This is a genomic window from Altererythrobacter sp. KTW20L, from assembly GCF_023501975.1.
Classification (GTDB): Bacteria; Pseudomonadota; Alphaproteobacteria; order Sphingomonadales; family Sphingomonadaceae; genus Alteraurantiacibacter.
This window is the reverse complement of sequence record NZ_JAMFLH010000004.1, coordinates 54,657-110,686: the sequence shown is the minus strand read 5'-3', so window position 1 is coordinate 110,686 and position 56,030 is coordinate 54,657. Positions and strand designations below refer to the sequence as shown.

Below are 56,030 nucleotides of genomic sequence, written 5' to 3'. Positions count from 1 at the left end.
GCAGGGTACGGTCACGGCCCAGCGTGGGCGTTGAATTGCTGTTGGGATTGAGCCGCACGACCTTTTCCATGCCGCTGCGTTCGGCGGCCAGCACGTTGCCGCGGGGATCGAAATGGATCGCCAGCACCGTTTGGGCGGCGATGCGCGGTCGCGTGAACGGCGCCTGTTCGGTGCGGCTGGACACATAGTACCACACCGGATCGCCGAACTGGCTGGTCAGCGTGGGACGGCCCAGCGTTGCCTGCACCGATTCGCGGTTGTCGAGGCCCGGCTGGACTGCGGCGACCAGCACTTCGTCCACCAGATAGCCGCGCTGGTTCTGGATCGACGAACAGCCCGAGGCCAGCGCCAGCAGGCCGATGCCCGCCATGATTCGCACCGCCATGCGATATCGGCCGACCTGAAAATTGCGCTGCATCGTGAGGCTGTCCTTCAACTCTTTACCCGGCCCGCGACCATCGTCCCGCATTGCGGGTTGCGCCACAAGCCCTATATCGTCCGGGACGAGCCTTACGGGCTGGCGCGCCCCGGTGCAATCCCGGCGGACCATGCGACTGCCCACAGGCCATTGAACCCGCGCTTAACGATCAGGAATGATCGGGCGCCCGCCAAGGAACCGCAAGCCCCATGTCTTTCCTGTCCCGCCTGCTGGGTACCCAGGCCGATCCGACCGACCAGGTGCGCCCACTGTGGCACCGCGTGGTCGAACTGTCGCGCAGTCCGGAATTCTATGCCACCCACGGCGTGGCCGACACGGTGGACGGGCGGTTCGACATGATCGTCCACATGCTCAGCCTCGCCATGCTGCGGATGGAGGCCAGCCCCGACATTGCCCCCCTCACTGCCCGCCTGACCGAACTGTTCGTTGAGGACATGGACGGGCAATTGCGCGAAAGCGGCGTGGGCGACGTGGTGGTGGGCAAGCATGTGGGCAAGCTGATGGGCGCGCTGGGCGGCCGCATGGGCGCGCTCAGGCGGGTGCTGGCAACAGGTGACGATGCGCAACTGGCCGAGGTGCTCCAGCGCAACGTGCATTGGAGCGACACGCCCGACCCCGCAGGCCTTGGCGCGGCGCTGAAGGCACTGGCCGCCGATTTTGCCGGGCGCAGTGACGAGGACGTGCTGGCGGGGCGGATCGGCTGATGCCGAACCCTGAAACAAGCGCTCCCGAATTCAGCCGCATGATCGACCGGCGGCACCTGAAGGCAGCCCCGGTGGAACTGGTCGCGACCGAGGCAGAGTGCGCAGCATTGGCAACGCGTTTTGCCATCGTGCGGATCGACAGCCTTGCCGCCACGCTCGACCTTGTGGCCGATGGCGAGGCGGTGGACGTGACCGGCACCATGCGCGCCGACATTGTCCAGCCCTGCGCCATTTCGGGCGAGGACCTGGCGGTGAAAATCCGCGAAAACGTGACCTTCCGCTTCGTCCCCGAACTGGCCGAAGGCGCGCCGGAAGAGGAGATCACCCTCGACAGCCCGATCCTCGACGAGATCGAATATGGCGGCACGACCTTCGACCTGGGCGAAGCCGTGGCGCAGAGCCTGGCCCTTGCGATTGACCCCTTTCTGACGGGGCCGGAAGCCGAAGCGGCGCGGGCGAAGCACGGGTTGTCGGACGAAGGACCGAAGGGCGCGCTGGCCGAAGCGCTGGCGGCTTTGAAGAAGTAGAGCTCAAAGCAAGCCAACCTCGTCATCCTGAACTCGTTTCAGGATCCATTTCGCGGATTACCCGGAGTTCCTGTTGCGAAAGCATGCCAGGAGGTTTGTTTACCGAACCCCAATTCCGCGCACGCGGCATGATGGATCCTGAAACAAGTTCAGGATGACGTGTCCGGATGGATGGTGACCTCCCTCACCCCGCGTCCCCCACGAACGGATTGAAGAACAGGTCCTCCACCGCCACCCCGAAATAGGCCGCCAGCCGATAGGCCATGGGCAGCGAAGGATCGTACTTGTCGGCCTCCATCGCGATGATCGTCTGGCGGGAAACCTCGATCGCTTCGGCCAGTTCCGCCTGGCTCAGGCCGCGGGCCTTGCGCAGGTCGCGCAGGCAGTTCTTCATTCGCCCGCCCCCCGCTGGCGCAACATCCACACCGCCCAGAAGATGAGGAAGCCGAGGGTTTGGCCCATGATCAGGGCGACAGCCCCCAAGGCCTGATCACTATTAAGTCCCAGGGCAGCAACCAGCCACGCCAGCACCAACATGCCACCGGCCATGCCGCCCCAGTACCAACTGACCATGTGGCCATGCTTCTGCATGTCGTCCATCGTCCGCCACCATGGGACGCAGGCCCAGAACGCAGCCCCTATCACCAGCAAACTGGCAAGGAATACGAGCCAGAACTGCTCGCCTGGCACCACTTGCCTCAACAGGAAGCCAGAAGGAATGGCTAGGGCCAGCGGCCCAAGGAAAGCTAGCAGCGTGGTTTTACGCAAGCGCCGAGAATAATTGGCCTGGGACATCTTCACACCTCCTGAATGTAAAGATATTTAGACATTTTGCGGCAGAATGTCCATATGTTTTGACATTCTGCCAGATTGGCCTTTCCTACAAACTCCCACAGCGCGCACGAAAAGGCCGGAGGCTCGTCGCCCCCGGCTCTTTCATATCGTCGATCCTGCCCGCGTTTTTCTCCGGGGGTGTCACTTTGTCCGCGTGGCGGATTTCAGGAACAAGTCCCTGTAATTACGCGGCTATCCGGACAGAGGCGAAAGTGACACCCTGTCACTTGTGTCACCTTTATCCGGGCGAATCCGATCAAAACGGTTATCTCGGGCCTCTGGGTGTAACTAGCTCTGTAACTAACTGCAAGCCACTGATTTCATTAAAGAAAAAAATGGGATTTCACGCTGCGGCTCAGGAGAAATGTAACTCGTCGCCTCATTATGAGGCTATCTTTTAGCCCTAGATGACCCCTTGATCAGTTCTAACACAGCGGGTTCCACATTGATGTCGACGTCGGGCGGAGTCAACTGACGCTGCATCAGGAGTTGAATCCTGGCTTGCCCGACGCGCAGCTTGCTTTTTTCGGCCTGCAACATGGCTAACACACTCTCGTCGATGTCGAGCTGAACAAAGCGCCTAGACGCTTCCCGAAGGATGCTCAGACGGATGGAATTCTTCAATCGCGAGACGTTCTCGACAATCCCATCAAAGCGACGAGCGAGCGGATGGTCCACGATTTCGCTCAGTGGCTTTCCCGTCATTGCGTTCGCTACCGTCTCTGGAATTCCTGATGCAAGGCGCACTTCGAAGCGCTGATGGTCTTGTGGGCGCCAGTAGATGGCAGCCTCCTCGCCAAGGGATACTGCTTCGACATTGATAGACGACTGCGAGCAATAGCCTGCAACCCAAGGTGCGACTTCGGGCAAGTCACGGAACTCGTATCCTTTACCCACGGTCCTTCTCAAGAGCCGCGGCACCTCGGACCTGCTACGCCAATGGACGAGGTCGTCATATCGTTCATGCATCGTCGTCGTTTGCCACGTGCTATCGACCAACCCTTGTGCTTCAAGCCCATAGACCTCCATGACTGCCACGGTCAGTTCTGATGTCTTCATAGTCGCGGCCGGGGGGCCCTTCGATCCGACGCGTTTCCAGGTCCGCGCTGCAGCAAGGCGGCCTATGGCCAGGTCGAGTGTGGCGATAGCAAGTTTCGCACCGCGTCCGATGAAGGTAGCATCTTCGACGCTCATAATTGGAAATGTCCCACCCACGCCGACGTCGAGGCGGATACCTCGGGTATCGTGCTCATCGAGATACAGACGCTCCGGACCTTCGAGCTCTAGAATTTCAGGCCCGTAGGCGAGAAGGTTCAATTCGAGAGCCTGGGCGGATGCATGAAATGCCTCATCCTTCAAATCCATGATTTGGCTCCTTTTCCTTCAGAATGCTGATCCCCCTCCCCCTCCCGTCGTCCGTTGCTTTTGGACTCGCGGTGTGGCAGTTTCCGTTTCGTTCTTCGGAGGATGAATGGCCGACGGCAGTGCAATTGAATGGACCGACGCGACGTGGAACCCGGTGACGGGCTGCACGCAGATCACGCGTGGCTGCGATAACTGCTATGCGCTGAGGTTCGCCGAGCGCTTCCGGGGTGTCCCCGGGCATCCGTTCGAGAACGGTTTCGATCTGACGTTGCGCCCTGCCCGACTGGTGCAGCCTCTAGCCTGGCGGCGCCCTCGGATGATCTTCGTGAACTCCATGAGCGACCTGTTTCACAAGGGCGTTCCGCGAGCCTTCGTGGATCAGGTCTTCGACACGATGGAGGCCGCTGACTGGCATGTGTTTCAGCTGCTCACCAAGCGCAGTTCCCGGATGCGAGATTACCTCCGTGTTCGGTATGCTGATCGGCCACCACCAAGCCACATCTGGCATGGTGTTTCGGTCGAGGAAGCGCAGGCCCGTTCCCGAATAGATCATCTCCGCGCGGCTCCTGCCGGAGTGCGGTTTCTGTCCATCGAACCCCTGATAGGTCCCGCCGGACCAATGGATTTGACGGGCATCCATTGGGTGATCGTCGGTGGGGAAAGCGGCCCTGGCGCACGACCGATGAAAGCAGAGTGGGTCAGGGAAGTGCGTGAACAATGCCGTGACCAGGGTGTGGCATTCTTCTTCAAGCAATGGGGTGGCATTCGGCCGAAGACTGGCGGCCGTGAATTGGACGGTCGCGAGTGGAACGAGATGCCGATGCAGGTCGCCGCGTGATCGAACTCGAAGTCCCGCCGCACTATGCGGGGCGCGAACAAGCCTACGTCAAGCACCACTTCTTAAGGGAGTATCTGGAACGGCTTGCTTTCAAGATCGCGAGCGCGTTTGACGAGCTGGTCTATGTTGACGGGTATTCCGGGCCGTGGAAGAGCGGTGACGAGAACTACGGCGACACATCGTTCGGAATCGCTCTCGAACGCCTGACAGCTGCCAGAGAGACCTGGCGGGACATGCCAAGCAGACGTCGCGATGTCAGGATGACCGCTCATCTCGTTGAGGAGAAGGCCGGCCCCTTCCGCGAACTCGAAGGGATTGGTGCTCGTTTCCCTGAGGTGTCGGTCAAACCGCACAGGGGAGATTTTCTGAAGCTGGCACCCTCGATCGCATCGGCCATCCCACAGAGGGCTTTTACATTCTCGCTGATTGATCCGAAGGGTTTCACCCTAGACTTGGATGCGCTGAAACCACTGCTGGCGAGGCCGCGCAGCGAGGTCGTTTTTAACTTTATGTATGAGTTTGCGAACCGCTTCGTCGAACATCCTGACCTGGCAGATACGTTCGATCGTCTGTTGCCGGGAGTGGATTGGCGCCCGCGCTTCGCTAGTCTGACGGCGGATCCTGCCTCGGGACCAGACGAGCGCAAGGCATTCCTACTCTCGTGTTTCAAGGAGGCGGTGAAGGCCATCGGCGGCTTCAAATACGTCGCCGACATCGAAATACGCCACCCTGGCAAGAACCGGACATATTATTTCCTGGTATATGCCACCCGGGAACCACACGGCCTGGAGGTGTTCCGGGATTGCCAAGTGAAGGCGCTGGCGGCGCAAGCGCAGATCGCGGGCCAGAAGTCGCAGGCGAAGCGAGAAACGAACGGACAGACTTCGCTGTTCGGCACTGAGTGGGAGAGCGCTGGGATCAACCACCGCCAGTTCCTCGACGAGCAGCGCAACGCTGCAAGGTTGCTGTTGCTGGAGATCGCAGCAACCGAGCCGGGGATCAGGTGGGGCGAGGTGTGGCCGAGGATGCTGGCTGATTATGCCATACGGAAGACCGATGCGGGCGCAATTGCAGGAACACTGCGCAAGGAAGCCATGGTGAGCTTCCCTGGCTGGGGGGGCAAGAAACGGATACCGTCTGACGACTATCGTCTACAGCTTACTTAGCCGAAACTGGTGTAAACTTGCTTAGGCGAATATTGCCATACCTGGTGCTCGCAAGTCACAGCTTAGAAGGCATCACTTAGCCTTCCAGACCCTTTTTTGAAGGTTGCTCGAATTACGATTTCGAGAAAATGCACATTGGGTGTCTCTCGATAAGGAATGGCAACTTGTATCTTGGGGTCGTCATTCCCCCTTATAACCAGATTGCCATTGAGGCTCTCGATTGTCACATCGTTCCAACCATATTCGATGTCAGTGCTCCCAAAGAACTTGGATTTCTTTAAGGTCACACCATAGTCTCGAACAGAAGCCTCGCCGAACCAAAGCTCTCTGCCAAGCTTGAGCGCACTTAGCATCTGCGTGACCAGGGGCTCGGCAAGAAGTTGGACCAGACGCGATATGAAGGCTTCAAAGACGGTGCCAGAGCCGAAGTTCGCGACAGCTTCCGTCCGCCCGTCCGACCATGCAATCAAATAATCAGTCCCTGACGGCACGCCATTCACGGATTTGCGGATTGCTCCCCAACGCGCGCTCACAATCGACGCAACAGGATAGATTTCCCCTCTCCACTGGAGTTGTTCAGGGGAAATACTAAGGAGATTTAATCCTAGAAAACCAACCTTTGTGGTATAGTATAGGTCATCAAGCTGCTCTTTGGATTGGGCTTGGAAACTGTCGAGCGCTTCAAGGTCTTCAGTGACACGACGATTTATGACGGGCGAGGCTTCGAACGCTTTATGAAGCGATGAACTCAACTGCTGCGCCTGCTGGGTCAATTTGTGCGTGTTATGAAGCTCAATCGCCAGATCTCGTAAAAGCTTGGCAAGCTCTTCGCTCTCGTCGTAACTTTGTCCACGGTGGGCGAGGCTGGCATGCATTGGAAACGTGAGCTGCTCCCACGTTTCCAACATTTCATCGATAGCGTCCAAAATCGGCGGCAGGGCATCTGGCCGACTACCGGCTAGTTCCTTGGCTCGGCTTACGAGCCGTTGTGCGCCCGCAATCTCCCGATCCATAAACCCACGGACACGAAGCCCGTAATCATCAACGACCTCGTGAAGGAGCGCCGATGCGTAGCCATTTGAGATGGCTTCCTTGACCAAGTCGTAAATTGCCTCGGCCATAACGTCTGTTTGTGCCCGATTTAGCGTATCAAGGATGATATGCCGCCAAAGCTCCCGGCGCCTTTCTAACTCCGTCGCTGCCATTTCGACATTGGATACAATCGGAAAGCCAGCCAATTGTCGATCTTCGTTGATCTCCTGCACGATGCGGCCGAGATCGACTTGGGTTGACGATTTTATAATCTCGGCAACGATCTCTTTAAGCGATTCGACCGTTTCGCATGAAGCTTCATCTTGCGCGAGTTGAACAAAAGCATTTGCGCGGTGAAGCCCAGTAATACCAAGACTATCGATGTCATCTTTTGACCGAACAGCAGCAGCCGCTTTTGCAGCATTCGGATTCAGACCAGGGAACCAACCTAACTCCGCTTCGATTCTTCGTCGCGGATGCATCAATAATGCACCCGCGGCATGACAGACGTCCTGATCGTGCATCAAAGACTGGTCTTCTACCGCCTGAAGGATTGTTCTTGAATTATCCCGCACGCTCACGTCCAACAAGACGAAGGGATTGAGAGCGGTGGTGACCTTAGTTGACACGGCTTCGACCCTCCTGTTCGATCGAGTATCGACGGAGCAAAACCTCGGACTCGATTGACGATCTATCTGTTTGTCGAAATGATCGATTTTCACAGCTCAAATTAAATTGGTCTAGCGCCGAGTTGAATGAGTCGACATTACGATTGTAACGATCAGGATCCGAAAACTGAAAGCTATCTATAGCACTTGACTGCCCATCTAATCGGATACTTTCTTCCAAACAGTCACGAAGCTGCTCTCGACTGAGCACTGAGCTGTCATACACAGTCGTAGGAGGAAGATACATTTCGTCATCTGACTCTAAGGGTATGGTGGTCTCAGGAACCTCCCCATATTCCTCCATGACATCTCCAGTTCCATCATCCTCGAATGCGTACTCATTCATCGCACCGTCTTCGTATTCCAGGCCGTAATCGGTTTCTGGGATCTCATTTTCTGCGCCGTAATAACCGTCGTCCGAATTCTCGTAACCGTCATCAGATGCGATGGCCGAAATTACCCAAATCACCGCGACTGAACCGAGCAGCCAAACCCACCCGCTCCAAGAATTTCCCGTGGGAGCAGCGCCGTTTGTCTTATTTATGTTAGGAAGATTATGAGTATTTTGCCTCTGTTTCGCTGGGACAGACTGCTCAAGGATTTTGTCCGTGCGCGCTAGAGCGGAATCTATATCAGTAGCAAATTCCGCGAGCCCCTCGACACCCCTCATATTTCTTTCTCTACTCATCAGAAACCTATGCGCCTTGGCGCGTCGGCTTCGCGCGAGGGCACTAGGGCTAAGGCCCTACGGATCTCGTCATTGCCTATGCGGTTTTTTCCAGATCGAGCTGCGGTGCGACCTGCCTCTCTCACGACGAAGCTCACATCAGAGAGCGGACGCCCGGTGAGCTCAGCCGCTATCTCAAGGCCGATTGTGACCTCGTTGGGGACGTTTGAAAGCAAAGCCTCGAGCAGCCCTCTAACCTCTTCTTGCCCCGCTTTGCCCACGTGGATGACGTGATCAAACCGCCCTCGCCGCATGATGGCCGGATCGATCAATTCAACCTTGTTGGTCATGCCGATGACAAGCACCCGATTGCTGCTAGCTTCGGGTATGCGACGCAGAAATTCCGCCATTTCCTCCAAATGATGTTGGCCAGCGCCACCATCGCGATTGGTTAAAAATGCATCCATCTCATCAATGACTATCACTGCGGGCGCGGCGTCCCGAGCAGCAATGAAAACCTCGGAAACTTTGCGAGACGTTTCGTGGATGTAGGGGCTGGCCACACTGGACGCCTCGATCTGGAATGATGGCCATCCAAGATGTTCGATCAGGCGCTCTACCGCGAAAGTTTTCCCACACCCTGGAGGGCCTTCAAGCACGATACCACCAGGGAAATTGATTCCTAAACTGGCATATCTTTTTTCGTCCTGGAGAATTTCGATAATGTGTTCATTGAAAAACTGCGCCAAGTCCTCGCGGCCAGGCAATACAAATGGCATAAGAGCGGACGGCAACCCGGCTCCCGCATTATCTATTCCGTCATTTTTCCTTGTTTGGTTTCCCGAGGGCATCTTAATTGGAATAGCAGCCGCAGAAACAATCGATCTCAAATCGTCCTCATCAAAACTAGGCAGGATCCGCTGGAGAGCAAGGATGTCATCGGCACGGACTGGCACCCCGCCCGTAAGATAGCGACCGAGCAAGTCGGCCTTGTCGATAGGTGCACCGAACCCGATTGGGATCAGGCGATTGAGCTCGGATGAGAAAATTGCGTTTGGCACATTCTCCTCGTTCGCGAGAACAGTTGCGAAGGCAATGCTGTCTGCCAATGCCTCTGACATTTGAATTTCCGAGACCAGCCCCAGAACCCCGCCTACGACAATGTAACGGAATGATTCTTTCGCAAGGTCAAACTCCTCGCTGAGACATTCATCCAGATCTTTGTGTGCGGTGCAAAAATCAGTCCTCGCCAAGACGGCGCGACGCCCATCTTTGGTCGCATGAATCCAGATTGTATCATCGATGTTTTGGATTATTCGTCCGAGGGAGGTATTTGCACTTTTCAGTGCGGTGCCCTGAGGGAACGGTGTGTTTCGCATTACGCACTCATGATATTCGTCATGGCGAGGATCTCTTCCTCGCCGGAACGGAAGATGCGCACCTCGTTCATTTGAATTAGAACAGCCCGCAAGGCTTGGTGATCGTTCGTAGCCAGCGCCCTACGTCCACGTTCAACATATTGAGCGTGTTGTTCAAGATCTGGAAACTGCTCTGGACTCCGCGAAAGCGCATGGAAGAAGTCGATCACGAATTTCTCTGATTTCCAGAGCGCCATAAAATTCCGACCTCTAAGTTCATCTAAATGAGACTCGAAGTCGTTACCGTTGGTATCTATAGAATTCTGAGCGGTTTTAACCAAGCTGGCGAAAGCCTCACGCTCGTCGTCTGAGGCAAACTCTTCACCGCCGGAGGCAAACGCTGATACTGCCGAATCGAGATCCATCTGGCGAATTGTTTTTAGATGATCTTTCCTGAGAAGCGAAATTTCACGTTTTGCTTCTCTAACACCGTCGAGAGCTTTTTTCGTTTCTTCGGGTTCTGCACTGTTGGCATCAAAATTAGCGGCTGTTTGGACTTTTTTACGGATGTCATCGAGTCGACTGTCTTCAACCTGCTGCTCAAGTTGGTCCAGCCTATCGAGTGTCCGCTCTACCTCAGTTTGAACCAATCCTGCGGCCTGTGTATAGTCAGTTTGCGCTTCTTGCCGCGCATAGTAATTATGTCCGCTAGAGAATGATCCTGAAATTTCTGGAACGGAAACGTCTAGACGTATGTTGCCAGAATCAGAGATGTCGAACTCACAAACGAGTTCAGCCCCAACGTTTATGACGCCTTCGTCGAAATCCTGTCCACTGACCTTGAAGAGCCCGATGTATTGATTGTCTTCGATCGGATCTGAAACATCTCCCTCCCAGAGCTTAAAATTCAGCGATCCCGAACTTCCCGCTCGGAGGGTTTCGCCAGACCTGAAAGAGAGTTTTCCTTTTCGAGGGAGTGCGTCGCCCTTGCGAACAAGCGCCTGCAGCTTCCTGGTCTTGGACCTACCCCCAAGTGCTTCAATACTTATGGTATGAGACGCCGGGATTGCATCCACCGATGCCGCTGTGCGGCTGATCGTTATTTTATCGTTCGGGATCACAACCGAGTTGCCCTCAAGATCGAATGCAAAGACGCGAAATGAATTTTCACCTAATTTCGCGAGCGGCAGATCCAGTGATGCCCCATCCTTCAGAGCCGTTCGTCCCGACGACCAACCTGTATCGAGGCTATCGATCTGAAACTCTCCACCCACTGCGCTGACGTTCTTCGCTACCAATTTTGCAGAATTTTCTGGTGTTCGGGCGATATACGCAAACTCCAACCCCTTCATTGAGACCGATCCCCGCGATGATTTGCGGCCGCGGCTCTGGGTGGACCAATCGATCGACTCCGCAAAAATGGCAGCCCCTTCTGCCACGGCAGTCATAGCGTTCACATCGGTCGATGGTGAAATGCCGAGCTGGAAAGCCACTTTGTCTCTGAGCGGCTTATATTGAGTCGGGCCGCCGACGAAGACGATCCGGTCTACATCTTCAGGGCCAACCCCTGCTTGCTCGAGCGCATCGCGCGCTGCGGCGATTGCGCTATCGAGCAAAGGCGCCATCAGGCGGTCAAGTGTCGATCGTTCAAGCGGGATGTCGAGGTAAATTTCCTCGCCCGAGCTGTCCTTTGCGCCTGTATCCATTTCCGACAGAGAAATTACGGCACTCTCGGACTGTGAAAGCGTGATTTTCGCCCTTTCTGCCGCCCAAGTCGCTACGCGAGTAAGCGTTCTAAACTGGCGGTCGGCAGCGAAGTCATCTGCAAGGTCGAAGTTTTCGACAAGCCATGGCTTCACCACCTCGTCCATAAGCGCCCTGTCGATGTCTCGACCACCGCACATTTCGATCCCACCATGTGCAAGAAGGCTGACGCGTCCGCGCATACTCTGAGCAATTGCTATGTCGAGCGTGCCTCCGCCCAGATCGAATACCAAGAAAGTTCCGTCTCTTTCGCGCTGCCTCATGACGCTCATCACAGCCGCCACTGGCTCTTGCATAAGCGCGACGCGCCCTATCCCAGCCATTTCCGCAGCCGCAAGCGTTGCATCCTTCTGCATCTGGTTGAAGGCTGCGGGGACGGTAATCACCGTCCCCATTTCGTCGCTCTGCCTGATGTCTTCGGGCAAATAGGCAAACACCGTTCGGAGGATCTCTGCAGAGCATTCCTCGGGCGTCATAGCACGCTCCAGCGCGCGAATTTTGATCGGCGTGCTTGTGCCCATCATTCTTTTGAACAACGTTGCCCCATTATCAGGATTGCGCGCCCAATTATCGTAAGCCCTGGAACCTACAAAACGATTCCCTCTTTTGTCGAAAAACAATGCTGAAGGCGTTACGTCGTGCTGTTCAGGACTTTTATACAACACAAGTCTCTCGCCATCGAAACTGGCGATTGCACTATTGGTAGTCCCGAGATCAATTCCTACGTATTGCACTGTTCATATCCTCAACATCACTGTTCCGGTCCGCCGCACCCCTTCGGGGCCCATGATGATGGGTTCCATCATCACATCAACAAACAGGTCATCGTCAGGCCCGAAATCGGCTGCATTGAGAGCTGTCGCAGCCATACCACTATCGTAGGCCTCCCCCTCAATACTGACTAAACGCATCTCGAGCGAAGCAAGAGTCTCTTCGAGTTTTTTGTTAAAATACCGGATTTGATTTATCTGGCGCTGGGCGGCCTTTACGTCGCTTAAGTCAATCGACTTCTGGAACAAACGACTGATGCGCCAGCTTTCAATGGCAAGATCGATCAACTTATCTTCAATTTTGCCACTTTGTTCCATCCGAACCCCTCCAAGCGCCCCTCTTTTGCGAGCAACGACATTCTAGGATGAGTAGGTTCGAAATCCAAACTATCTGCTAAAGCTATTGCAAATTTATATCCCGCGAACTGTCTCTCGGTCGCGGGACGAGGCTCATCCCGCCTAGCTATCCCCGACTCCCTTCCGAAGTCGGGCGCGGAGGTATCGGCGCCTCGAGGGCCTCGCGCTTGAAGCCCATTCGCATGGCGTTGTAGCGGTAGCGGACGAAGGTTTCTTTGAAGCCTTCGATGGCCCTATCCTTCTCGGCCACTTCTTCCTTCAGCGCCTTGATCCGCCGCTCGAACATATCCTCGAGCGGTTCTTTCGTCTTCGGCTTGGCCTGGCCAAGGCCAATCTCCAGGACACGCGCATCGAACGCCGTCTTGATATGATCGCGCTTCATCATACCCTGCCGGGATACGGTGAATCCTAGCTGAGAGGCGACCGCCCTTTCGAGCGCCACTGCGGTTAGCTTGTGGGTTTCCGCGTTCCAGTCCCTGATGATCTGGATGATATCTTTTTCTCGCGCAGACGTGATCCGCTCACGCTTACGCCCCTTTTCCTTCTTCATTGTGCCCCCTCAATTTTGGTCCGCAGTAATGGTCCCGTGATGCCGCATTCGGCCTAACCCAGGTGCCATCGGGAATTTTCGGGTCGTCGTGGATGGCGACGATCCTCTCCAGGCTCTCTATCCTCTGGCGATGTGCCTCAATGTAATTCGAGGCGCCGATCGCTCCCTCACCTTCCTCTTCGATCGCCCGGTCGTGGAGCCAGCGCGAATCTTCGAGATCCTTCTGGCTCCGTTCTCGTCCGGCCTCGTCGCCCTTTTTGATATTGCAGTGCTCGCAGGTCGCGCAGGCTCCAATCTCGGGGCACGGCGCTGACATGAAATCGGCATCGCACATTCCGATCTCGGTCACGAACGCGGTAGCGAAGACGGTGTCGCGAAACCCTTCACGCTCGGTCGGTGGCAACCTGTCATGGACGTCGGCCAATGCACCCATCACCTGTCCTGTTGCCATAAGGTCGCGGGCATTTTCGGCAAGCTCCACGCCGGAGACATGATCATAGACACTATTCTGGCTGACCTCAGATCGTCCTGACCATCGAGCGACGAGAAGGTCGTTGACCCCGCTCCGCTGTGCCAGGGTATTGAGCCAGTGGCGGAACGCGTGGGAATTGACGCGCATAGGCTGTCCATCGGACCCGGTGCTTCCGAACCGTTCGAAGATTGAGAGCACCTTGCCATCCTTTGCGTCGCCGCGGCCCGACAGGAAATCGCTAATGTTCTGGTCGGTGGTGAAACCCAGCATGCAGCGGTTGGTCCCCCGGTAGCTGTGCTGATTTGCAAAGGTCAGGAAGAGGTGGTTCGAACGCCGGAGACCACGACGATCGCCGTCGAGGTAGTCCAGCTTGTGCCAGCCATCGAGCAATACGACTTCGAGTTCCCTGCGCGTTACAGTGTGTGGAGTCGTGCTCCTGTCGATTGGGACGCTTCTGTTCTTGAGCCAGAGGTAGGCTGCTGAGCGTTTCGAAAGGCCGAACATCTCGCGCACCTGTTCGATCGTGTAGAGCTGGCTGGGACCGAGATCGGCGCCAGGCAGCCAAGCGCGACTGGGATGGCTCTCATACCATTTGGCTAAGTCGCGGGCCCCTTGGGTGTGGGCCATCAACGTATCGAGCGCTGATCGTGCAACCGGGACCATCGCAGTCGGAATCCACTTGATGTCAGCCTGTTCAGCTTTCTCTGGCCAGTATCGGATGCCGTATCGCATGACGGGCACGCCATCCTCGTCGACGACAGGACCGTGGTCATCGATCTTCTGCCTCTCGACCCAGCAGTCCGCCGGCAGTGTGTTGACCTCCCCGATCCTCCACGGCGCGCAGTGGAATAGCTTTACAGCGGCCATGAGGATGAGATCGCTGGTATCAGTGATCAGGTGAGACAACCTTGCGAGTTCGTCGAGGATCTCCTCGTCGGGGAGCTTCTTCTTCCTGTTGGCCTCAGCGGCTTTCCCCACACGCGAAGTTGTTTCCGGCCGGTCGAATGCATTCTGCCATTCGAAAGCAAATTGGGTAACGCGGTGGCGCGACAGTGTGGTGGAGATTTCCTGTAGGGCTACGCCGAGACGGTAGCGGGAATCCTTGCTGGCGGTTCGTGCCTTGATCGTCTCGCATGCGGCATCAAAGTCGGCGGGAACCAGCAAACATGGGTCGTATCCACGATCTTCCAGTGTCGTTGCGAGATACCGCGAGGCCCTGACGAGAATGCCTAGTGGGCCCTCGCCGATCTTCGGGTTGCCGTCCTTTTTTAACCGGATGATTGCTTTGATGACCGATCCGAACGGATCAGCCAGGGGCGTTCGTTCTGCTGAACCCTTTTTGGTCCCGTTCTCGTGCGTGGCGAAATACAGCATGACCTTGCGGCCGGCCTTACCGCCGGGACGTGGGCAATGACGGCTAACGTTCCATCCAATAGCGTCAAAGTCTAGTTGGTCCCCAAAAGCGGCACAGTCTTCACGCGCCTCTCGGATCAGTTCATCGCGGTTCTGGCGTGCGCTACGCTGTGGGCTGGTGACGAGGTCAACGATATTGGTCATAATCGAGCCCCCTCTCCTCTTTCATAGCGGCGATCCCGGTGATGATTTCGGCGACGTGGGCGATGAGTTCATCCTCGACGGCTACCATCTTTGGGTCGAGACCCATCTCCTCCCGACGGGTCCGGTTGTCGATCAGCGCGTCCAGGACGAGGTCATGGGGACCGTCTATCCAAGCCTGGAACTTCGGGCAGAGGTAACAGGCGTAGGGCGCGTTAACGTTGCAGAACGACGTATGTCCGCAGGTGCCAATTGGTTCGAAGAGTTTCTTGTCGGGGTCCGCATAGTAGCGCCGACTGCCTGCCCGTTCCCCATTGACCGCATCTTCTTCCTTTTCGACGATTGACGCGAACCTTTGGGCGCGCTCGCCGAGAACCATGGCCATTGCAGCGTCAAGTTGTTCGACGATGCCGGAGTCGATGTCGAAGTAGACGTCGACGTTCTGTAGGTCGGTGTGATCGAGGGCGGCTGCGAGTGCCCATTTGGATGCCCCTGCCTCAACCATCCGTGTAGCCAGAGAGTAGCGTAGACGGCGGGTGTTGATCTTCAGAGGGTCGCCGCTCCGGGACAAAACCCGCAATCGCTTAATAGCGCGCTTGACGAGCTTGGTGAACTCCGCTGCCCGGAGATGCCACTCCCATTCTTCCAGACCCTTCTCGACCTTTCGCGCTTCATTGCGCCGGAAGAGCGGTCGGGCTTCATTTGAATCACGGCAAGGGTGCTGGCGCTCGTTCTCGTGTATCAGGTCCCGCAGAACCCTACCGACGAAACGGTTCGCCTTTCTCACTTGGAACTCGGTTCGAGGATTTACGTGCCGCTTCTTGTGGCGCGGGACAGAAACGAGCGTCGTGACGATCTGCCCGTTGATCATCTCGGGCACGACGTCCTCCTCGCGCATCACGGCATATTGGGAAGCATTCGCGCCGAATCCGAGACAGAGCCAGAGTGCGGCCTGTTCGTTGATAGGCATGCTTCCATCGACGCGTGCCGCACGTAGTGCTGAGGTAATGGCTGCGACCTCCATCGCATCCAAGGGGCCTTTATCCGGATCAGCAGACCGGACGGCTTCGCCTTTCGCGTTTCCCCCGATGACAAGGGCATCAAGCTTCCGGACGACATCATCCGTGAAGAAGGGAAATTGCTGGGAATGGCACCAGGTGTAGTAATCCCGGGCGTGTGCCATTTGCCACCTGTTCTTGCTCTCCAGCTGTTGGATTGCCTGGCTAAAGGCGAGGTAGGGTATTTCGGCTTTATCTTGTGTCGCGGCTATGAAGGCCGGCGTGTTGAACAGGGTCAGGCAGTTCCAATACCCTTTCGCTGCTACGGTCACGCTCTTGTGTCGGAGATTATGCGCGACCCACCGTCTGATACTGTTGAGGTGCGGTCCCTCACCGAAGGCGAGGCGTGTCCAGTCAATAGCGAAGGTTTCGGTTGGTGTCGGAATAACCCAACGGTTGACCGATACCTCGAGCATTCTCCCATCACGGAGGGTGATGATGTGGCTATCAGACGGCCATGTTATGTCCGAGGGTTCGGCGAAGAATTCGCCTGCGGTCATTTCGTTCACGAAGATTCTCCAGTCATTGCATCTTGCATGCTGATCAGGATCGCGAAGGCCTGCTCCTCGATATATCGCTGATTGTATTTTCCCGGTTGGGAAGACTTGATGCTCCAGCCCATCAGGTAACGATGAAGTCTTTCGACGAGCTTCTCCTCGGCGCCGGCATTCTCGCAAGCCTTGGAGAAACGATAGTTCCAGGTCCGCCTAAGATGGTGCGGAGCAAAATCAGGAGGAAAGATCTCAGGGAATCGGCTACGAAGAACGACGAAAATATCGTCCACCGCGTCAATGGAAAGTGGCGCTCCATCAGTTGTGCTAAGGACCACGAATGCAGTTTTCTTCGCTGCCCTGGCGGTGGCCGGATTACTGCGACGCTCTTTCAACAACCCTTCGTAAGCAGCTGCCAGCCTTTTGCTGACTGGAAGTAGCCGAGACCGTGTCTTGACGCTCGGCATATCCTTACGCGGGTCTTCGGGGTCGTTGGGCGTGAATGTAATGTGGAACGTTGAACGGGGACCAATCGACGCATGACCACCTTTAAGGGTAAGAATTTCTGCTCGTCGGATCCCGAGTTCATAGTAAGCCAGAAGAATAACAAAGTTACGCAACTGGGTGCGCTTTTGAAATGGGTTCTCTTCCGATCCCGGTCGGACTATCTCAAACAAACGCTTACATTGGCCTTCATCTATCTGGCCACGTTCCGTTGAAACGCTCTTTCCTTTTAAGTTTCGCAGTTGATCGGTCGTCGCCTCAAGCCTTAAGTTACCTTGGACTACGCGAACATCATCATTAGATAAACTGGAGACGACCAACCCCACCCGCCATTTTAGGTAGGCGATAAGGCTATCGACACGAGAACCCTGGGTCTGCCCGACGACAGATCGAGGCATGGCACCGTTGCGGACGGGACGACGATCAAGCCAGAGGAAATCAGCTAGGCTCGTTAGTTCGTCGCTGGTGAACAATCGCAGCGTGCCGAAACGTTTCTCCAGATTGATCTCTCTGCTTCGTGCCCAATCGTAAAAGATGGCTATGGCTGCGATGGCTCGGTGTGTGGTGTTAATTGGCTTTCCACGGTGAGCCGCCAAGCTGTAATCCGTCGCGAAGCCATCGGGGACGCCCGTTGCCCGGTCAATGAGGAGGGGCAGTCTTTCCCCTCCTTCAAGGACGATCACCTCGGCATGGTATTGGCTCGTATGCATTTTCCTTTCAGACCTTTCCTCCCCCATTCTAGGAACATAGTGGGAACTTAGACAAACGAAAAAAGGGCCGTCCCAGCTGGGACGGCCCTTAATGTCTCAATAATGATCTAGTTACACTGCAGAAGGCCGACTTATGAGAGACCTTTGATGATGCTCTAGTTACACTCTCATTTGCCTCTTTACCTTCCAAGACCTAGCGATTCTGCCAACTCTCACAACTTCAGGCAGTTACGCATAGATACCCGGCATTAGAACGGAATATCGTCGTCCAGGTCGTCGCCGAAGTTCGACGCGCCACCGCCTGCTGCGCCACCACCGGCCGAGCCGCCGCCCTGGTTCCAGCCGCCACCCGAAGAACCTCCACGCGATCCGCCGCCGGAACCGTAATCATCACCACCGCCGCCGCGCGAACCACCGCCGCCACCCGAACCACCGCCCGGTGCGCCATCGAGCATGGTCAGCACGCCACCGATGCCGCCCACCGAAACCTCGGTGGAATAACGGTCATTGCCGTTCTGGTCCTGCCACTTGCGGGTGCGAAGCTGGCCTTCGATGTAGACCTTGCTGCCCTTGCGCAGGAAGCGTTCGGCCACGCCCACCAGGCCATCCGATTGCAGCACCACGGTGTGCCATTCGGTCCGCTCCTTGCGCTCGCCGGTGGCCTTGTCCTTCCAGTTTTCGCTGGTCGCAATGCGCAGGTTGCAGATGCGCCCGCCGTTCTGGAATGACTTGACCTCGGGGTCCTGCCCCAGGTTGCCGATCAAGATCACCTTGTTGACGCTACCCGCCATCGAATCGCTTCCCTTTGATTGTGTGGCGCATGGCCTAGCCAATCAGCATGGCCAGCGCCAAGGGGCGGCGCGGATTTATCCCTACCCCAGCCCAAGCCACACGGCGGTCCAGTAGGTCAGCCCGGCAAAGAAATAGGCCATGGCAAACAGGTAGCCCATCATGACCATCGGCCACTTCCACCCGTTGGTCTCGCGCCGGGCCACGGCAATGGTGGAAAGGCACTGCGGGGCAAACACGAACCAGGCGAGGAAGGCGAGCGCCGTGGCCAGGCTCCAGTCGGCGGCGAGTTGCGGGCCGAGCGTGGCGGCGGCCTCCTCCTCGTCCTCGGCATCGACGGCATAGGTGGTGGCTAAAGCGGACACCGCCACCTCGCGCGCGGCCATCGCCGGGATCAGGGCCAGCGCGATCTCGTGGTTGAAGCCGATTGGCTCCACCACCACTTCCAGCCCGCTGGCGATGTGGCCCGCGATGCTGGCTTCGGACTGGGTCTCGCCCGGCCCCGCCTTGGGAAAGCTGAGCAGCACCCACAGCACCACGGTGGTGACAAAGATGATCGTGCCCGCGCGCCGCAGGAACACCCAGGCGCGCTGCCACAGGCCGATGGCAAGATCGCGCAAGGGGGGCATCTGGTAGCGCGGCATTTCCATGATGAAGCCCGACGCCGCGCCCTTGGTCACCGTGCGGCGCAGCACCAGCGCCGCCACCATCGCACCCATGATCCCGGCCATGTAAAGCGCGAACAGCACGAGGCCTTGCAGGCCAATGCCCGGCCCGACTGTCGTGGGCGGGATGAAGGCGGCGATCAGCAGGGCATAGACCGGCAGCCGCGCCGAACAGGTCATCAGCGGGGCGATCAGGATGGTGGTCAGCCGGTCCTTGGGATCGGAGATTGAGCGGGTCGCCATGATCCCCGGGATGGCGCAGGCAAAGCTGGACAGGAGGGGGATGAAGCTGCGGCCCGACAGCCCGACGTAGGCCATCAGCCGGTCCATGATGAAGGCGGCCCGCGCCATATAGCCCGATTGCTCCATCGCCAGGATGAAGGCGAACAGGATGACGATCTGGGGGAGGAACACGATCACCGAGCCCACCCCGCTGAGCACGCCCTGGGTGATGAAATCGCGCAGGATGCCAGCCGGGAGATAGGCATTGGCCAGCTCGATCAGCGCGCCGATCCCCGCCTCGATCCCGTCGGCAAAGGGCGTGGCCCAGGCAAACACCGCCTGAAAGATCACGAACAGCAGGCCGAACAGGATCACCGGCCCGGCCCATGGGTGGAGCAGCACCCTGTCCAGCCTGGCGTGCAACTGGTGCGCCCCGCTCTCCGACAGGATCGCGCCCGCGGTGATGTTATGCGCCGCCAGCCGCCGCTCGCCCATGGTAAGGCGCGCGACATTGTGGCGCAGCGACAGGTCCTGGTTGTGCGCGCCCTCGATCGCGGCGACGAGCTCGTCCAGCCCGCGCCGCCGGACGGCCACTGTCGGCACCACCGGCACGCCAAGAGCGGCTTCGAGCGCAGCGGGGTCGATCACCAGTCCGTCCCGCTCGGCCAGGTCCACCATGTTGAGCGCGATCACCGTGGGGCGGCCGAGGCCAATCAATTCCTGCGCGAAGACCAGGTGCTGTTCGAGATTGGCAGCGTCGAGCACGATCACCAGCACATCCGGCTGCGCCTCGCCCGCAAAGTCGCCCATGACGACGCTGCGGGTCACTTCCTCGTCAGGGCTGGACGGGTCGAGCGAGTAGGAGCCTGGCAGGTCCACCAGTTCTACCGGCGCGCCCGATGGCAGGACCAGCCGCCCGGCCTTCCGCTCCACCGTGACGCCGGGATAGTTGGCGATCTTCTGCCGCGCCCCGGTCAGCGCGTTGAACAGCGCGCTCTTTCCGGCATTGGGGTTGCCGACCAGTGCGGCGGTGGAAATGGCAACGAAAGGCGCGTTCACAGCACGCGCACCGTCATGGCGCGGGCATGGACCCGGCGCAGGGCCACGGTCATGCGGCCGATCTCGATGGCGATGGGATCCTTGCCGACGAATATGCCGCGATGTGCGATGGTCACTTCCGCCCCCAGGTCAATGCCCAGCGCGCGCAGCCGCTTTGCTTCCTCGGGCGCAAGCACGGCCCAGTCCACCCCGGTGATCTCGGCCCGGGTGAGCGGTGCCAGCGTGTCGAGGGTGAGGGAATCGGGTGACATGACCATGGTCTCTGGCGGCGCGATGCCAGAGCCTTGGCTTAATTGCAACTCATTCGCAATAGAAGAAGTTTCAGGCCTGCGGGTAGCGCAGCCGGCCGAGGAAACGGGCGAGGTCGAAATGCTCGCGTCCGCTGAACAGTTTTGCCTTGGCCTTCTCGAACTTCATCACCCCGTCGATCCGCCGGTCGAGGAAGGCAGCGGCATCGGCCTTGCCGGGGCTGTCATCGTTGACATAGACCGCCAGGCTCGCGGCATAGATGCCCGCCAGGATCGCCCGCTTGGTGTAGTAGTTGTAATCCGTGGCCACATCGCCTGCCAGCCGCCACATGGCGTCGGCACTTTGCCAGCCCAGCTTCAAGGTGCGCGCGGCGTTCTGCGGCATGGCCTGGATGGCCAGCGCACGGCTGATCGCTTCTTCCATCCCGCGCGACTGTTCGAGCCGGAACCACACCAGCTGGCGAATCCGCTCGCGGATTTTCATGCTGTCCAGCGAACCATCGGCGAAGCGCGTCGCCATGGCCTGGTCCACGCTTTCGATGAAGGCGGCGATCATGTCCATCGCGCCCCCGGGAAACGCCAGCCGGGCTACCGCCGGATCGACGCCCTCGCCCTCTGCCGCTGCAACCAGCGCGGCATCGCTCCACCCGTCGAATACTGCCGCCCGGGCAATGGCCGGGCCAAGCGCACGGCGAAGGCCCGCCAGGGATTGGTCGGCAGCAGCGCCCGCCATCAGAAGCGCGGCCCGTAGCTGGTGCCGGTGGTGGCGCGCTCGCTCTCGGCGCGGGCGTAGCGGTCGATGGTGCTGACGGTCACGTCGGTCTCGCCGCGCAGCCGGGCATAGTCGCGCGCGGAACGGCCCGAATTGTCATAGCGATCGGGGTCGGCCCCTGCCTGCAGCAGCACGCGCATCAATTCCAGGTTGCGCGCGTGGACGGCGTACATCAGCGGGGTCTCGCCCGAATTGTTGGTCACATCGATCCGCGCACCGTGGGCCAGCAGCTTGCTGACACCTTCGATGAAGCCGAGCTGCACTGCCTGCATCAGCGGGGTAACGCCGCTGTTGTCGGCCACGTTCACATTGGCGCCCTGCTGGTAGAGGAAATCGATCCACACGCTGTCGCGCCGCGCCACGGCGATATGCATCGCGCTGCGACCAGTGCCGATATCGCGGGCATTGACCACGGTGGAGCCCGGCACGTCGAGCATCTCGGTCACCTTGGCCCCGTCGCGATCCTGGACCGCTTTGAGGAACTGGGCTCCTTCGGACTGGAACTGCGCAGCTGCCGGAGCTGCCAGTCCAAACGCTGCCGCGGCAGCTCCCAGTTTAACCAGTGTCTTGAAAAGAGCGCCCATGGCTGCCTCTCATGCTCCCGTGCAATTTTCCGAAGGGTCAGCCCGCCTGCCTTCGCAGGATTCGCCCTTGCCCCTCCAGCGTTAGCAGAGCATGAACCACCCTGTCATGCCCAAGCTCCCATTTGTTCGCGCGCTGGCCTTGCTGGCCATGCCTTTCGCCCTCGCCTCCTGCGGCGATTCATCCGCGCCGACCGAGCCGCCCCCGCTTGAAGGCGCGCCCATTGGCGGGCCATTCACCCTGGTCGACGAGACCGGCGCCACGGTGCGCTGGAGCGACTATGACGGCAAGTGGCGCATGGTCTATTTCGGCTATACCTGGTGCCCCGATGTCTGCCCGTTCGATCTCAACCGGATGATGGCGGGCTACCGCATCTGGGCCGAGGAGAATCCGGACCTTGCTGGCGATGTCCAACCGCTGTTCATCACCGTGGACCCCGAGCGCGACACGCCGGAAAAGCTGGTCGAATATACCGCCAATTTCGGGGAAGAACTGATCGGACTGACCGGCAGCCCCGAAGCTATCGAGGAAGCGGCGACCAACTTCTCGGCGTTCTATGCGCGCGGCGAGGACGATGCCAATGTCGGCTACCTGATGCAGCATTCCCGCGCCGGATACCTGATGGACCGCGAGGGCAACCCCATCGCCCTGTTGCCGGTGGATGAAAGCCCGCAAGGTGTGGCCGACCAGCTCGCCATGTGGGTGCGATGAGAGTCTCATGAGAGAGCGATTCTGGGAACTGCCGCTCGACGTGCTGGCGCGCGACGAGTGGGAGGCCCTGTGCGATGGCTGCGGCCGTTGCTGCCTGCACAAGCTGGAGGATGAAGACACCGGCGAGGTGGCCGAAACCAATGTCGCCTGCCGCCTGCTCGACACGCAAACCGCGCAGTGTTCCAACTATCGCCACCGCAAGGCTTTCGTGCCCGATTGCCTGCGGCTGACGCTGCAACTGGTGAAGAAGGTGCCGTGGCTGCCGCCAAGCTGCGCCTACCGCCGCCGCGCCGATGGCGATCCCCTGCCCGACTGGCACCCGCTGCTGACCGGCGACGACAAGGCCATGCGCGCCGCCGGGGTCAGCGTGGCGGGCCGCGTCATCAGCGAAGCCGATGCGGGGCCGATCGAGCATCACCTGGTCGAGTGGCCGAAATGAGCCCCGAACGATGAGTCTCGACTGGCTCAGGCGCGAGGCGGCAGAGCCGGTGCTGCAGCTGGCGGGCGGCGAACTGCCGGTCACCATCCGCCGCCACACCCGCGCCACCCGGCTGACCATGCGGCTGGCGCCCGACGGCAGCGAGGTACGCATCACACTGCCGCGCTGGGGTTCCACGCGCGATGCCATGGCCTTTGCGCAGGAGCGCGCGGGCTGGGTCGAAGCGCAGCTTGCCCGCATCCCGCAGGCCTTGCACATCGCACCGGGCAGCCGCGTGCCCTATCGCGGGCAGGACCTGCTGGTCGACTGGCAGGAGAAGGCTCCGCGCCGCCCGCGCATGGCCGATGACCGGATCACCCTGGGCGGCCCGCAGGACAACCTGGCCCCGCGCCTGCAGCGCTGGCTGGAGCGGGAGGCGCTGGCCCTGCTGGCAGACGACCTGGCGTTCTATTGCTCCCGCGCGGGCGAGGACCAGCCGCAGCTCCGCCTCAGCCGGGCGCAGCGGCGCTGGGGCAGTTGCACCGGCGAGCGGAAGACCGGGCGCTGCATCCGCATCAACTGGCGGCTGGTCATGGCGCCCGACCATGTGCGCCGATCGGTCGTGGCGCACGAAGTGGCGCACCTTGTCCATTTCGACCATTCGCCCGCGTTCCATGCCTTGCTTGGCGAGCTGTACGAGGACGACATCAAGGCAGCCGACCTGTGGCTGAAGCGCGAGGGCCGCAGGCTCTACGCCGCTTTCGGCTGAATCCGCCGCCTACTTCACTACTGGCGCTGCCGCCCGCTACCCCCTATCTGGGCGGCATGAAGGAATTTTTCCGCAGTATCTCCCCCCGCAGGGCGGCGCAGGACCTGATCACGGTCTGGCAGGAGCCGAACAGGCACCGCTGGCCGGTGCTGGGCCTGGCGCTGGCGATCACCTTTTCCCTGTTCATGCTGTTCATCCCGGACGATTACCGCACCCAGCCAGCAGCGCCCGAGATCATTTTCATCTCGACCTACGAAGACAATCGCACCGAGCAGGAAATCATCGCCTCCAACTGCCGCAACCAGGAATTGAAGGACGCGATGCAGGCCCGGCTCGATGCCCGCGCCGAACTGCGGCGGGAAATGTACATCGCGCTGGGCCGGGCGACCTTCCTCGATGTGGACAAGATGGTGGAAGAGGCGGAGGCTAACCGCGCTGCCGCCGAGGCCGAAGCCGCCGCCAACGCGCCGGAGCCGACGCCGGAACAACTTGTCACGGTGGAAGAATACTGCGCCCGTGCGCTTGGCTGACAGTGCTCCGGACTACGCGCGGTGGCTGGCGGCAGCTGCCAGCCTCGCCACGCGCGCCCGCCCGCTGACTGCGCCCAACCCCGCCGTTGCCGCCATTGTGGTCAAGCAGGGCGTGGTGGTGGGGCGCGGTATGACCGCTCCCGGCGGGCGGCCCCATGCCGAGGCCGTAGCCCTCGCCCAGGCAGGACCGGCGGCAAAGGGCGCCACGCTCTATGTCACGCTGGAGCCTTGCGCCCACCCCTCCCCTCGCGGCCCCGACTGTGCCGGACTGGTTGCCGCTGCTGGCCTTGCGCGGGTGGTGGTGGGCTGTGCCGACCCCGATCCGCGTACCGATGGCAAGGGCATGGACCGTTTGCGCATGGCTGGCGTGGCGGTGGACCTGGCAGACGATCCCGCCTGCCGCGCAAGCCTGGCCGGGTTCCTCACCCGCCAGACCCTTGGCCGCCCGCATGTCACGCTGAAGCTGGCGGTTAGCAAAGATGGCTTCATCGGGCCGCTGTCGGGCGAACCAGTGCCGATCACCGGCCCCGTCGCCCGCGCCCATGTCCACCGCCAGCGGGCCTTGGCCGAAGCGATCGTGGTGGGCGGCGCGACCTTGCGCAATGATGCCCCGCGGCTGGACGTGCGGCTGCCGGGGCTGGAGCAGCGCTCCCCCCGCCGGTTCGTGCTGACACGGGGCGAGGCTCCGGCGGGATGGGACCGGCTGGCGCGGCCCGGGGATGTGGCGGGCCTGTTACCGATGCAATATGTCTATGTCGAAGGCGGCGCGGCCACGGCGGCAGCTTTCCTGCAGGCAGGGTTGGTCGATCTGCTGCAGGTCTATTGCGCCCCGCACGATCTTGGCACCGGCATCCCCGCCTATGGCCCGCTCGGTGCCGCGACCCAGGGCAGCGCACCGCCGGGCTTCACCTGCGTTGACCGGCGGCCCATAGGCGGCGATATGCTGCTGACCTACCTGCCGACCTGAAGGGATCCAGCATGTTTACCGGCATCGTCACCGCCATCGGCACGATCGACAGCGTCGAACAGCGCGGTGATCTGCGGGTGGTTATATCCTGCCCGTTCAACCCGGCCACCATCGCCATCGGCGCGTCCATCGCCTGTTCGGGCGTATGCCTGACCGTAGTGCAGAAGGGCGGCGAGGAAGGCGCGCGCTGGTTCGCAGTCGATGTCTCGGCCGAGACCGTCAGCCGTACGGCCAGGGACATGTGGCACAAGGGCCGCTCGCTCAACCTCGAACCCTCGCTCCGGCTGGGAGACGAGATGGGCGGCCACATCGTGACCGGCCATGTCGATGCCGTGGGCCGCGTGGTGGACTGGCGGCCCGAAGGCGATTCGATGCGCGCCGTCATCGCCGCACCCAAGGAACTGGCCCCGTTCATCGCCGCCAAGGGTTCGATCACGGTCGATGGCGTTTCCCTCACCGTGAATTCAGTGGATGACCGTCCCGACGGATCAGTCCATTTCGGCCTCAACGTAATCCCCCACACCGCCGAAGTCACCACGCTGGGCGAACTGCCGCAAGGCGGCGAGGTGAACCTGGAGATCGATACGGTCGCGCGCTACCTCCAGCGGATGGCGAGCTTCAGGGCCTAGCCAGCGGCCCCGCGGCAAACAGGGCGCGGTGGATTTCATAGACCACGTGGACGATCTCGCCCCGATCTGTGGCGATGCGCTCCTCCTCGTCCAGCAGTCGGCCGCCGATCTTCTCCATGGCGCGGCGGGAGATGACATTGTCCTCGCCTACCCGGAACAGCACCCGCTCAACGAACCGGAACGCATGGACCAGCATCAGCCGCTTCATCTCGGCGTTGAGGCCGCTGCCCCAGTGCTGGCGCGCCAGGAAGGTCCAGCCGATCTCGACACTGCCGCCATCTGCCGGATCATGGCCCTGGAAACGCGAGGAGCCGATCACTGCACCGGTCGACCGTTCCGTCACCACCAGCGCCCCGCCCTGGGCCAGGGCATCGGCAAAGAAGGCGCGGAATACCGGTTCCTGCCAGCGGTCGTGCATGGGATGGCGGGCCCACAATTGCGGATCGCTGGCGACGGCATATAGCGCCTGCCAGTCGTCGTCCCGTAGCGGCCTTAGGACCAGCCGCTCCCCGATGAGGACCGGCTGGCGGTCCATGTCACCCGCTCACCGCCGCCAGAGCGCCGACGAACTTGTCGATGTTGCCCATGGTCAGTCCGGCGATGTTGATGCGGCCGGAACCGGCCATGTAAACCCCGTGATCGGCACGCAGGGCAGCGATCTGGTCCTTGTTCAGCGGCAGCATGGCGAACATGCCCTGCTGGCGGCCCAGCGGCACAAGATCGACCGCGCCCGCACTGCCCGCAGCGGCGAGCTTTGCGCGCACTTGCTGGATGCGCGTGCGCATCGAGGTGAGTTCGGCCACCCAGTCGGCCGTCAGCGCGGCATCGGTCAGCACCATGCGCACGGCTGAAGCGCCGTGATCGGGCGGCATCGACCAGCTGGCGCGGGCCAGGGCATGGCCATTCGACAGGGCCGCGGTGGTCTGCGCGGCATCGCGGGTCAGCGCATAGAAGGCGCCCACGCGGTCACGATAGAGGCCGAAATTCTTGTCGCAGCTATAGGCGATCAGCGCTTCGGGCAGGCGGGCGACCAGGGCGCGGGTACCATAGGCATCCTCGTCCATCCCCACGCCCAGGCCCTGGTAGGCCAGGTCCACGATCGGCAGCACGCCGGTTTCTTCCAGCAGGCCGACAATCTCGTCCCACTGGGCGGGGGTGTAATCGATGCCGGACGGGTTGTGGCAGCAGCCGTGCAGCAGCACCGCATCGCCCGGCTGCGCATTGTGCAAGGTCGTGCGCAGGGCCTCCATATCGGTCGACCCGTCTGCGGCGGCATGGCTGAAGCCGACCATCTCGACGCCGGTATCGGCAAGGATCTGCGCGTGGTTGGGCCAACTCGGCGTGCCCATGTGGATACGGGTGACGCCGGCCTTCTTGGCCATGGCCACGGCAATGCGCACCGCGCCGGTCCCGCCGGGGGTCTGCATGCCTTCGATCCGCCCGCCGTGCGAGGGATCGCCGCCGCCGAAGATGTGCGGCATCAACGCATGGACAAAGCCCATGTCGCCTTCCGGCCCGAGATAGGCCTTGGTCTCCTGCTCGGCCACCAGCCTGGCTTCTGCAGCCTTGATCGATGTGAACACCGGGGTCGCCCCGTCGGCGGTGCGGTATACGCCCACGCCAAGGTCGATCTTGTCGGATCGCGGGTCCGCTTCGAAAAGCTTGATCAGCGCCAGCAGCGCATCGGCGGGTTGTTGTTCGAGTTTGTCCAGCATAGCGCCGCGCTCCTAGCCGCGGCGCACGCGCAACGGCAAGGACAATTCAAACCGCCAGGGAGGTTTTCCGCTGCTAGAAGGGCAGCCAGCGCTGTTCGTGGCTGAACCGCATATAGCCCGCGTTGACGCCGAGCCGCAGCCCTGCCCCCACGCGGATGGGGATCAGCACGGTGTTGCCGCGCCGCAGGTAGCTGGCGGTGAACCCGCCCACCAGATAGGCCTGCCCCTCGCCCGCCGGATAGCGGCGATAGAGCTCCTCGGTATCGTCAAGATTATAGACCAGCACGAAGGTGTTGCCCGCATTCGCACCGGCATCGAAACCGATCGACGGGCCGGTCCAGTACACCGGGCGATTGCCTTCAATCCGGTGGAACAGCGTGCCCGAACCATAGCGTACACCCAGCACGAATGCGCCGCCGCCCTCGCGCCCGACGATATAGGCATTGGGCTCACCCTGCTTTTCGAGAATGTCCTCGATCAGGCGGGCGAGGCCCTCGGCACCCTTGCCGAACAGGCCTTCGGCTGCGCCGATCAGGTCGTCCTCGGCGTAGGTAGCGGAAGGATTGACCGTGGTTGCGGCCGTGTTGGCAGTGGTGGCCGCGGGTGCAGGATAGGTTTCGGGCGGCAGGTCCAGCGTGGCATCGGCATAGCGGGGGGCAGGTGCCTCATACCGCTCGGTCGGTGGCGCGACCTGCGGGACCGGAGCGGGTGATGCGGCCGGAGCCTGGGGCCGGACGAGGTCTGCATCGATCGCGGAATCGGGATCGATGCGTTCGATCGACTGCGCGGCAAGTGGCGCTGCGGCAAGGCCCGCCAGCATGGCGGCGGCCATGCCGAGCCCATGCTTGCGGCAGGCAGCGGCGATGCGGATCAGCATGGGTAGGCCTCCCTCGTCCAACACACCGGACCAATACAGTCCGGATCACCGGCCAACAGAATCCTTTGCGCGTGAAGCATCAATGAACGCGCGCCGACCCGAGTCCGTTTTGCGGTGAATCGAATCGAATGGCAGGGTGAAATGCGGAGCCCGGCGTAGCGTTGGCGCACCGTATGAGGGAATTTGCGGAAATCTGCAGCCGCGCTTGCTCCCGCCCGATAGCACCGTTATAGGCCCACTCGCCGCTGCGATCCGGAGACGTGGGTGAGTGGCTGAAACCAGTTCCCTGCTAAGGAACCATACTCCTACCGGGGTATCGAGGGTTCGAATCCCTCCGTCTCCGCCACCATCGCCTGCGCCGCCGCCATCATCCGGTCAAGCGCAGGCGCGGCATTACGCGGTTCGGCCCAATTTCCGTCATATGCGAGTCACATCGCCATGCCACCTCCCGTGCACCAACGGCAGGGGCCACACCGATGAACCGCGTCAGTATCGTCACCACCGACCAGCAGGCAGCGCGGTTCGACCGGTTCTCCAACGGCGAGGCGGAGTTCTCGTTCGGCCTGCTCACCCCGGCCGGACCGCAGAAGCTGGTCGAAGGACAGGTCTGGGCCTTCGTGGACTGGGTGATGGACGACCTGTCGGGCCTCGAGATGTGCCGCCGACTGCGCGCCGATCCGCGGCTGGGCGATGCCCATGTCACGATGGTGCTCGAAGCCGACGATCCCGATGACCGCCGCCGCGCGCTGAAAGCGGGGGCTGACGATTACGCGATCGGTCCGCTCGACCGGCAGGCCATACTCGACCGGGTGCTGGCGCTCCACGCCAATGGCTCGCGCCCGCCACTGCGCCAGATGGTCGATGCGGGCGACCTGCAGATCAACGTGGCAGGCGAACAGGCGCGGTGGAAAGGCACCCTGGTGCCGCTGCGGCCCAACGAATTCCGCGTCCTGCGGTTCATGGTCGAAAACGCCAACCGCATCCTCACCCGGCAGGAACTGGTCGATGCGCTGGGCAAGGCGGGCGACCCGGAATACCTGCGCACGGTGGACGTGTGGATCAAGCGCCTGCGCTTCGGCCTGCGCGAAGCGGGTGCGGGCCAACTGCTACGCACGGTCCACGGCAAGGGCTACGTGCTCGACCTGCCCTGAGGCGCGCCACTTTCCCCGCGCTGCCCGATTAACAAGGCGCCCGACAAACAAAAACCCCCGCCCGGGATACCGGACGGGGGTTTTCTAACTGTGTCACCGGCAATCGCTGGCCGGGTCTTGGTCTGTCAGAAATCAACCGAAACAGATGCCGATAGCGACGTGCCGATCTTGTAGGTGTTGATTTCCAGCCGGTTGTTCGCATCGGCCAGGAACTCTTCGTTGATGCGGCCGAAGATGTTGCGCGCTTCCAGCTTGAATTCGGCATCGCGACCGAACAGGTTCAAGCCCTGGCGCACAACCAGGTCAACCTTGATGCCCGGATCTTCGACAACATCGGGGATAGCGCCGCTGCCACGGCTGGTCACCCGCTCGCTGCCATAGGATACCAGCGCCGTAAACTGCTGCAGACGCTCGGTATCCTCAAGGGTGAGCTGGAGGTTGGCGATATGGTCGGACTGGCCGGTCAACTGCGATCCATCGCGGAACAGGTCGGAAGCCTGGATGACAGCACCGCGCTGGTTTAGCGTGGTATCGCCAGCCTTCACCGAAATGTCCGAAGTGGTGTAGGTGTAGTTGGCAACGACAACCAGTTCCTTGGTCGAGAACAGTCCGCCGAGATCCGCCAGATCGAAGTTGTACTGGCCATCGACCTCCACGCCCATCAGCGTGGCCCGGGGCGCGTTGGCAAAGGATGATGTCTGCGCGTTGTCGTTGAACCGCGAGAACACTTCGATCGGGTTCTTGATGTCCTTGTAGAACCCGGCCACGGACACACTGCGCCCGCGACCCATGTAGTATTCGGCGCGCAGTTCGTAATTGGTCAGTTCGCTGTCCACGAGGAACGGATTGCCTTCGAACGACCGGCTGATTTCCGGATCGAAATAGGGCAGGAAGATCAATTCGCGGAACTGCGGCCGGGCGATCGTCCGTGAAGCGTGGGCCCGCACCTGCAGATCATCGAACGGCGTAACGGTGACAGTGCCCGACGGCAGCCAGTAGGAGTTGTCGAGACTGGTGCCGCTGATGATCGCGATCGGTGTGTTGAACACTTCGACCGGGTTTACGAACTGCTGCGCGTCTTCATACCGGACACCAACGTCGAAGGAGAACCCTTCGGCCGGCTCGCCCCGCAGCATGGCATATCCGGCGTGGACTTCCAGCCCGGCGTCGAATGCCGCCGCGTTCTCGCCCGGTTCGACCAGGCGCAGCCGGAAGTAATCGATAATCGCATCGCCCAGCAGAAGATCCGGGCGCAGCAGGCCGACACCCTGGCGGAACTCCGGTGAGCGGGTGCCGTCCGTATTGCGGAAGGCGAACTCGCGGCGTTCGGAATAGCGCGTGGTATCGGAATAGGCATAGCCGACAGTGCCGCTCATCCAGTCGAGCAGGGGCACCGAAATGTCCGCCCCGCCGTACCACAGTTCCTCTTCCAGATTGGAGAATGCTACCCGGGCGTCGCCTTCCTGGCCATCAAGCTGGTTGACGAACTGGTCGCCCAGGAACGCGGTCGTGTTGCTCCGCAGATAGACGAAGTCATACTCGTAAGGCGCTTCGCGCTGGGTCTGGGCATATCCGCCACGCAGGTCGAGCGAGACCCGGCCGAGCTCGAACTCACCGACGAACTGGCTGTTGATCAACTGGCGTTCGTACCAGCCGGTCTGCTGCTGCTGGTAGCTTTCGTCATCGACGAAATCCTCACCCTCGGCCAGGCGCGCCTGCTTGAGCGTGTCGCGGATGAACAGGTTGGTCCAGCGGATCTGCTGTTCGCCGAACTCGGCACCGAAGCCAAGCAAGCCGTTCACCGTGATGCGGTTGTCGGTGGCGATTTCGTTGATATCGGTACCCGACGAAAAATTCTGCAGCGGCAGCTGCTTGAAGATGTCGCGGGTGCGCCATTCGTTGCTGATCGAGGCGGTGCCGATGACACCGAGCCGGCCATCGCTGCCGAAATCGATCGCCGTGCCGCCGGTCAGGCTGCCCGACCAGTTGGCCGGGATATCGCCGATCTTCTGCAGCAGGATCAGGTTGGGATTGCCAAGCTGCTTGCCGATGGCTGCCTGCTGTTCGATCGACAGATCATTGATGCGCTCGCCACTGGCGAAAAAATCCTGCAGTGCCGGCGGAATGTCGCGCGTGCCGTCGTCGAAAGCGGACCAGTCGGTGCCCGATCCGTAGTAGGACAGACCGTTGTGGAAGGTGGTTTCGGTATTGCCGCTCACGCCCATGCCGACAGACAGGAAGGATTCGTCCGGCACCGCGCGGGTCGTGAGGTTGATCACACCGCCGCCGAATTCGCCCGGGAAATTGGCCGAATAGGTTTTCTGCACCAGCGACGAGGCGATGATGCCGGTCGGGAAGATATCGAGCGGGACCACGCGGCTGAGCGGCTGCGGGCTGGGGAGCGGCGAACCGTTGAGCAGCGCCAGCGAGTAGCGATCACCCAGGCCGCGCACGAAGACGAAGCCCTGGCCCTGCACCGACAGGCCCGTGACGCGGCTTAGGGCGCCAGCGATGTCGCCTTCGCCGGTGCGGGCGATCTGTTCGCTCGACAGGACACTGATGACCTGGGAAGAACTGCGGGTGGGATCGCGGTTGATCCGCCCGGTCACGATGATGGTATTGGCACCGGGGAGCGAGATGTCCGGATATTCCTCGTCCTCAACCTCATCCGCAATCTGGGGATCGGTTTCCTGGGCAAGTGCTCCGGTGGTAAAGATGGCGGGAAAGGTGAGCGCGGTGGTCAACGATAGTACGATCGCGAACCGGTTGCCGATCTTCATGGCCCTGGACTCCCTCATGAGTCGTAAAAATTCAAACGGGCAGCCGCCCGAACACAATTGCCGAGCGAGGGGTGTCGGCAAAGGCCGACACCCCCGCGCCCGATAGCCCTGATCAGGCGGTCGCCGGATAGACCGGCAGCGTGAGGCACGAACCGGTGTTGCCGGTGCCGAAGTTCAGCAGCTGCATGTTGCAGGTCCAGCCCTGGGTCCAGTCGTCGTCGGGCGATACCGCGCCAATGTAGGTGGTGACGGAGAAGAAGCTCGACAGGGCAGTCACATCGAAGATCGGCGTGAAGGCGGTTTCGTTAGGGCCGTTCAAATAGCCGCTCACCAGTGTGTTGGTGTAGGCAGTGTTGTTGCCATTTCCAGTGATGAGCGCGAGCGCCTGGGCCGCCGTCGGCCCCGGATCGTTGCCAATGCTGCCATTACGGGTCAACGTGGGACACTGGAAGCCATTCGAAGCGAAGACGGGCGGGCCATCATCCTGCAAGCCGACATTGGCTTCGCGCATGGTCTGGGCGTCATCAATCCGCAGGCATTGCGAATTGCTCGACAAGTCCAGAATAACCGAGTTGACCACCGTGAAATCCATGCCACCGCGGATTCGCAGGCCGGCGCTGCCTGGAGTGCGCTTGATCATCGTGGCATTGGCAATGACCACATCGGTGCGCGGAAGTTGGTCCTCGCGACCATTGCTCGAATCGCCTTCAACCAGGGCATCGCCCACGGCGCGTTGCGACAGGATCACGTGTTGGAACTGGCCCTTCACGCCGACGTCCACGTCAAGCGAATCGTCTTCGGCGCCGTAAACGATCAGCCTCTTCATGTTGACGCTGCCGCCGAAGAATTCGACGCCATCGTCCGAGCTGTTGACCGACTGGAGGTTGTTGATGATGGTACCCGAACCCGAGCCCACGGTGGTCAGGCCCTGCAGTTCGTTGTCGTTACCCAGGATGAAGCCCGAGAAGCGGATCTGGACGAATTCCAGGCGGCCCGAGTTATCCGCGCTGTTCGTACCACCACCGAAGGCCGGAGTGGCCGAACCTTCCAGGGCGAATTCGCAAGCAGCAGAGCCCGGAGTGGCGCCCGCTGCAACGCAGTCGACAACCGGCGCACGGCCGAGAAGCACGACACCGCCCCACTGGCTCGACGAGTTTTCACCGTTGAGACCCAGCACGTTGTCACGGCTGGTGAAGATGATCGGGCGATCTTCAGTGCCGACGGCGTTCAGGCGGTTGCCGCGAGTGGCGGCAAGGTAGGACGAACCCGAGGCATAGACGATCACGCCCGGCTCGATCGACAGGGTCACGTCGTTGCCGGTCGAGGCAGCGCCCTGGTCGGTCCCGATCGCGGTCTGGCCGGCGAGGCGATAGAGCAGGCCGGGGATATAGGGCAGGTTGCTGCTCTCATCGATGACCAGCGGGAGGGCGCAAACCCGCCAGGTGCCGGTCGGGCCGGTGATCGTGCCTTCGTCGGCCAGACCGCCAGCAGCAGTTATCGTCGGGCAGCCGGTGGCCGGGGTCACCAGCGACGAAGTCGGCGTGGGGGTCGGCGTGGGCGCAGGCGGGTTGGTGGTGTTGTTGTTGATGGTGACGTTGCCACCGGTGCCGGGCGAAGCAATTTCTTCGGGACCGCAGGCGGACAAGGCCAGGATCGAGCAGCCAAAGGCGAGAGTACGGGAAAGTTTGGTCACAACGAGCGGTCCCCTGATATAGCCGGGATTGCGGCAGGAATGGCGGTGCGACGTGCATGTCGCGAATCGCCAGCTAGGGCCGCGATGTGACAGTTTGCGGTCTATGTTACGGTTGTCGGGCACTATCCACAGGCGAGGGTTTGGACCACTGCGTGACCAACCAGGAGTCCGACTCGGGGCAGGCCGTGACCCTGCTCGATATTGCAGTTTTATGACACTGTTACGGTTTTGTTGCAGCGAGCCGCGCGGCCATGCATCCTGCCTCTCAACAACAGGTCAAAGGAGAGATACGATGCTGGCCACCATACTATTCGGGACACTGGCCTTCGCCCAGGCCGGATCGCTCGGCGTGATCGACGAGCCCATGCGCGAACAGCGCGAAGTCGCCTATGATGCCCTCGTCACGGGCGAAGCGCGCGCGGCGGTCGAGGCGCTTGAGGCGCTGCGGGCCGACAATCCCGGCGATCCGGCGTTGCTGATCAACCTCGGGTCTGCCTATGCCGCACTGGGTGACACGGCGCGGGCCGAGGCTGCCTATCGCGAAGCCGCCACCAGCGACATCCGCTACCAGCTCGAACTGGCCGACGGCAGCTGGACCGATTCCCGCCGCGCCGCCCGCACCGCCTTGCGTGCGCTCGAACAGTCGCGTGTGGCAATGAACTGAGACCAGCTCAGCATTAGGCTTCAACAGGGTCCGGTGGCCATGGCCGCCGGACCCTTTTGCTTGCAGAAGGCGCATTTAGGTCATGGCCTGTCACGCCGCTGTCATTTGTTGTAAGCATTGGCTCGGGCTTGGAGGCTTGGTTTTAACGGTGATTCTTCGGCGCGCCCTCATTGCTGCATTCGTGCTGGCCATGCTGCCGGCAGCGCCTGCGCGTGCCGACGTGCTGGAAGTGGGCACCGGTGGCGAGGCGCGCTGGCTTTCGGGGCCGGGGATGGCGAGCGAAAGACCCTCGCCTGCTGCCGTATCCGACGTCCCGCTGTCGGCACTGGCCGTGCCCGAACACGCCGTGGCCGATACCACCCGCCATGCCGGCGGCGTGCCTTTGCGCTATGTGCAGGCCGTCGCGACACTTGCCGCACGTTATGACCTGTCGCCTGCCCTGATTGAAGCGCTGGTCTGGCAGGAAAGCCGCTGGCGCGAAAATGCCGTTTCCCATGCCGGTGCACGCGGGCTTGCCCAGCTGATGCCCGGCACCGCGCGCGACCTTGGGGTGAACCCCGACGATCCCTTCGCCAACCTCGAAGGCGGGGCGCGCTACCTGCGCGAACAGTTGAACCGCTTCGACGGCGATCTGGAACGCGCCCTTGCCGCCTATAACGCCGGTCCCGGCCGGGTCATCAGCGCAGGCGGCATTCCCCGCATCCGCGAGACGCAAAACTATGTCGCCGCGATCATGGGCCGCCTGGCCAGCCATTCCGCCCCTTCATCCCCTGCTGTGAGTAGCCGATAACAATGTCCCTTATTGCCCGCCTGTTCGCATTTGCCGCCCTGTTTGTGCCCGCAACGGCCCATGCCCAGTCCACCGCCGGGTCCGGTCCGATCGAATCGGCGCTGATGTGGCTGCAGGGGACGCTGCTGGGCAATGTCGCCACGGCTGTTGCCGTGATGGCGATTGCCGCGGTCGGCTTCGGCATGCTGACCGGCCGGATGAACTGGCGCTTCGGTGCCACGGTCATCATCGGCATCTTCATCATCTTCGGCGCACCGGTGATCGTCGCCGGTATCCAGTCGGCGAGCTGAGGCGGTGCAACTGGTCCGCCACCGCGTCCACCGCGCGCTTACCCGCCCGCAGATGTTCATGGGCGTGACGCTGGACTATTACGTCATCAACATGATGGTTTCGGCCTGGGCATTCCTGATCCTCAAGAGCTTCTGGATGCTCGCGGTTCCGCTGGCGGTCCATGTGGTCGGCTACTTCGCCTGCCTGCGCGAACCGCGGGTGTTCAACCTGTGGATCACCAAAGTCAGCAAATGCCCGCGCGTGCGCAATTTCAAGCGCTGGGGCTGCAACAGTTATACCGCCTGAGCGGCGCCGAAAAACGGCGATAGGAGCAAGTCGATGAGCAAAAAGTGGCTCGGAGCCGCCGCCTGGAGCGCCAAGGAAGCGCCAGCAGGCGACCGGCTGCCCTACGCGGCGCTGGTCGATGCCGATGTCGTGCTGCTGCGCGACGGATCGCTGATGGGCGCGCTGCAGGTGCCGGGCCTGCTGTTCGAGACCGAGGACACCCAGGCGCTCAACGCCCACGCCGCCACCCGCGAGGTGATGCTGCGGAGCAATCTCGATGCCCGCTTCGTGCTCTATCACCATGTCATCCGCCGCCGGGTGACGGTGGAGCTGGACGCGCAGTTCGACGATCCGCTTAGCGCCCATATCGACGCCCGCTGGCGTGAGCGATTGTCTTCCGGATCGCTGTTCGTCAACGACCAGTTCGTCACCCTGGTGCGCCGCCCGGCGCGCGGGAAGGCCGGCTGGGGAGAGAAGCTGGGCAAGCTGTTCAAGGGCAAGGCGACCGAGGCCGAGGAGATCGACCACCGCGACATCCGCTCGCTTCGCGCCGCCTTGCAGGCGCTGGCCGCATCGCTGGGCGATTACGGCGCGCAGCCCTTGGGTGATTACACCGGTGCCAGCGGGCAGGTGAACAACGAGCTGCTCGAACTGCTCTCCGCGCTCTATAACGGCGAGATGCGGCCTGTCCGCCGTCCGGAGGATGCGACCGATATCGGCCAGATGCTGCCCTATCGCCGCGCCAGCTTCGGCATTGATGCCATGGAGCTGCGCGGGGCCACGGGGGCCGATTGCGCCGCCATGCTCAGCCTCAAGGACTATCCCGACGCGACCAGCCCGGGCCTGCTGGATGGCATCCTGCGCCTGCCGCACGAGATGGTCGTAACCGAGAGTTTCGCCCCGCAGGAACGCCAGTCCGCGCGCGAGCGGATCGACCTTGCCCTGCGCCGCCTGCGCGCGGCAGACGAAGATGCCCAGGCCGAGCGGGCCGACATGCTGGCCGCGCGCGACGAACTGGGCGCAGGATCGGTGGCGTTTGGCGATCACCACCTGTCGGTGCTGGTGCGCGAGACCACGCTCGACCGGCTCGACGATGCCGCCGCCCGCGTGGCCGCCGCGCTCGCCGATACCGGCGCGATTACCGTGCGCGAGGACACCAACCTGGAGCCGTGCTTCTGGGGCCAGTTCCCCGGCAACGAGAGCTACCTCGTCCGCCGCGCGCTGATCACCACCGCCAACATGGCGAGCTTCGGCAGCTTCCACGGCTTTGCCCTGGGACAGGCCGATGGCAACCACTGGGGGCAGGCGGTCACGCTGTTGCAGACCACCAGTTCCACCCCGTTCTTCTTCAATTTCCACCACGGCGACCTCGGCAATTTCAGCGTCATCGGACCGTCGGGTTCGGGCAAGACGGTGGTGATGAACTTCCTCGCGGCACAGGCGCAGAAGTTCCGCCCCCGCACGATCCTGTTCGACAAGGATCGCGGCGCGGAGCTGTTCATTCGCGGCATCGGCGGTTCCTATGACCGGGTGCGCTCGGGCGAGCCTTCGGGCTTCAACCCGCTCTCCCTGCCCGATACTCCCGCCAACCGCGCCTTCCTGCGCGACTGGCTGGGCGTGCTGCTGAAGGCCGAGGGTGCAGAGGAATTGCAAGTCATCACCGCAGCGGTCGATGCGGCCTATGCCAACGACTCCAGCTTGCGCCGCCTGCGCCACTTCAAGGAACTGGTATCGGGCAGCCGCCGCCCGCAGCCGGGCGACATGGCCGACCGCCTGTCCGCCTGGATCGAGGATGGCGAGAACGGCTGGCTGTTCGACAACGCCACCGACAAGCTCGACCTGACCACCCGCGTCATGGGTTTCGACATGACCGCGCTGCTGGAAAACCCGCGCCTGCGGACGCCGGTGATGATGTACCTGTTCCACCGCATAGACGAGCGGCTGGACGGCGAGCCGACGATGATCCTGATCGACGAGGGCTGGAAGGCGCTGGACGACGAGGTCTTTGCCGCCCGCATCCGCGACTGGCTGAAGACGCTGCGCAAGCGCAACGCACTGGTCGGTTTCGCCACCCAGAGCGCACGCGATGCACTCGACAGCCGCATTTCCACCGCATTGGTGGAACAGACCGCCACGATGATTTTCATGCCCAACGCCCGCGCCCGCGCGGAAGACTATTGCGACGGGTTCGGCCTGACCGAGCACGAGCTGGCGCTGATCCGCAGCCTGCCCGCCCACAGCCGCTGCTTCCTCGTGCGCCAGCCTGATGCCAGCGTAGTCGTGCGGCTCGACTTGTCGAACGCGCCTGAAGTGCTGACCGTGCTGTCCGGCCGCGAAAGCACCGTGCGGCGGCTCGACCTGCTGCGTGAGGCAGTGGGTGACGATCCTGCCCAGTGGTTCCCGGCGCTGACCGGCAAGCGTTGGCCGGGCACTCCCGCACCTGACGACAAGATCGACGACCGGGAAGCCGCCGAATGATGGCCAGCGCCGCCCCTCCCCCCGCTGGCGGGGTTGACCAGTGCCAGGCCGCGCTCGAAGGCGTGGGCGCGGGCATTGGGGCGAGCCTGCGGGCGATCGACTGCGCGGCCAATGCCATGTCGCAGGCCGCTTTCAGCCGCATCTTCGGGCCGGAGGGCGCGTTTCTGCTGCCCTTGCAGATCATATTGTCGATCTTCGTTGCGCTGCTCGGCTATGGCCTCATTACCGGGCGTTTGCGCATCGGCCTGTCGGCGCTGGCCCCCCGTATCATCACGCTGGGCGTGGTGCTGACCCTAGCGACCAGCTGGATCGCCTTCCAGAACGTATTCTGGGGCCTACTGGTCGGCGGGCCTGACCAGATCGCGGGCGTGATGATGGGGACGCAGGGCTCTGCCAGCACCATCTTTGCCGACAAGCTGGACGTGGTGATGTATTCGCTGATGGAGGCTTCGGGCGGCGCGGGCGCGTCCGAAACCACCTCGATCTTCTCGCCGCCGGGGCTGCTGTGGGCGGGCGGCACCATGCTGCTGCTGGGCACGGTCGGCGTACTCGCCACTTGCAAGATCGCACTGGCAGTCTTGCTGGGCCTAGGCCCCATTTTCATCGTCATGGCGCTGTTCAAAGGGACACGCGGGCTGTTTGCCGGGTGGCTGAAAGCTGCCGTGCTGATGGCGCTTGCGCCGTTGTTCGCCGTGCTGGGCGGCACGCTGATGCTGGAACTGGCCACCCCCGTGCTGTCCTCGCTGATGACCACGCCCGGCCAGATCGACGTGCGCCCGGCCATGGCCTTCTTCATGATCGGCGCGGTGCATCTGGCGCTGATGGCCATGGTGATGAAAGTCACCAGCACCATGGTGGCAGGCTGGAGTGTGTTCGGCCTTGCCGGCGGGTCCGACCGCAATGACGAGCAGCGCGACCGGGTGCCCGCGACCGACCGCGTTTCGCAGGTTGCAACATCACCCGGCGTCGCCGCTGCCGGAGCCGCAGGAATGTCCGCCGCCCCCGCCCGCGATATCCGCGTTGCTGCAAATATGCCCATAGCAGCCAACGACAGCGGCGAAATCCGGGCGACAACCCGCGAAACCCGCATCATCGCCGGAGCGGCCGGTTCCGCCGCCAGCGGCCAAGCCGACAGTACCTCCCCATCCCGCGCGCGCGGGATCGGCAGCCGTTTCAAATCCGCGCCTGCACGACCAGCCTCCTCGGCAAGACCTGAAAGAAAACCATCATGACCCGCGCCATCCTCATCGCGGCCCTGCTTGCCAGTGCCTCGCTGGCCTCCCCCGCAATCGCCCAGGGCGATCCCCGGCTGGTGGTGCGCGAATATTCCGACAGCGAAGTGGTCCGCGTGGCTGGCCAGGTGAACGTCCAGGCCACTATCCGCTTCGCCGATGGCGAGCAGATCCAGAACGTCGCCATCGGCGATTCGCAGAAGTGGCAGGTCACCCCCAGCCGCAGCGCCAACCTGCTGTTCGTGAAGCCCCTGTCCGAACGTGCCACCACCAACATGACCGTGGTGACCGACCGGCGGGTCTACCTGTTCGATCTCGTCGCCAGCCCGGCGCACCGCAACCCGCTCTACGTCCTGAGCTTCACCTATGCGGACGAGCCGGTGGAGGAGGAAGAGGACGTGCAACTGGCCGAGGACGGTTCGCGGATCGAACGCGCCAATCCGCTGGAAATGGCCGCCGCGACCGACGATTTCGCCATTATCGATCCCGCCAGCCTCAACTTTGCCTGGGCCAGTGAAGGCGCGCCCGCGCTGTTGCCCGAAACGGTGTACGACAACGGTTCTGCCACTTTCCTCGCCTGGCCGGTGGGCGAGGCCATGCCCGCGATCCTGATCAAGGACGAGCAGGGCATGGAAGGCCCGGTCAACTTTGCCGTACGCGGCGATGTCATAGTGATCGACGCCGTGCCTGCCGAAATCATCCTGCGATCGGGCGACAACACCGCCCGCCTCGTCAACCAGCGTCCTGCCGCGCTTGCCGGAGCCTAGAGCCATGAAACTCGCCATGCGCCTGCCCGAAAAGAATTCCGCCGCTTCCAATGATCGCGACCCGCGCGAGGACGCGACGACCGAGATCATCGATCTTGCCAGCCGCACCAGCTATCCCGCCGTCGCCAACCGCAAGGGCCATTCCGATGCCCTGGGCCTGGCCGCCGGGATCGGTTTTGTCGCCCTGCTGGGCGCAGCCACCCTGTGGGGCCTCAACGCCAGCCGCATGCCGGACGAGGCCGCCCAGCCTGCCGCACCTGCCACCGTGCCGCCCGCGCAGACCGCCGTTGCGACCCCGCCGCCAGACATCAACGCCCTGCCATCGGCCAATGCCGGGGCCGTGCAGCCCGACATGCAGCAGGGCATGGCGGGGCCGGTCCTGTCGCAGCCGCCCTATGCCGACTATGCCCAGCAACCGCAGTTGAACCCCTATGGCTCGCCGGTGCTGGTCTACGATGCCGGGGCCGCGCCGGGCAGCCAGCTTGTTGCTGCTCCCACCCAGGCGACTGCACCCGATGGCAGCGTGATCGCCGGTTCGGGCTCTGCCGGAGATTTCGCCGCGCGCATCGGCGGCATCGGCGGCGGTCCCGCCACCGCGCAGCAGAGCTTCGATCCCGCTACCACGATCAGTCAAGGCACGATGATCCCGGCCATCCTGGAAACTGCAATCAACACCGATGTGCCGGGATATGTCCGCGCCGTGGTGAGCCAGGACGTGCGCAGCTTCGATGGCGGGCGGGTTCTGGTCCCCCGTTCCAGCCGCCTGGTCGGCCAGTACCAGAGCGGGCTGCAGGCGGGCCAGCGCCGCGCCTATGTCATCTGGACCACGCTGATCCGGCCCGATGGCGTATCGGTCAACCTCGCCAGCCCGGCCACCGGTTTTGACGGCACCACCGGCCTTGCGGGCGAAGTGGACAGCCATTTCTTCGACCGCTTCGGATCGGCCATGCTGCTGTCGGTAATCGGCGGGCTGACCACGATTGCCAGCGGCGGTACGTCGGTGATCCTCGGTGGCGGGCAGACGGCTGCTTCTACCGCCTTGCAGCAGGATGGCCAGCGCCCGCCCACCGTGCGCGTGCGCCAGGGCGAACCGATCCGCGTCTTCACCTCGCGCCATCTCGATTTCAGCCGCGCCCCGCGGTTGTAGGGTAAGGCTTCGTCAATGCCCGCCGAGATACACCAGCTGGGTGACCCGCAATTGCCCGATCCCATCGTGACCACCGCTGCGCCTCCTGCCAGCGGGTCGGTCTATCTCGACGCCTATCTCGCGCCGTTCCGCCAGTGGCTGGACCGCGACACGGTGACCGAGATTCTGGTCAACCGCCCGGGCGAGATCTGGGTAGAGGATGCAGCGCACCCCGGTATGCAACGCGTGGCCGCGCCGCAGGTTGACGACAAGCTGGTGCAACGGCTGGCAGAACAGGTGGCGCGCGTCAGCCACCAGGGTATCAACCGCGAACACCCCCTGCTGGGCGCGACCCTGCCCGATGGTGCACGCGTGCAGTTCTGCGGACCGCCCGCAACCCGCAAGCACTGGGCCATGGCCATCCGCCGCCACCGTCGGCTGGACCTGCCACTCGATGCCTATGACGCAGGGCCATTGGCCGGCAAGCTGGAGCCCGACCTGCCCGATCCGCAGGCCGAGCCCGTCGCCTTCCTGCGCGCCGCCATCAAGGCACGGCTGACGATCCTGATTTCAGGCGGCACCTCCACCGGCAAGACCACTTTCCTCAACGCCATGCTGGGCGAAATCCCGCGCGAGGAGCGCGTGGTGCTGGTGGAAGACACCCCCGAACTGCGCCTGCCCGGGGCCAACGGCGTGGGGCTGGTGGCGGTCAAGGGCGAACTGGGCGAGGCCAAGGTCACCGCCAACGAACTGCTGCAATCGGCGCTGCGCCTGCGTCCCGACCGTATCGTGCTGGGGGAACTGCGCGGGGCAGAAAGCGTATCCTTCCTGCGCGCAATCAACACCGGCCACCCTGGCAGCTTTTCCACCATCCACGCCAACAGCTTGCGTGGCGCGCTGGAGCAATTGAGCCTCATGGTCATGCAGACCGGCATCGGCCTGACCCGCAGCGACACCATCGCCTATGCCGCCAGCGTGATCGACGTGATCGTCCAGCTGGATCGCAACAACGGCCGTCGCGGCATCAGCGCGATTTCGCGGGCGCGGGACCTGGCATGATGTCCACTCTCCAGCAGGACCAGGCAACCGATTTCGCCAGCCCCGAAGCGCGCTATTTCAACCGCGAGATGAGCTGGCTGTCGTTCAACGAGCGGGTCCTGGCCGAAGCCCGCAACCCGGCCTATCCGCTGCTCGAACGGCTGCGCTTCCTGTCGATCGCGGGCAGCAACATGGACGAGTTCGCCATGATCCGCATGGCCGGGCTGGTGGGCCAGGTGCGCAGCCGCGTCACCACTCTGTCGATTGACGGCAAGACCCCGAGCCAGCAGCTTTCCGCCATCGCCGCGCGCCTGCGCCAGCTTGAAACGATGCAGCAGGCCGCGCTGGAAGAACTGCGCCCGCTGCTCGCCGGGCAGGGCATCCACATCAAGGGCGGAGACCTTGCGGACGAGCGTGCCGAGGCCTGGTTGAAGCAGTATTTCCTCGACCACATCGTGCCCGTCCTCACCCCCCAGGCGATCGATCCGGCCCATCCCTTCCCCTTTGTCGCCAACCAGGGGATCGGCGCGCTGTTCAACCTGGAACGCAAGGAAGACGGCAGCCGCCTGGTGGAAATGGTGCTGATCCCCGGCGCCCTGCCGCGCTTCATCCGCGTGCCGCAGGAGATGACGGACGACGGCGTGATCTATGTCGCGACAGAGCGGCTGGTCGTGCGCTTTGCCCCGCTGATGTTCCCCGGCTTCACCATCCGTGGCGACGGCGTATTCCGAGTGCTGCGCGACAGCGACATCGAGGTGGAGGAAGAGGCAGAAGACCTGGTGCGCGAATTCCGCAGCGCCATCCAGCGCCGGCGGCGCGGCCAGGTCATCATGCTGGAGCTGGACGAGAGCTTCGATCCCGAGGCCGAGGAATTGCTGCGCGAGAAGCTGGGCCTGGGCGAGGCCTTCGTCACCAAGACGCTGGGCATGATCGGCATCGGCGGGTTGGCCGCCGTGGTGGGCGAGGACCGGCCCGAGCTCAAGTTCGTCCCCTATACCCCGCGCTATCCCGAACGGGTGATGGAACACGATGGCGATTGCTTCGCCGCGATCCGCGAGAAGGATATCGTGATCCACCACCCTTACGAGAGTTTCGAAGTGGTGGTCGATTTCCTGCGCCAGGCAGCAGCGGACCCGGCCGTGGTGTCGATCAAGCAGACGCTCTATCGCGCGGGCAACCAGTCGCCGGTAATCGCAGCGCTGATCGAAGCCGCCGAAGCGGCCAAGTCGGTTACCGCCGTGGTGGAACTGAAAGCCCGGTTTGACGAGGAGCAGAACCTCAAGTGGGCGGGCGAGCTGGAGCGCGCCGGCGTCCAGGTGATCTACGGCTTCATCGACTGGAAGACCCACGCCAAGATGAGCATGGTCGTGCGGGCGGAGGAAGGCGGCTACCGTACCTATTGCCACTTCGGCACCGGCAACTACCACCCGATAACCACGCGCATCTATACCGACCTGTCGTTCTTCACCGCCGATCCCGCCTTCGGGCGCGATGCCGCGCGCCTGTTCAACTTCATCACCGGATATGTCGAACCCCAGGGGACCGAGCGGATTGCCATTTCACCATTGAACCTGCGCGAGCGCCTGTACGAACACATCGACGCCGAAATCGCCAATGCCCGCGCGGGCGATCCGGCTGAAATCTGGGTCAAGGTCAACTCGCTGACCGAAAAAGGCATGATCGATCGCCTCTACGATGCCAGCCAGGCGGGTGTGCGGGTGGTGCTGGTGATACGCGGCATATGCTGCCTGCGCCCCGGCGTGCCCGGCCTGTCGGACAATATCACGGTCAAATCGATCATCGGTCGCTTCCTCGAACACAGCCGCATCTGGGCCTTCGGCAACGGTGCGCCGCTGCCGGGCGACCAGGCGATCATCTATATCTCCAGTGCCGACGCGATGAGCCGCAACTTGAACCGCCGGGTCGAAACGCTGGTCCCGCTGACCAATGCCACGGTACATGACCAGGTGCTGGAACAGGTGCTGCTGGCCAACCTGCTCGATACCGAACAAAGCTGGCTGCTCGATGGCGAAACGGGGGAATACGAGCGGGTCGAGGATGACGGTGAGCCGTTCAACTGCCACGAATATTTCATGACCAATCCATCGCTTTCCGGCCGTGGCGGCGCGCTGAAGGATAGCCGCGTACCGCGCCTCACCCTGCGCAAGGGCGGCATGTGACCCGCAGCAATGGCGGCCGCAGCCGCGCGCCGGGTGCCGACCGGCCCGACCGGGCCGTGATCGACATCGGCTCCAACACCGTGCGCCTCGTGGTCTATACCGGCTCGCCGCGGGCGCCAGCCGTATGGCTGAACGAGAAAGTGACTGCCCGGCTTGGGCGTGAACTGGCGTCCACCGGCAGGATGCCCGACAAGGCAATGGCCCTGGCGCTGACCGGCCTTGCCCGCTTCGCCATGATCCTGGCCGACCTGGAAGTGGCCGACGTGCAATGCGTGGCAACGGCCGCCGTGCGCGATGCGGCCAACGGGCCGGAATTCCTCGACCGCGTGCGTGCCCTGGGCCTCGATCCGCGGCTGCTGTCGGGCGAGGAGGAAGCGCACTATTCCGCCATGGGCGTGGTCGGCGCCTTTCCCGGCGGCGAAGGCGTGGTGGCCGATCTTGGCGGCGGCAGCCTCGAACTGGTGGCCATCGGCCAGGGCCGCGTCCACGGCGGGGCGAGCCTGCCGCTCGGCACCCTGCGCCTGCCGCCCTTGCGCGACAAGGGCGAGGCGGCGTTCCGCAAGGCCGTGGTGCGCGAGCTGGACGCCGCCGGATTGAACGGTCAGAGCTCCGGCCCGCTCTATCTGGTTGGCGGCACCTGGCGGGCCCTGGCGAGCTACGCCATGCACCGCGACAAGTACCCGCTGAGCGATCCGCATTCTTTCCGGCTCGGCAACGAGGATGCGCTGAAGCTGGTGGGCAAGCTGGCCGCCCTGCCGCCGGAGGAGCCGCAGTCGCTCGACGGGGTACCCAACAGCCGTGCATCCGGCCTGCCCGATGCGGCGGCCATGTTGCAGGTGATGATCGAGACGCTGGGTACCAGTGGCCTCGTCATCTCGGCCTGGGGCCTGCGCGAGGGGCTGCTGTTCGAACGGCTGGAGCCCGCCGCGCGCGAGGCCGATCCGCTGATCGCCGCCGTGTCCCATTTCACCGCCCCGCGTGGCGGTTCGCTGAGCGGCGCGACCATGATGGCGGGCTGGACTTCCAGCGTTGTCTCGCCGCTCGGCAACGGCAGCGAGCGGCTGCGGCTGGCCGCCGCACTGCTGACCAAGGCTCAGACGCGGGTGGAGCCAAACATGCGGCTCAAGCATTCGTTCGACTGGGCTATGGACAAGCGCTGGATCGGCATCGACCATCGCGGCCGTGCACTGATCGGCGCGGCCTTGCGCGGGGCCTGTTCACGGCCCGAACCGACATCGGACCTGCTACGTCTCGCCAGCCCGGAAGAGCTGCGCGAAGCCGCCGGCTGGGGCCTGGCCTTCCGCCTGTGCCGCCGGATCGGGGCGGGAACGCGCGCCTCGATGCTCACCAGCCGCCTGCAGCGCGAAGACGGCAAGCTGGTCCTGTGGCTCGACCAGAGCCGCGCACAACTGGCATCCGACCATGTCGTCTCCGATCTCGGCAAGCTAGCCGACTGGCTGGGATGCACTCCTGAACTGCGCGTGGGCGAACGCAGTGCAGCAGGGTCATGAGTAGTTTGACAGTTTTGTGACGATAACGCGCAAGCCTTGCGATGGCGGCGCGAAAGCCCTTGTGTGAAAAAAATAGCATGACAGGGGAGCAGGTTTTTCCATGACCAAGGCAGACGAACAGGCCGACCGGCCGCAGGCCGAACCAAAGGCCGAACAGCAGGCCCAGCCACCCGCCCCGCTGGATCAGGATGCGCTTGGCCTGAAGGAACTGGCGCAGGCCATCCTTGACCGCAAGTTCCGCCCTCGTGTGGCTTCGGTCCGCCGCCTGGCCGAGGCGGTTCTCGCCAAAGGCCAGGGGAAGAAGAAGGCGCGCAAGGGCGAGAAGAAAGTCCGCAAGCTCGCCACCATTCCGGGCCAGAAGGGCCGGAAAAAGGCCTAGAACGGATCGCCCGTCTGCTCGTCGAACGGGCGGGTATCGGCGGGCGGCATGGTATAGGGCGGGCGCTGCGGCAGGGTGCGGTCGCCCTTCCACGGCACCTGGTCGGTCTCGGTCCAGGCATTGACCGTCAGGCGCCAGAACTTCCACCGCCCGTCTTCCCTGACCAGCCGGTCATCGCGCGTGCCGATGCCGAACACGAAGTTGTTCTTGTAATCGGCGTTCCACTGCAGGATCTGGAAAAAGCAGCGCACCCGCGCACCTTCGGGGTGGGGATCCATGATGAAGTGGTTCATCATGTGCTGGCGACCGTACCACCAGTGTTGCCGGTCGTACCACAGCTTGCGCAGGTTCTCGCGGATGGCATCGTGGCCGCGCACCTTGCCCTGCCAAAGGTGGTCGAATTCGGCATCGCGGGCGAAAGTGGCGATGGCCTGTTCCTCATCCGCCAGGTCGATGCCCCAGGCATAGCGCGCGTAAAGCTCTGTGATCTCTCCGCGATCGTCGGCCGGCATGATCTGCGGCACACCGTCCGGCCAGCAGGGCCCATGGCTGGTTGAAGTCATCTTCCTTTGTCTCCCGTCAAATGCCCGCTTGAACTGTGGGGCTAATGGCTCACATTGACCCTATCAAAAGGGAGAGAGCAATGCCGGAACTTTTTCATCCATTCGCCAGCTTCGCGCTGCAGAAGCGCATGCCGATGCGGTTCGAGGCCGATGTCTTCGAATGCGAAGTGGAAGGCGAGATCCCCGAAGCCCTGCGCAACGGGGCCTATTACCGCACCGGCGGTGACCGGCTGTACCCCACGCTGGAAGACGACATCATTTTAAACGGCGACGGCATGTTCTCGATGTTCAAGTTCGAGGACGGTCACGTTTCCTATCGCAGCCGCTATGTGAAGACCGACCGGCTGAAGGCCGAAATGGCCGCGCGGCGGCGGCTCTACGGCACCTATCGCAACAAGCACACCGATGACGAGAGCGTATCCAACCTGCCCAACCGCGACAACACCGGCAATACCTATGCCTTTGCCCACCACGGCGAGCTGTTCGCCCTGCGCGAGGACAGCCGCCCCTACCGGCTCGATCCCGACACACTGGAAACGCTGGATGTGGGCGAGTTCGGCGCGCTAAAATCGACCGCGCTCACCGCCCATCCGAAGATTGATCCCGTCACCGGCGAATGGTGGAGCTATGGCGTGTTTGCCGCAGGCGAACCGACGACCGACGCCAGCCTCCACGTGTTCGACAAAGACGGGAAACTGGTGCGCGAACAGTGGTTCCACACCCCCTACCCCGGCCTCAGCCACGATTGGGGCATCACCCGCGAACATATCGTCCTGCCGATCATGCCGCTGGTGGCCAGCGAAGCGCGGCTGCGCAGCGGCGGGGCCTATTACGAATATGATCCCGACCTGCCCAGCAAGTGGGGCGTCATGCCGCGTGACGGCGATCCGGCGCGCGACATGCGCTGGTTCGATATTCCGGGCATCGTGATGGGCCACGTAATGAATGCCTATACCGAAGGCAGCAAGGTGATCATCGACACGCCGTGCAGCCCGGGCAACTGCTTCAGCTTCTTCAAGGACAAGCATGGCAACCTGCCTGCCATGCCGGAAACGATCACCCGGATCACCCGCATCACCTTCGACCTTTCCAAGCCCGATGCCGAGGCGGTGACGCTGGAGCCGGTCACCGGCGCACTGGGCGACATGCCCAAGATCGACGACCGCTTTGCCATGCAAAAGTACCGCTTCGGCTATTTCGCCCTGCGCGATTTCCCGCAGATGGGGATCGGCCAGATCGACTGGGCAACGGGCGCGATGAAGGTCCACGAATTGCAGGGTGCCGCGAGCCAGGAACCGGTCTTCGTGCCACGCACGCCCGATGCACCCGAAGGTGACGGCTACCTGCTGGTCGCGGTCGACCGCATGGCGGAAAAGCGCATGGACCTGCTCATCCTCGACGGGAACGACGTATCGCGCCCGCCACTCGCTACGATCAAACTGCCATTCGGGCAGCCGATGTGTTTCCATGGCTGCTGGGTTGCAGCCTGAAGGAGTTATGTGAAATGACCGATCATTCTGCCGCCAAAGCCACGCTCGAAGCGCAACTGGCCGAACTCGAAGCACGGCTCGCCAATATCGAGCGCGACCTGGCCGAGCCGGCCGATCCCGACTGGGAAGAACGCGCCGTGCAGCTGGAGGACGACGATTCGCTCGATGGACAGGCGGTCAACGCCCGCAACACCATCGCCTCTGTCCGCCGTGCGCTCGACCGGATTGCGGACGGAACCTATGGCGAATGCGTCAGCTGCGGAAAACAAGTCGCCCCGGGCCGGCTGGAAGCGCGGCCCGAGGCGGCTTTGTGCATAGATTGTGCCAGCCGGGACTAGTGTCCCGGCCGCACTATCGCGGCAAACTCAGTTATCGCCTTCGGCGCTAGCATCGGCCGGTTCAACACCGATAACGGGAACGTCGATCGTGCGTTCCTCGGTGCCGACGACCACTTCGGGAACATCGACGTTATATTCGGGCAGGTTGCCGCCTTCGACCGAAACTTCGGGCATTTCGCCTTCTTCGGTCTGCTCAACGTCGCAGGCCGAAAGCCCGATGAGCGCGATGCCGGCGGCAGCCGAGGTGATGAGTTTGCGCAATGTCCGTCTCCTTGTTTGTTCAAGGAGCAAAACGGTGGCGCGTCGCTGGCGTTCCCGCAGCGATCATATTTTCACCACATTTTCGTCCATCAGCCCGTAACGCGCCGCACAAACCCGGCGATCATGCGCTCCACCTCGCGCTGGTCGGACCCCACGCTGAGCGCCGGTGACAGGTGGTTGTGGCCGGTGAGGAACTGCATTTCGGGGTAGCGCCCCTTTGTCTGCGTCCACTGGGTGACGACCTGTGCGGCCTGGCGGTGGAAATCGTCGGGATCGAACTCAGCGACCGAAAACTGCATCGGCACGTCGCTCGCCAGCAGGCCCGCCATGCATGATGCCGGACCCCAGCCCTTGCGGTCATCGCCATAATAGGCCTCGGCAAAGTGGTTGGGTTCGGCGGTCAGGGTATCGTAAATGCCGCTCATCAGCACCGCGCCCGCCGTGCCCATGGCATGGTCGCGGCGGTGGGCGAGATAGCCTGCGACATGGGTCGCCCCGGCAGACTGGCCCGCCAGCACGATCCGCTTGGGATCGCCGCCATGCGCTGCCACATTGGCGCGTAGCCAGTCCATCACCAGCGCCAGGTCGTCCGGGCCGGAAGGGAAGCGGTTGGCGGGCGCGAGGCGGTAGGTCACCGTCACACCGACAAAGCCGTGGCGCGCTGCAAAATCGCCCATGTTGGAATAGAACGGCGATCCTTCGGTGTGCTTGTCGCCCATGACGAACCCGCCGCCGTGGACAAACACGAACACCGGCGCTTGCGACAGCCCGTCGCGGTTGAACAGGTCGAGCCGGTGGCGTTCGTCCGGGCCATAGGACAGGTCGCGCTGCACGCGGGTGGCCGCCGCCATGCCCCGGCTCATGCTGGCCATCAGGCCTTGCGTCCCGCCCAGCATGGCGGGCGACAGCGCAGTGCCGAAGCTTTCGAGCTGGGCGCGGATATCGGGGGTCATTGCGGTTTCTCCATCAGCAGTACCGGCTTGATCGCCGTGCCCGCATGGGCATCGGCAAAGGCGCGGTCGATCTCGGCAAAGGGGTAGAATGTCAGCATCCGGTCGAACGGCAGGCGTCCCTGGCGCCAGTATTCGGCCAGCAGCGGCAGGAAGGTCTGCGGGTTGGCATCGCCGCCCAGGATACCGCGCAACTGCTTGCCGCCCGCCAACATGGGGAACATTGGCGGGCTGAACGGGCCGTGGGGTGCGGCCACGAACCCGGCGGTGCCGTTCATCGCCAGCACTTCTAGCGCCAGCGCGTGGACGGCGGGGACATTGGTGGTGTTGAAAGTGAACTGCACTCCGCGCCCGGTAAGCCCCCGGATCTTCGCGGCGATATCATCCTCGTCGCCCATGATGCAGTCGGTCGCGCCGAACTCGCGCGCCAGTTCCAGCCGCTCGGCCGACAAGTCCACCGCCACGATGCGCTTTGCACCCACCAGTTTGGCCGCCATCACCGCGGAAAGGCCGACGCCGCCCGTACCGAAAATAGCCACGGTATCGCCGAAGCCGACCTTGAGCGCCTCGATAATCCCGCCAGCGCCGGTCACCACGCCGCAGCCCAGCGGACCGAGCATTTCGAGCGGCAGGCTCTTGTCCATCTTCACCGCCGTGCGCACCGGCGCGATCGAATGGCTGGCAAAGCTCGACTGGCCGAAGAAGTGCGAATGGACGGGTCCACTATCGCCCGCCAGCGCAGTCGATCCGTCCAGCCGCTTGCCGCCGAAGCACAGCGGCATGGCAAGGTCGCAATAGGTCGGGCGGCCCGCCAGGCAACTGGGGCAGCGCCCGCAGGAATTGCCGCTGAGGATCACGTGGTCACCCACGTCGAACCCGCTAACCCCCTCGCCCAGCTTGTCCACCACGCCCGCGCCTTCATGGCCCAGCACGATGGGTTGCGGGCTATGCCTGCCCGGATGTTCGTGCAGGTCGGTGTGGCAAATGCCGGTGGCGACGAGGCGAATGCGCATTTCGCCGGCGCGCGGTTCTTCCTGTTCCAGTTCGACCAGTTCGGGAGCGGGTCCGCCGTGGCCGGACAATGCTGCGGTGATCTTCATTTGGGCGCTCCCGTCTTTGGCCCAAGATGATGGTCATCCTGGATGTCGGCCACCGGCCCGGTCTGGGTCAGCAGGCTCTTGCGGCGCAGGAACCGGCGGATGGACTCCGGCCCGATGCGCGGGCTGCCATAGCCGGACCAGCCGAAACTGTCGGACCCGAAAGTACGCATCTTGGCGAAGGTCAGGAAGGTATCGTTGAGGAAAATCCCACCCGCATTGATCCGCTTGCCGATGGCCTTGGCCTCCTCGGCAGTTCCGGCAATAACGCTGGCGGTGAGGCCGAAATGGGTGTCGTTGGCCAGCCGGATCGCTTCCTCCACATCGCCATAGGCCATGACCGGAATGCAGGGACCGAAGGTTTCGTCCTGCATGATCTCCATCTCGTGGTTTACGCCGGTCAGCACGGTGGGCCGCAGGTAGAGCCCGCCGCCGAGTTCCTCAACTTCGCCGCCGGTCAGCACTGTCGCGCCCTTCGCTTTCGCGTCCGCGATATGGCGCATCACGATGTCGGCCTGCGGGGCGAAGGTGAACGGCCCGATAAGCCCGGCGCGCGGATTGTCGGCATTGAGGCGCACCTTCTCGGCCTTGTCCACCAGCAGGGCGACGAATTCGTCGTGCACGCTGGCGTGCACATAGACCCGCTCGACCGAATAGCACACCTGCCCGGTCGCATAGACCGCGCCGCGCAGCACGGCCGTGGCGGCACGGTCCAGATCGGCACTTTCGGTGACGATGCAGGGATCCTTGCCGCCCAGTTCCAGGTTGCACGGGATCAGCCGCTCGGCACAGGCCACGGCCACCTTGCGGCCCGTGGGGACAGAGCCGGTGAAACAGATCGTGTCGGCCTGGCCGATCACCGCCTGGCCGATGTCGCCCGCGCCCGTGACATAGTCGAACACAGCAGCCAGTTCAGGCACCTGCCGCACGGTCTCGAACAGTGCCTCGATCACCCGCGGCGTCACTTCGCTGGGCTTGAGCAGCACGGCGGAGCCGGCGAACAGCGCGGGCACGGCATCGAGCAGAGCCAGCATCAACGGCGCGTTCCACGGGCTGATCACGCCCACCAGCGGATAGGCGACGACCTGCGATTCCACCTCCACCGTGGGCATCGAGGTGCTCATGGATTGCCATTCGAGCGCGGCGAAAGCCTTGGGTGCATCTTCCAGCCAGCCGCCGATATTGCCCATGGTTATGAACCCCTGGACATAGCTGGTGTGGCAGCCGCCGGTATCGACCGCGTCGGCCTCGCCGATGGCCATGGCCTGGGCCTTCACTGCGCCCAGCCAGCGCGCCATCACCGCGCACCGCCCGCCCACGCCCATGGCTTCCCAGCCGCGCTGGTTTTCGCGCAAGACTGCGGCCTTGGCGGCGACTTCTTCCGCCGTGGCCAGCGTGATCGTGTGGTCGGCACTGCCGGTGCGCGGATTGCGCACAGCCAGCGTGGCGGCGGTGGTTGCCATCATTCTCTCCCTTGTTGCCGACCGGTGATAGCCGCCTGCCTCAGGCCTGCAACAGGGGAGCGGTGAAACGTGACTAAAAGCCGTAGCCCCAGAAGCCGTAGCCCCTAGAACCCGTAACGCAGCCCCAGCCAGAAGGTCTGCGGCACGCCCATGTCCATCGATCCGCCCTGGTTACGGGTGATGATCGTTTCGTCGAACAGGTTTTCCACCCGCGCCACGGCTGACAGGCGGCCGCTGACCGGGATCTGCCCGAACAGGTCCACCGTGGTGGCAGAGGGGAGCAGATCGGTTTCCAGGTCATCCTCGAACTGGCCCGACACGTGGCGCAGCGTGGCGGCGAAACGCGTGCCGTCGGTACCGGTATAGCTCGCGCCCAGACTGCCCGCGAAAGTCGGCGTCTGCGACGGACGGTTGCCGGTGAGGTTGGCAGCCGCGCCCGATCCGCGCACTTCGGAATCGGTCAGCGCCAGGCTGGCATCCACACCCCACGGCCCGCGCTGCAGCGAGGAGCTGAATTCCACCCCGCGCGACTGCACGGCATCGACATTCTGCCGTTCGCGCAGGTTGTTGGCTACGGTGACGTTGGCAATCGCGTTCTTCACCTTGTTGTCGAACACGGTCACGCCGAAAGTCAGGCCCGGATCGACCGCAAAGTCGATCCCCGCCTCATATCCCCGCAGCCGTTCCGGCCGCAGCGCCGCATTGGCCTGGGTGGTGACGGGGAACACCGCGAAGGGACGATACAGTTCATTCAGGGTCGGCAGGCGCAGGCCGGTATAGGCAGCGGCGCGCAGGGTGACCGCCTCGTTCGCCTCGACCAGCGCGCCAGCACGCCAGGTCACTTCCCAGTCCGAACGGTCGGCAAAGGTATTGTCAGTCACCACGGTGCCCGCCGCATTGATCGCGCGGTAATAGCCGTCCGCGATCGAATAGCGGTCGGCACGCAGGCCGCCGGTCAGGGTCAGGGCGCCCAGTTCGATGTCATTCTCGGCATAGAAGCCGAAGTTCTCGTTCACGCCGCCGGCAAAGCGTTCCTGCGTGCGTGCGCCGGTTGCGGCGTTGTAGGCATCCTCGAACAGGTTGCCCTCGCTGCGGCGCCAGTCGGCACCCAGGCGCAGGGTCATCACATCGCCTACCGGCGGGCGCACCTCGATCTTGCCGCCCTGGCCTTCTGCCGGGGTGTTCTTCTGGTCGAGCGCGCGATTGAAAGTGTTGGAGGAGATGACCACGTTGGAGAAATTGCGCCACTGGGCATAGGCCAGCGCATCGACCTGCCACGGCCCGCGGCTGACCACGCGCAGGCTCACATCCTGCCCTTCGCTGGTGTTGTCGGCCCCGGCAAAGCGCAGTGTGCGCTGGTCATCGAAAGCCAGGCCGCGGAGCTGCACTTCCAGCCCGCCAAGCTGCTGCACCAGCCGCCCGCTGACCGACCACGATTCGTAGCCCGCCCGCACAGAGGCAGGCACGCGCTGGTCCACAGGCGTGGTCCAGAATCCCTGGCCCCGGTCCCACCGACCGCTGAGCGAAGCAAAACCGTTGCCCACATTGGGGGCAAGGCTGGCGCTGATCTCGGTATCCTCGCGCTGGTTGGCCAGCACTTGCCCGGTGAACAGGCCGAGCGCATCGGCGCCTGCACTTTCCAGTTCGATCGTGCCTGCCAATGCCCCCGAACCGAACGGCCCCGAGCCGCCGCCACGCGTCACCCGGATCAGTTCCAGCCGTTCAGGTGCCAGCGCGCTCAGCGGCACATGGCCGAAAAACGGATCGAGCATTGGCACGCCGTCGAGCAGCACCAGCGCGCGGCTGCTCGCATTGCCGCCCAGTGCGCGCAAGGTCACGCCCTGCGCCGTGGGGTTGGAGCTGCGGCTGTCCGACCGGCGGAACTGCTGGAAGCCCGCCACATTGGACAGGGCGTCCTCCAGTCGGCCCGATGCCGCTGTCACCAGCTGGTCGCGCGTCACCTCGACCGTGGAATAGGCCGTTACCGCCGGGGTTGCTTCCAGCCCGCCGCCGAGCACGACAATCGTATTCTCGTCATCCAGCACAGCATCCTGGGCCAAGGCGGGAAACGCAGTCAGCGCGGCAACAATCAAGGGGGCGGCGCTGGCGAGGAGGGGGGATTTCATGGGCAATCTCTCGGGTCTGCGGAACTGGGCAAGCGGCTTGAAGTTGACTTTGTCCGGCGCGCAATAGCGACTTCGGCTTGCCCTGTCACCCCGCCTTTGGCAGGTTGCCGGATCAAGGGAGGGATTCATGCGATTTTTGACACTTGTGGCGGCTGCCCTGTTGCTGGCGGGATGCAATATCGTGGTCGAGGACGATCCCGACGCCCAGCCTGCCGCTACCGGAGAGAACACCATGTCAGCCACTACGCCGATGGTCCCTGCCGACCACGCCCCCCTGCTCGCCAGCACCGACCCGCGCCTCGCCGCCAACAAGCGGCTGGTCTATGACATGTATCGCGTGGTGCTGCAGGCAGGCCTGGCCGACCGCGCGGGCGAATTCATCCGCGAGGACTACATCCAGCACAACCCGATGGCAGCCCAGGGCCTGGCGGGCGTGCAGGACTATATCCGCAACACGCGGCCCGAACGCCCGATCCTCGACAAGCTCGAACTGCCGATGATCAACATCATGGCCGAGGGCGATTTCGTCACCATCGCCTTCGTCCGCCCGGAAACCGGCCCCGATGGAGAAACCTACTACTCCACCTGGTTCGACCTGTTCCGCATCCAGGACGGCA

Annotated in this window: 55 protein-coding genes and 1 tRNA gene (2 of these 56 cut by a window edge); 27 read left to right on the top strand and 29 right to left on the bottom strand. The window is 62.7% G+C overall.

Features of this window, described 5'->3' with window-relative positions:
* Positions 1–418, bottom strand: the 5' portion of a protein-coding gene (locus tag M3P36_RS04990) for an outer membrane protein assembly factor BamE (RefSeq protein WP_249702154.1). 74 nt of this gene lie to the left of the window's left edge; 418 of the gene's 492 nt are visible here — the first part of the coding sequence; the start codon lies at positions 416–418; its stop codon lies beyond the left edge, outside the window.
* A 209-nt stretch (positions 419–627) separates the two neighbouring features.
* Between M3P36_RS04990 and M3P36_RS04985 the strand changes: the two genes are divergently transcribed.
* On the top strand, positions 628–1,143 hold the full coding sequence (locus M3P36_RS04985) for a ubiquinol-cytochrome C chaperone family protein (protein WP_249702153.1): 516 nt from the start codon (positions 628–630) through the stop codon (positions 1,141–1,143).
* Complete coding sequence (locus M3P36_RS04980) at positions 1,143–1,670, top strand: YceD family protein (protein WP_249702152.1); 528 nt, start codon at positions 1,143–1,145, stop codon at positions 1,668–1,670. The genes M3P36_RS04985 and M3P36_RS04980 overlap by 1 nt, the downstream gene beginning before the upstream one ends.
* A 184-nt stretch (positions 1,671–1,854) precedes the next feature.
* On the opposite strand, the gene M3P36_RS04975 is transcribed toward M3P36_RS04980, so the two are convergent.
* The 3 genes from M3P36_RS04975 to M3P36_RS04965 all read right to left on the bottom strand — a co-directional run bounded on the left by M3P36_RS04975 (position 1,855) and on the right by M3P36_RS04965 (position 3,869).
* A complete protein-coding gene (locus tag M3P36_RS04975) occupies positions 1,855–2,064 on the bottom strand; it encodes a helix-turn-helix transcriptional regulator (RefSeq protein ID WP_249702151.1) in 210 nt (69 codons plus the stop codon).
* A complete protein-coding gene (locus M3P36_RS04970) occupies positions 2,061–2,465 on the bottom strand; it encodes a hypothetical protein (RefSeq protein ID WP_249702150.1) in 405 nt (134 codons plus the stop codon). Before M3P36_RS04970 ends, M3P36_RS04975 begins: the two co-directional genes overlap by 4 nt.
* Before the next feature lie 429 nt (positions 2,466–2,894).
* Positions 2,895–3,869 (bottom strand): hypothetical protein, encoded by a 975-nt coding sequence (locus M3P36_RS04965; RefSeq protein WP_249702149.1) that lies wholly within the window; start codon positions 3,867–3,869, stop codon positions 2,895–2,897.
* A 106-nt stretch (positions 3,870–3,975) separates the two neighbouring features.
* Between M3P36_RS04965 and M3P36_RS04960 the strand changes: the two genes are divergently transcribed.
* Together M3P36_RS04960 and tcmP are read left to right on the top strand one after the other, a co-directional pair.
* Positions 3,976–4,707 carry a DUF5131 family protein gene (locus M3P36_RS04960; protein ID WP_249702148.1) on the top strand — a complete coding sequence of 244 codons (732 nt, stop codon included), beginning with the start codon at positions 3,976–3,978 and terminating at the stop codon, positions 4,705–4,707.
* Positions 4,704–5,873 carry a three-Cys-motif partner protein TcmP gene (gene tcmP, locus M3P36_RS04955; RefSeq protein WP_249702147.1) on the top strand — a complete coding sequence of 390 codons (1,170 nt, stop codon included), beginning with the start codon at positions 4,704–4,706 and terminating at the stop codon, positions 5,871–5,873. Before M3P36_RS04960 ends, tcmP begins: the two co-directional genes overlap by 4 nt.
* A 62-nt stretch (positions 5,874–5,935) precedes the next feature.
* Here tcmP and M3P36_RS04950 read toward each other — a convergent pair whose 3' ends face one another.
* From M3P36_RS04950 to M3P36_RS04885, 14 genes are all read right to left on the bottom strand, one after another.
* Positions 5,936–7,534, bottom strand: coding sequence for a hypothetical protein (locus M3P36_RS04950; RefSeq protein WP_249702146.1), 1,599 nt, complete (start codon positions 7,532–7,534; stop codon positions 5,936–5,938).
* On the bottom strand, positions 7,524–8,261 hold the full coding sequence (locus tag M3P36_RS04945; protein ID WP_249702145.1) for a hypothetical protein: 738 nt from the start codon (positions 8,259–8,261) through the stop codon (positions 7,524–7,526). Before M3P36_RS04945 ends, M3P36_RS04950 begins: the two co-directional genes overlap by 11 nt.
* Entirely contained in the window at positions 8,261–9,619 is a 1,359-nt protein-coding gene (locus M3P36_RS04940; protein ID WP_249702144.1) for an ATP-binding protein, read from the bottom strand. Before M3P36_RS04940 ends, M3P36_RS04945 begins: the two co-directional genes overlap by 1 nt.
* Positions 9,619–12,096 (bottom strand): Hsp70 family protein, encoded by a 2,478-nt coding sequence (locus tag M3P36_RS04935; protein ID WP_249702143.1) that lies wholly within the window; start codon positions 12,094–12,096, stop codon positions 9,619–9,621. Before M3P36_RS04935 ends, M3P36_RS04940 begins: the two co-directional genes overlap by 1 nt.
* 3 nt (positions 12,097–12,099) lie before the next feature.
* A complete protein-coding gene (locus M3P36_RS04930; protein ID WP_249702142.1) occupies positions 12,100–12,450 on the bottom strand; it encodes a hypothetical protein in 351 nt (116 codons plus the stop codon).
* A gap of 145 nt (positions 12,451–12,595) precedes the next feature.
* Positions 12,596–13,039, bottom strand: coding sequence for a hypothetical protein (locus M3P36_RS04925; RefSeq protein ID WP_249702141.1), 444 nt, complete (start codon positions 13,037–13,039; stop codon positions 12,596–12,598).
* Complete coding sequence (locus M3P36_RS04920) at positions 13,017–15,068, bottom strand: hypothetical protein (RefSeq protein ID WP_249702140.1); 2,052 nt, start codon at positions 15,066–15,068, stop codon at positions 13,017–13,019. Before M3P36_RS04920 ends, M3P36_RS04925 begins: the two co-directional genes overlap by 23 nt.
* A complete protein-coding gene (locus tag M3P36_RS04915) occupies positions 15,052–16,632 on the bottom strand; it encodes a site-specific integrase (RefSeq protein ID WP_249702139.1) in 1,581 nt (526 codons plus the stop codon). Before M3P36_RS04915 ends, M3P36_RS04920 begins: the two co-directional genes overlap by 17 nt.
* Positions 16,629–17,828 (bottom strand): site-specific integrase, encoded by a 1,200-nt coding sequence (locus tag M3P36_RS04910; RefSeq protein WP_249702138.1) that lies wholly within the window; start codon positions 17,826–17,828, stop codon positions 16,629–16,631. The genes M3P36_RS04915 and M3P36_RS04910 overlap by 4 nt, the downstream gene beginning before the upstream one ends.
* Positions 17,829–18,076: 248 nt before the next feature.
* A complete protein-coding gene (gene ssb, locus M3P36_RS04905) occupies positions 18,077–18,619 on the bottom strand; it encodes a single-stranded DNA-binding protein (RefSeq protein WP_249702137.1) in 543 nt (180 codons plus the stop codon).
* Positions 18,620–18,700: 81 nt separating this feature from the next.
* Entirely contained in the window at positions 18,701–20,563 is a 1,863-nt protein-coding gene (gene feoB, locus M3P36_RS04900; protein WP_249702136.1) for a ferrous iron transporter B, read from the bottom strand.
* Complete coding sequence (locus M3P36_RS04895; protein ID WP_249702135.1) at positions 20,560–20,814, bottom strand: FeoA family protein; 255 nt, start codon at positions 20,812–20,814, stop codon at positions 20,560–20,562. Before M3P36_RS04895 ends, feoB begins: the two co-directional genes overlap by 4 nt.
* A 70-nt stretch (positions 20,815–20,884) precedes the next feature.
* Positions 20,885–21,544, bottom strand: a complete 660-nt coding sequence (locus tag M3P36_RS04890; protein ID WP_249702134.1) for a COQ9 family protein — start codon at positions 21,542–21,544, stop codon at positions 20,885–20,887.
* Positions 21,544–22,167 carry an ankyrin repeat domain-containing protein gene (locus M3P36_RS04885; RefSeq protein ID WP_249702133.1) on the bottom strand — a complete coding sequence of 208 codons (624 nt, stop codon included), beginning with the start codon at positions 22,165–22,167 and terminating at the stop codon, positions 21,544–21,546. The genes M3P36_RS04890 and M3P36_RS04885 overlap by 1 nt, the downstream gene beginning before the upstream one ends.
* 106 nt (positions 22,168–22,273) lie before the next feature.
* Here M3P36_RS04885 and M3P36_RS04880 point away from each other — a divergent pair, with 106 nt between their 5' ends.
* Genes M3P36_RS04880 through M3P36_RS04855 form a run of 6 tightly spaced genes read left to right on the top strand, consistent with a single transcriptional unit; the run spans position 22,274 to position 26,189 of the window.
* The gene (locus tag M3P36_RS04880; RefSeq protein ID WP_249702132.1) at positions 22,274–22,876 is read left to right on the top strand and encodes an SCO family protein; all 603 of its coding nucleotides are present in this window, start codon (positions 22,274–22,276) and stop codon (positions 22,874–22,876) included.
* A 7-nt stretch (positions 22,877–22,883) separates the two neighbouring features.
* On the top strand, positions 22,884–23,315 hold the full coding sequence (locus tag M3P36_RS04875; RefSeq protein WP_249702131.1) for a YcgN family cysteine cluster protein: 432 nt from the start codon (positions 22,884–22,886) through the stop codon (positions 23,313–23,315).
* Between the two features lie 10 nt (positions 23,316–23,325).
* Positions 23,326–24,063, top strand: coding sequence for a M48 family metallopeptidase (locus M3P36_RS04870; protein WP_249702130.1), 738 nt, complete (start codon positions 23,326–23,328; stop codon positions 24,061–24,063).
* 56 nt (positions 24,064–24,119) lie between these two features.
* Positions 24,120–24,593 carry a hypothetical protein gene (locus M3P36_RS04865; RefSeq protein WP_249702129.1) on the top strand — a complete coding sequence of 158 codons (474 nt, stop codon included), beginning with the start codon at positions 24,120–24,122 and terminating at the stop codon, positions 24,591–24,593.
* On the top strand, positions 24,586–25,560 hold the full coding sequence (ribD, locus tag M3P36_RS04860; protein ID WP_249702128.1) for a bifunctional diaminohydroxyphosphoribosylaminopyrimidine deaminase/5-amino-6-(5-phosphoribosylamino)uracil reductase RibD: 975 nt from the start codon (positions 24,586–24,588) through the stop codon (positions 25,558–25,560). The genes M3P36_RS04865 and ribD overlap by 8 nt, the downstream gene beginning before the upstream one ends.
* Positions 25,561–25,571: 11 nt before the next feature.
* On the top strand, positions 25,572–26,189 hold the full coding sequence (locus M3P36_RS04855; protein ID WP_249702127.1) for a riboflavin synthase: 618 nt from the start codon (positions 25,572–25,574) through the stop codon (positions 26,187–26,189).
* On the opposite strand, the gene M3P36_RS04850 is transcribed toward M3P36_RS04855, so the two are convergent.
* The 3 genes from M3P36_RS04850 to M3P36_RS04840 form a co-directional block, all read right to left on the bottom strand.
* Entirely contained in the window at positions 26,179–26,724 is a 546-nt protein-coding gene (locus tag M3P36_RS04850) for a GNAT family N-acetyltransferase (RefSeq protein ID WP_249702126.1), read from the bottom strand. The genes M3P36_RS04855 and M3P36_RS04850 overlap by 11 nt on opposite strands.
* A 1-nt stretch (position 26,725) precedes the next feature.
* Positions 26,726–27,904 (bottom strand): amino acid aminotransferase, encoded by a 1,179-nt coding sequence (locus M3P36_RS04845; RefSeq protein ID WP_249702125.1) that lies wholly within the window; start codon positions 27,902–27,904, stop codon positions 26,726–26,728.
* 73 nt (positions 27,905–27,977) lie between these two features.
* Positions 27,978–28,781, bottom strand: a complete 804-nt coding sequence (locus tag M3P36_RS04840) for a DUF1134 domain-containing protein (RefSeq protein ID WP_249702124.1) — start codon at positions 28,779–28,781, stop codon at positions 27,978–27,980.
* A gap of 254 nt (positions 28,782–29,035) precedes the next feature.
* Between M3P36_RS04840 and M3P36_RS04835 the strand changes: the two genes are divergently transcribed.
* Positions 29,036–29,127 (top strand) — tRNA-Ser (locus M3P36_RS04835).
* Between the two features lie 130 nt (positions 29,128–29,257).
* Positions 29,258–29,932, top strand: a complete 675-nt coding sequence (locus M3P36_RS04830; protein ID WP_249702123.1) for a response regulator transcription factor — start codon at positions 29,258–29,260, stop codon at positions 29,930–29,932.
* 125 nt (positions 29,933–30,057) lie between these two features.
* Here the strand turns inward: M3P36_RS04830 and M3P36_RS04825 are convergent, their stop codons facing one another.
* Complete coding sequence (locus M3P36_RS04825) at positions 30,058–32,712, bottom strand: TonB-dependent receptor domain-containing protein (RefSeq protein ID WP_249702122.1); 2,655 nt, start codon at positions 32,710–32,712, stop codon at positions 30,058–30,060.
* 112 nt (positions 32,713–32,824) lie between these two features.
* On the bottom strand, positions 32,825–34,405 hold the full coding sequence (locus tag M3P36_RS04820) for a beta-helix domain-containing protein (RefSeq protein ID WP_249702121.1): 1,581 nt from the start codon (positions 34,403–34,405) through the stop codon (positions 32,825–32,827).
* A 292-nt stretch (positions 34,406–34,697) separates the two neighbouring features.
* On the opposite strand from M3P36_RS04820, the gene M3P36_RS04815 reads away from it, so the two are divergent.
* The 12 genes from M3P36_RS04815 to M3P36_RS04760 all read left to right on the top strand — a co-directional run bounded on the left by M3P36_RS04815 (position 34,698) and on the right by M3P36_RS04760 (position 47,125).
* A complete protein-coding gene (locus tag M3P36_RS04815) occupies positions 34,698–35,069 on the top strand; it encodes a tetratricopeptide repeat protein (protein ID WP_249702120.1) in 372 nt (123 codons plus the stop codon).
* 148 nt (positions 35,070–35,217) lie between these two features.
* Complete coding sequence (locus M3P36_RS04810) at positions 35,218–35,859, top strand: lytic transglycosylase domain-containing protein (RefSeq protein ID WP_502798359.1); 642 nt, start codon at positions 35,218–35,220, stop codon at positions 35,857–35,859.
* Positions 35,860–35,861: 2 nt separating this feature from the next.
* Positions 35,862–36,149, top strand: a complete 288-nt coding sequence (locus tag M3P36_RS04805) for a TrbC/VirB2 family protein (RefSeq protein ID WP_249702119.1) — start codon at positions 35,862–35,864, stop codon at positions 36,147–36,149.
* A 4-nt stretch (positions 36,150–36,153) separates the two neighbouring features.
* Positions 36,154–36,435: a VirB3 family type IV secretion system protein gene (locus M3P36_RS04800; protein ID WP_249702118.1), complete on the top strand. Its 282-nt coding sequence runs from the start codon at positions 36,154–36,156 to the stop codon at positions 36,433–36,435.
* 33 nt (positions 36,436–36,468) lie between these two features.
* Complete coding sequence (locus M3P36_RS04795; RefSeq protein ID WP_249702117.1) at positions 36,469–38,892, top strand: VirB4 family type IV secretion/conjugal transfer ATPase; 2,424 nt, start codon at positions 36,469–36,471, stop codon at positions 38,890–38,892.
* Positions 38,889–40,124 carry a TrbL/VirB6 family protein gene (locus M3P36_RS04790; RefSeq protein WP_249702116.1) on the top strand — a complete coding sequence of 412 codons (1,236 nt, stop codon included), beginning with the start codon at positions 38,889–38,891 and terminating at the stop codon, positions 40,122–40,124. Before M3P36_RS04795 ends, M3P36_RS04790 begins: the two co-directional genes overlap by 4 nt.
* Positions 40,121–40,891, top strand: a complete 771-nt coding sequence (locus M3P36_RS04785) for a TrbG/VirB9 family P-type conjugative transfer protein (protein ID WP_249702115.1) — start codon at positions 40,121–40,123, stop codon at positions 40,889–40,891. Before M3P36_RS04790 ends, M3P36_RS04785 begins: the two co-directional genes overlap by 4 nt.
* Before the next feature lie 4 nt (positions 40,892–40,895).
* Positions 40,896–42,038 carry a TrbI/VirB10 family protein gene (locus M3P36_RS04780; protein ID WP_249702114.1) on the top strand — a complete coding sequence of 381 codons (1,143 nt, stop codon included), beginning with the start codon at positions 40,896–40,898 and terminating at the stop codon, positions 42,036–42,038.
* Between the two features lie 15 nt (positions 42,039–42,053).
* Positions 42,054–43,076, top strand: a complete 1,023-nt coding sequence (gene virB11 / locus M3P36_RS04775; protein WP_249702113.1) for a P-type DNA transfer ATPase VirB11 — start codon at positions 42,054–42,056, stop codon at positions 43,074–43,076.
* Positions 43,073–45,235 carry an RNA degradosome polyphosphate kinase gene (locus M3P36_RS04770; RefSeq protein WP_249702112.1) on the top strand — a complete coding sequence of 721 codons (2,163 nt, stop codon included), beginning with the start codon at positions 43,073–43,075 and terminating at the stop codon, positions 45,233–45,235. The genes virB11 and M3P36_RS04770 overlap by 4 nt, the downstream gene beginning before the upstream one ends.
* Positions 45,232–46,746 carry a Ppx/GppA phosphatase family protein gene (locus tag M3P36_RS04765; RefSeq protein ID WP_249702111.1) on the top strand — a complete coding sequence of 505 codons (1,515 nt, stop codon included), beginning with the start codon at positions 45,232–45,234 and terminating at the stop codon, positions 46,744–46,746. The genes M3P36_RS04770 and M3P36_RS04765 overlap by 4 nt, the downstream gene beginning before the upstream one ends.
* A 100-nt stretch (positions 46,747–46,846) precedes the next feature.
* On the top strand, positions 46,847–47,125 hold the full coding sequence (locus M3P36_RS04760) for a hypothetical protein (RefSeq protein ID WP_249702110.1): 279 nt from the start codon (positions 46,847–46,849) through the stop codon (positions 47,123–47,125).
* On the opposite strand, the gene M3P36_RS04755 is transcribed toward M3P36_RS04760, so the two are convergent.
* On the bottom strand, positions 47,122–47,688 hold the full coding sequence (locus M3P36_RS04755) for a nuclear transport factor 2 family protein (RefSeq protein ID WP_249702109.1): 567 nt from the start codon (positions 47,686–47,688) through the stop codon (positions 47,122–47,124). The two genes, M3P36_RS04760 and M3P36_RS04755, sit on opposite strands and share 4 nt — an antisense overlap.
* Before the next feature lie 80 nt (positions 47,689–47,768).
* Here M3P36_RS04755 and M3P36_RS04750 point away from each other — a divergent pair, with 80 nt between their 5' ends.
* On the top strand, positions 47,769–49,178 hold the full coding sequence (locus tag M3P36_RS04750) for a carotenoid oxygenase family protein (RefSeq protein ID WP_249702108.1): 1,410 nt from the start codon (positions 47,769–47,771) through the stop codon (positions 49,176–49,178).
* A gap of 14 nt (positions 49,179–49,192) precedes the next feature.
* Positions 49,193–49,516, top strand: coding sequence for a TraR/DksA family transcriptional regulator (locus tag M3P36_RS04745; protein WP_249702107.1), 324 nt, complete (start codon positions 49,193–49,195; stop codon positions 49,514–49,516).
* Positions 49,517–49,543: 27 nt separating this feature from the next.
* Here the strand turns inward: M3P36_RS04745 and M3P36_RS04740 are convergent, their stop codons facing one another.
* The 5 genes from M3P36_RS04740 to M3P36_RS04720 form a co-directional block, all read right to left on the bottom strand.
* Positions 49,544–49,777: a hypothetical protein gene (locus tag M3P36_RS04740; protein ID WP_249702106.1), complete on the bottom strand. Its 234-nt coding sequence runs from the start codon at positions 49,775–49,777 to the stop codon at positions 49,544–49,546.
* Positions 49,778–49,866: 89 nt separating this feature from the next.
* The gene (locus M3P36_RS04735; RefSeq protein WP_249702105.1) at positions 49,867–50,730 is read right to left on the bottom strand and encodes an alpha/beta hydrolase; all 864 of its coding nucleotides are present in this window, start codon (positions 50,728–50,730) and stop codon (positions 49,867–49,869) included.
* Positions 50,727–51,827: an NAD(P)-dependent alcohol dehydrogenase gene (locus tag M3P36_RS04730; protein WP_249702104.1), complete on the bottom strand. Its 1,101-nt coding sequence runs from the start codon at positions 51,825–51,827 to the stop codon at positions 50,727–50,729. Before M3P36_RS04730 ends, M3P36_RS04735 begins: the two co-directional genes overlap by 4 nt.
* Positions 51,824–53,287: an aldehyde dehydrogenase family protein gene (locus M3P36_RS04725; RefSeq protein WP_249702103.1), complete on the bottom strand. Its 1,464-nt coding sequence runs from the start codon at positions 53,285–53,287 to the stop codon at positions 51,824–51,826. Before M3P36_RS04725 ends, M3P36_RS04730 begins: the two co-directional genes overlap by 4 nt.
* Positions 53,288–53,391: 104 nt before the next feature.
* Positions 53,392–55,413, bottom strand: coding sequence for a TonB-dependent receptor (locus tag M3P36_RS04720; RefSeq protein WP_249702102.1), 2,022 nt, complete (start codon positions 55,411–55,413; stop codon positions 53,392–53,394).
* A gap of 127 nt (positions 55,414–55,540) precedes the next feature.
* On the opposite strand from M3P36_RS04720, the gene M3P36_RS04715 reads away from it, so the two are divergent.
* On the top strand, positions 55,541–56,030 hold the 5' portion of the coding sequence (locus tag M3P36_RS04715) for a nuclear transport factor 2 family protein (protein WP_249702101.1). Its footprint extends 74 nt past the window's final position; the window shows 490 of its 564 coding nt (coding positions 1–490); its start codon is at positions 55,541–55,543; the stop codon falls past the right edge of the window.

Bases quoted from the DNA above. Each gene is read 5' to 3' on its own strand.
- M3P36_RS04870 (WP_249702130.1), top strand. From the start codon at position 23,326: ATGAGTCTCGACTGGCTCAGGCGCGAGGCGGCAGAGCCGGTGCTGCAG.
- M3P36_RS04785 (WP_249702115.1), top strand. From the start codon at position 40,121: ATGACCCGCGCCATCCTCATCGCGGCCCTGCTTGCCAGTGCCTCGCTG.
- virB11 (WP_249702113.1), top strand. From the start codon at position 42,054: ATGCCCGCCGAGATACACCAGCTGGGTGACCCGCAATTGCCCGATCCC.
- M3P36_RS04890 (WP_249702134.1), bottom strand. From the start codon at position 21,544: ATGGCGGGCGCTGCTGCCGACCAATCCCTGGCGGGCCTTCGCCGTGCG.
- M3P36_RS04760 (WP_249702110.1), top strand. From the start codon at position 46,847: ATGACCAAGGCAGACGAACAGGCCGACCGGCCGCAGGCCGAACCAAAG.
- M3P36_RS04980 (WP_249702152.1), top strand. From the start codon at position 1,143: ATGCCGAACCCTGAAACAAGCGCTCCCGAATTCAGCCGCATGATCGAC.
- M3P36_RS04730 (WP_249702104.1), bottom strand. From the start codon at position 51,827: ATGAAGATCACCGCAGCATTGTCCGGCCACGGCGGACCCGCTCCCGAA.
- M3P36_RS04885 (WP_249702133.1), bottom strand. From the start codon at position 22,167: ATGGGCGCTCTTTTCAAGACACTGGTTAAACTGGGAGCTGCCGCGGCA.
- M3P36_RS04825 (WP_249702122.1), bottom strand. From the start codon at position 32,712: ATGAAGATCGGCAACCGGTTCGCGATCGTACTATCGTTGACCACCGCG.
- M3P36_RS04790 (WP_249702116.1), top strand. From the start codon at position 38,889: ATGATGGCCAGCGCCGCCCCTCCCCCCGCTGGCGGGGTTGACCAGTGC.
- M3P36_RS04845 (WP_249702125.1), bottom strand. From the start codon at position 27,904: ATGCTGGACAAACTCGAACAACAACCCGCCGATGCGCTGCTGGCGCTG.
- M3P36_RS04930 (WP_249702142.1), bottom strand. From the start codon at position 12,450: ATGGAACAAAGTGGCAAAATTGAAGATAAGTTGATCGATCTTGCCATT.
- M3P36_RS04720 (WP_249702102.1), bottom strand. From the start codon at position 55,413: ATGAAATCCCCCCTCCTCGCCAGCGCCGCCCCCTTGATTGTTGCCGCG.
- M3P36_RS04840 (WP_249702124.1), bottom strand. From the start codon at position 28,781: ATGCTGATCCGCATCGCCGCTGCCTGCCGCAAGCATGGGCTCGGCATG.
- M3P36_RS04830 (WP_249702123.1), top strand. From the start codon at position 29,258: ATGAACCGCGTCAGTATCGTCACCACCGACCAGCAGGCAGCGCGGTTC.
- M3P36_RS04745 (WP_249702107.1), top strand. From the start codon at position 49,193: ATGACCGATCATTCTGCCGCCAAAGCCACGCTCGAAGCGCAACTGGCC.
- M3P36_RS04735 (WP_249702105.1), bottom strand. From the start codon at position 50,730: ATGACCCCCGATATCCGCGCCCAGCTCGAAAGCTTCGGCACTGCGCTG.
- M3P36_RS04875 (WP_249702131.1), top strand. From the start codon at position 22,884: ATGAGAGAGCGATTCTGGGAACTGCCGCTCGACGTGCTGGCGCGCGAC.
- M3P36_RS04750 (WP_249702108.1), top strand. From the start codon at position 47,769: ATGCCGGAACTTTTTCATCCATTCGCCAGCTTCGCGCTGCAGAAGCGC.
- M3P36_RS04780 (WP_249702114.1), top strand. From the start codon at position 40,896: ATGAAACTCGCCATGCGCCTGCCCGAAAAGAATTCCGCCGCTTCCAAT.
- M3P36_RS04880 (WP_249702132.1), top strand. From the start codon at position 22,274: ATGCCCAAGCTCCCATTTGTTCGCGCGCTGGCCTTGCTGGCCATGCCT.
- M3P36_RS04850 (WP_249702126.1), bottom strand. From the start codon at position 26,724: ATGGACCGCCAGCCGGTCCTCATCGGGGAGCGGCTGGTCCTAAGGCCG.
- M3P36_RS04895 (WP_249702135.1), bottom strand. From the start codon at position 20,814: ATGTCACCCGATTCCCTCACCCTCGACACGCTGGCACCGCTCACCCGG.
- ssb (WP_249702137.1), bottom strand. From the start codon at position 18,619: ATGGCGGGTAGCGTCAACAAGGTGATCTTGATCGGCAACCTGGGGCAG.
- M3P36_RS04965 (WP_249702149.1), bottom strand. From the start codon at position 3,869: ATGGATTTGAAGGATGAGGCATTTCATGCATCCGCCCAGGCTCTCGAA.
- M3P36_RS04805 (WP_249702119.1), top strand. From the start codon at position 35,862: ATGTCCCTTATTGCCCGCCTGTTCGCATTTGCCGCCCTGTTTGTGCCC.
- M3P36_RS04945 (WP_249702145.1), bottom strand. From the start codon at position 8,261: ATGAGTAGAGAAAGAAATATGAGGGGTGTCGAGGGGCTCGCGGAATTT.
- M3P36_RS04855 (WP_249702127.1), top strand. From the start codon at position 25,572: ATGTTTACCGGCATCGTCACCGCCATCGGCACGATCGACAGCGTCGAA.
- M3P36_RS04770 (WP_249702112.1), top strand. From the start codon at position 43,073: ATGATGTCCACTCTCCAGCAGGACCAGGCAACCGATTTCGCCAGCCCC.
- M3P36_RS04865 (WP_249702129.1), top strand. From the start codon at position 24,120: ATGAAGGAATTTTTCCGCAGTATCTCCCCCCGCAGGGCGGCGCAGGAC.
- M3P36_RS04725 (WP_249702103.1), bottom strand. From the start codon at position 53,287: ATGGCAACCACCGCCGCCACGCTGGCTGTGCGCAATCCGCGCACCGGC.
- M3P36_RS04940 (WP_249702144.1), bottom strand. From the start codon at position 9,619: ATGCGAAACACACCGTTCCCTCAGGGCACCGCACTGAAAAGTGCAAAT.
- M3P36_RS04920 (WP_249702140.1), bottom strand. From the start codon at position 15,068: ATGACCAATATCGTTGACCTCGTCACCAGCCCACAGCGTAGCGCACGC.
- M3P36_RS04925 (WP_249702141.1), bottom strand. From the start codon at position 13,039: ATGAAGAAGGAAAAGGGGCGTAAGCGTGAGCGGATCACGTCTGCGCGA.
- M3P36_RS04795 (WP_249702117.1), top strand. From the start codon at position 36,469: ATGAGCAAAAAGTGGCTCGGAGCCGCCGCCTGGAGCGCCAAGGAAGCG.
- M3P36_RS04975 (WP_249702151.1), bottom strand. From the start codon at position 2,064: ATGAAGAACTGCCTGCGCGACCTGCGCAAGGCCCGCGGCCTGAGCCAG.
- M3P36_RS04985 (WP_249702153.1), top strand. From the start codon at position 628: ATGTCTTTCCTGTCCCGCCTGCTGGGTACCCAGGCCGATCCGACCGAC.
- M3P36_RS04815 (WP_249702120.1), top strand. From the start codon at position 34,698: ATGCTGGCCACCATACTATTCGGGACACTGGCCTTCGCCCAGGCCGGA.
- M3P36_RS04755 (WP_249702109.1), bottom strand. From the start codon at position 47,688: ATGACTTCAACCAGCCATGGGCCCTGCTGGCCGGACGGTGTGCCGCAG.
- M3P36_RS04970 (WP_249702150.1), bottom strand. From the start codon at position 2,465: ATGTCCCAGGCCAATTATTCTCGGCGCTTGCGTAAAACCACGCTGCTA.
- M3P36_RS04910 (WP_249702138.1), bottom strand. From the start codon at position 17,828: ATGCATACGAGCCAATACCATGCCGAGGTGATCGTCCTTGAAGGAGGG.
- M3P36_RS04960 (WP_249702148.1), top strand. From the start codon at position 3,976: ATGGCCGACGGCAGTGCAATTGAATGGACCGACGCGACGTGGAACCCG.